The organism is Novosphingobium sp. B1 (assembly GCF_900176395.1).
GTDB lineage: Bacteria > Pseudomonadota > Alphaproteobacteria > Sphingomonadales > Sphingomonadaceae > Novosphingobium.
In genome coordinates this window covers 1-56,470 of the sequence record NZ_FWXL01000004.1, presented here as the reverse complement: position 1 = coordinate 56,470, position 56,470 = coordinate 1, and the positions used below count along the sequence as shown (strand labels likewise).

Sequence of the window (56,470 nt, the reverse complement as noted above, 5' to 3'; positions counted from 1 at the left end):
ATTGCCGAAGCCAGCGTATTCGGCTTGCCTGACGAGAAGCTGGGCGAGGTTCCGGCTGCGGTCTATCTGGCCAAGGAGGACTGCTCGGCCACGGAAGAGGAATTGCGCGAGTTCCTGATGCAGCACATCGCCCCCTTCAAGGTGCCGGTGCGCTTCTGGGAAGTGCACGAGGCGCTGCCCCGGCTTGGCACCGAAAAGGTCGACAAGCGGTCTCTGCGCGAACGTTACACGCAGGAGTGGCTCGCCTCCTTATAGGCCCTGATAGGCAATGTTACTGGACGATAGGGACTGACGCGATATGGGTGGAGCCATGATGCTCCCCCGTATTGTCAACCAGCGCGCCATTATCGACCGCCGCCATCTGGCCGATGCCATCGCTGCCGCCTTTGCGGAGCAGGGCGAGAAATCGCGGCAGAAGGTGGTCGAACTCCTGCGCGCAGCGCTGGAAGATGGGCGAGCGGAAATTGCGCGCCGGCTCGAAGCCAAGCCATCGGCCGGCAGCGAATGCGCGCAGGCGCAGGCCTTCCTTGTCGACCAGCTGGTCCGCATCATCTACGATCATGTGGTCGGCCGGATCTATCGCGCCAGCAACCGCTCGATGGGTGAACGCATCGCGGTGATCGCGGTGGGCGGCTACGGTCGCGGCGAGATGGCGCCGCATTCGGACGTCGACATCGCCTTCGTCACGCCCATCAAGCCGACATCCTGGTGCGAGCAGGTGATCGAGGCGCTGCTCTATTTCCTGTGGGACCTCGGGCTCAAGGTCGGCCATTCCAGCCGCTCGCTCGACGAGGTCGTGCGCATGGCCAAGAGCGACCTGACCATCCGCACTGCCCTTCTCGAAGGGCGCTATGTCTGGGGCGACCGCGACCTGTTCGACAGTGCATCGGCCCGGTTCTGGGCCGAAGTCGTCAATGGCACTGAAAAGCAGTTCGTTGCCGAGAAGCTGCAGGAGCGTAACGAGCGGCACAAACGGCTGGGCGACAGCCGCTATGTGGTCGAACCCAATGTCAAGGAGGGCAAGGGCGGCCTGCGCGACCTGCACACGCTGTACTGGATCGGCAAGTACATCCACAAGGTCCGCGACGCCTCGGAGCTGGTCGACGTCGGCCTGCTCACGGCCGAGGAATACCGCGCCTTCCGCCGTGCCGAGAATTTCTTCTGGGCGGTGCGCTGCCATCTCCACACCATCACGAAGCGCGCCGAAGACCGGCTGACCTTCGACCTGCAGCGCGAAGTCGCCACCCGGATGAACTTTGCCGACCGCCCCGGCAAGAGCGCGGTCGAGCGTTTCATGCAGTACTTCTTCCTGCAGGCAAAGCAGGTCGGCTCGCTGACCGGCGTGTTCCTGGCACAGCTCGATGGGCAGTTCGCCAAGGAAAAGCGCGGCTTCCTTGCGGCGCTGCGGGGGCGGCGGAAGAAGAAGGTCGGGCCGTTCGTGATCGACGCCGGCAAGCTTGCCGCGCCAGCCGACACGACCTTTCAGGAGGACCCGGTCAGGCTGCTCGAACTGTTTTCCTGTGCAGCGGCCGAACAGGTGGAGATACACCCCGAGACGATGCGCATTGCCCGGCGCGATTCCGGCCTGATCGATGCAGGCCTGCGCAAGGACCCGCGCGCCAATGCGCTGTTCATGGAAACGCTGACCAGCCGCAACGACCCCGAGACGGTGCTGCGCTGGATGAACGAGGCGGGCGTGTTCGGGCGTTTCGTGCCCGACTTCGGCCGCGTCGTGGCGCAGATGCAGTTCGACATGTACCACCATTACACCGTCGACGAGCATACCATCCGGGCCATCGGGCTGCTGGCCCGAATCGAGAAGGGCGAGGTCAAGGACGACCATCCGTTGGCCAGCGAAGTGATCAGCAAGGTCGCCTCGCGCCGTGCGCTCTATGTGGCGACCCTGCTGCACGACATTGCCAAGGGGCGTCAGGGCGATCATTCGGTGCTGGGCGCCGAGGTGGCCATGAAGCTGTGCCCGCGTCTGGGCCTTTCCGCTGCCGAAACCGAAGCCGTCGCCTGGCTGGTGCGCTGGCACCTGCTGATGAGCGCCACCGCGTTCAAGCGGGATCTCGCCGACTACAAGACCATCGCCGACTTCGTGAACACGGTGCAGAGCCAGGAACGCTTGCGCCTGCTGCTGATCCTGACCGTGGTCGATATTCGGGCAGTGGGGCCGGGTGTGTGGAACTCGTGGAAGCGCCAGCTTCTGGGTGACCTGTTCGTCTCGGCCGAGGAAATGCTGCGCCTTGGCCACAAGACCCACGGCCGCGCCGAACGCATCGCCGCGAAGAAGAAGGCCGTCGCCACGATCCTGCGCGAGCGCGACGCGCTGATCGGCACGGTCGGCAAGCAATTGGGCGATGCCTACTGGATCGCCGAGCCCGAGGACATCATCGCGCTCAATCTCCAGCAGATGGACACCGCGCTGGGCGAACCGCTGTCTGTGGAAGCGCACTGGTATCCCGCACGCGGGGCGACCCTTGTCACGGTGCTTGCGGCTGACCATCCCGGCCTGTTCTATCGTATCGCCGGGGGCATTCATCTGGCCGGCGGCAACATCATCGACGCGCGTATCCATACCGCGCGCAACGGCACCGCAGTCGACAACTTCCTGGTGCAGGACCCGCTCGGCCGCCCGCTGAACGAGGCAAGCCAGATTGCGCGGCTCAAGAATGCGATTGCCGATGCGCTGGCCAATCGGGTCAAGCTGGTGCCGCAACTTGCCGCGCGCCCGCTGGCCCGCCCGCGCGCCGATGCCTTCGATGTGCGCCCGATCGTGATCTTCGACAACAAGGCCTCGAACCGCTTTACCGTGATCGAGGTGGGCGCGCGCGATCGGCCGGCGCTGCTCAACCAGCTCGCCCGGGCGCTGTTCGAGGCGCGGCTGGTGGTCCATTCCGCGCACATTGCGACCTACGGCGAACGCGCAGTCGACACCTTCTATGTCACCGACGTTCTGGGCGAGAAGATCGAGAGCGAAAGCCGGATGCGCACGGTGGAAAAGCGCCTGCTGGAAGCGGCGGAAGATCGCAAGGTCAAGGCTGCGGCCTGACCTTGCCGCCTGCCTCGGACAGCTGATCATTTGCCGTGCAACGAGCCAGCTGGCCGGAAAGGCGGCGGCAAGACCCGCGATCGCGGCGATGACGATGGGCCGGGAGCCGGTCATGCCGGCTGCCAGCACCGCGGTGATGCCGATGCCCATGAGCGTGGTCGCGATGACGGTGTGCAGGATGAACATCAGGCGAAGCATTTCGCGCTCCTTTCGAGACACGGGATCGCGGTCGCTTTGCATCAGAAAAGTCTAATATGCCTTGATGCGTGTCAAAGAGAAGGACGGGGGTCGCAACCAATGGCCGCCATGCCTATTTTGTTGGCATGAGCGAAGCCGAATATCTTTCCGGACGCCTGCTGCTGGCCATGCCCGGCATGGGCGACGAACGTTTCGACCATGCCGTGGTGGCGATGTGCGTTCACGATGAGCACGGCGCGCTGGGCATCGGCATCGGCCATGTGCGCGATGGCATCACCCTGCACGGCCTGCTTGAAGATATCGGCATCGATCCCGGCGTCGCCCCGGACTTGCCGATTCTCAATGGCGGGCCGGTCGAGACGGCACGCGGCTTTGTGCTTCATTCCAACGACTGGAGCGGCGAGGGCAGCGTTACGGTGAACCCGCTGTGCGAACTTTCAGCCTCGATGGACGTGCTGCGGGCCATTGCCGAAGGACGCGGGCCGAGCAGGTATCTCGTCGCGTTGGGGTATGCCGGATGGGGCGCGGGCCAGCTTGAGGGCGAGATGCGCCGCCACGGCTGGTACGCCGCGAAAGGCCGGCCGGAAGTCCTGTTCGAGACGCCGACCGGTCGGCGCTGGCAGCAGGCGTGGAAGCGCGAGGGCATCGATCCGGCGCACCTCGTGGCCCAGACCGGCAGCGCCTGAGCGCCTGCCGCCCGCGCTTAGGCCTCTGCAGCCTCGCTGTTGAGCTGGATGTAGTTGGCCAGCCCCATGCGTTCGATCATGTCGAACTGCTTTTCGATCACGTCGACGTGCTCTTCCTCACTTTCGAGTATCTTGGCGAAGAGATCGCGGCTGACGAAATCGCGCGCGCTTTCGCAATGGGCGATGGCATCCTTGAGCAGGGGCAGCGCGTCCATTTCCAGCGCAAGGTCGGCCTTGAGGATTTCCTCGACCGACTCGCCCACCCGCAGCCGACCCAGCGCCTGGAAATTGGGCAAGCCGTCGAGGAACAGGATGCGGTCCGCCAGCATGTCGGCGTGCTTCATCTCGTCGATCGATTCGTGGCGTTCGTACTCGGCCAGCTTCTTGACGCCCCAGTTGGCGAGCAGGCGGTAATGCAGCCAGTACTGGTTGATCGCGGTCAGCTCGTTGAGCAGGGCCTTGTTTAGATATTCGATGACCTTGGCATCGCCCTTCATCGCGCTGGCTCCTTTGTAATCAGGGGCGCGACGTTACGCCGCGAGGCAGGTGCGACCAAGCGCGAACGACTCGCACGCGGTGCACGCAACACTTTGCAACACTGGATTTATGCAAGGGCGCAGGCGCGCTCGTCGGCGATGACGTCTTCGGCATCATCAAGGCACTGGCGGCACTGCGGCTTGAAACCCATGCGGCCGTAGATTTCCTCGGCGTTGCCTGCGTGGCAGCGGGCGGTGGCCCGGATGTCCTTTTCACGGATGGCATTGCAGATGCAGATGAACATTGCGGACGGTCTCCATGGTAAAGCCTTCTGCCAATGATTCGCATTTTTAATGAGAGTGGATCGCAATAGCAAGTGCAGTGTCGGTCTTGCCGCACCGCAGTGCATGGTTGCCCGGTTGCAATGCTTACATGTGCACTCTATCTGTCGTCCTACATCGAGAGTTGGAGTGACGCTCCAACGCCAACCTGCCGATCCGGGCAAGGTGGTACCCGATCTGCCGAGGTGGAGAGGGGATGTGGCCGATCCGGCAATCAAACGGACACGGACACCGTGAAGAGCGTCTTCTCCCTCAGGTTTTGAGGAAGACGTACCCCGTGCCGATCAGGATTGCCGACAATCTCCCAGCCCGCCGGACTCTGGAAGCCGAGGGCGTGATCGTGATGAGCGAAACCGAGGCTGCCCGCCAGGATATCCGCCCCATGCGGATCGCCCTGCTCAATCTGATGCCCGACAAGATCACCACCGAAACGCAGATCGCGCGCCTGCTTGGCGCCACGCCGCTGCAGGTGGAGCTGGAACTGGTGCGCATCTCCGATCACGTCAGCAAGAACACCTCTGCTGGCCACATTTCGTCGTTCTACCGCCCTTGGGAGGACGTCCGCGCCGAGAAATACGACGGCCTGATCGTTACCGGCGCGCCGGTCGAGACGATTCCCTATGCCGAGGTCAGTTACTGGGACGAGCTCGCCCGTATCTTCGACTGGTCGCAGACCAACGTCCACCGCACGCTGTCGGTTTGCTGGGGCGCGATGGCTGCGCTTCACCACTTCCACGGCATCGACAAGCACCCCTTGCCGACAAAGGCTTCGGGCGTATTCCGGCATATCAACCATGCCCCTGCGAGCCCGTTCATGCGAGGCCTGCCCGACGTGTTCGACGTGCCGGTCTCGCGCTGGAGCGAAGTGCGCCGGGAAGACCTGCCCGAGGGGCGCGGCCTTTCGGTTCTTGCCGACAGTGCCGAAACCGGCCTGTGCCTGATCGATGATCCGGCCCACAACACCCTGCACATGTTCAACCATCTCGAATACGACACGCTGACGCTGGCAGGCGAATATGCGCGCGATGCCAATGAGAATGGGGAGGGCAGGTACCTGCCGCGCCACTATTTCCCCGGAGACGATCCTCAGGCGATGCCCGCCAACACCTGGCGCGGCCATGGCCACCTGCTGTTCGGAAACTGGGTGAACGAGACCTACCAGACCACGCCATATGATCTGGCGGATATCGGGAAATGAGCTGGCCGGTGCCGCAAGCCCTTGGCGGATGCAAGGGGCGCACCCGACAAGGACTCTCCACCCTTGCCTTTCCACGCCGCTTCGCCTAACGGCCCCAGCTTCAACCGACACGGATTCGATGATCGGCCTGGCCACAAGGGCTGCCAAGGCAGATCGGACGCGTCGAAATCAGGAGACGAAAATGCCCAAGATGAAGACGAAGAGCGGCGTCAAGAAGCGCTTCAAGCTCACCGCCACCGGCAAGGTGAAGCATGGCGTGGCCGGCAAGCGCCACCGCCTGATGAGCCACAACGCCAAGTACATCCGCCAGAACCGCGGCACTGAAGTGATCTCCGACGCTGATGCGAAGGTGATCAAGAAGTGGGCGCCCTACGGGCTGAACTGAGGAGCGCTGACTTATGAGCCGTATCAAGCGTGGTGTAACCACCAAAGCCAAGCACAAGCGGATTCTGGATCAGGCGAAGGGCTATCGCGGCCGTCGCAAGAACACCATTCGCGTTGCCCGTCAGGCCGTCGAAAAGGCTGGCCAGTACGCCTATCGTGACCGCAAGGTTAAGAAGCGCTCCTTCCGCGCTCTGTGGATCCAGCGCATCAACGCTGCGGTCCGCGCCGAAGGCCTGACCTACTCGCAGTTCATCCACGGCACCAAGCTTGCCGGGATCGAACTCGATCGCAAGACCATGGCCGACCTCGCGATGAACGAAGGTGCGATCTTCACCGCCGTCATCGCCCAGGCGAAGGCTGCTCTGCCCGCCGCCTGATCGGCATCGCGGAAGCAGAACGAACAAAAGGGCGGTTCCTTCGGGAGCCGCCCTTTTTCGTTGCGATTCGCGCAAGTGCGGTGCAGGGTGAGCGTGAACATTGCATAACTAAAGTAAACAGGGGCGCGCAAATCTTGACCGGGGACTGCACAGTCCGGGTTCGGTTCCATCGGCCACCAGCGCCGATGCAGCGCTATTTCACGACATTCTACCTGACCGAGATCGATGTGGCCCAAGGCCGCGTGACCGATCACCTGCACCCCGAGTGGGCAAACATCCGAATCTATCAGGGTGACTTTCCGGATTCGCAACTGCCGGGACAGCCGCCCTTCAAGGGCGTGCAGGCAAACGCCACCGGCCCCACCAGCACGACGCTCGAGTTCACGACCGGGATCACGCGAATCTGGGGCATCGGCCTGCTGCCGCTGGGCTGGGCGCGCTTTGTCCGCCAGCCCGCTAACGCACATGCGGACCGCATCTACGATGTCGCTGCCGAGCCGTTTCTGGCGCCGTTTCGGAGGCTCGCCGCAACGGTCTTCAACAATGTGCCGGACGAGCAGGCCGAGCTGGGCCGCATAACGCGTTTCTTCGAACAGTCCCTGGCTGCAGGCTTCGATGACGATCCCCGCATCGCCGCCTGTCACGCCGCTCTCGTCAATCCGGATATCGCGACGGTAAGCGAAATGGCCGAGGCGACACATCTGCCAACCCACACGGTCGAGCGCCTGTGCCGCAAGCATTTCGGATTTGCGCCACGCCTGCTGCTGCGGCGGCAGCGCTTCATGCGCAGCCTTGTGCAATACATGCTTGATCCCTCGCTCAAGTGGATCGGCGCGATCGACGGGCATTATCACGATCAGGCGCAGTTCGTGCGCGACTTCCACCGCTTCATGGGCATGAGCCCGCGCGAATATGCCCATTGCCCCAAGCCGGTGCTGCAGGAAGTGATGCGCGCGCGGCAGGAGTTTCTGGGCGCTGCCGTGCAAGCATTGCATACCCCCCCAACGACGCTGGCGCGCTCGTAACTCGAGACTTTGATTCGCACGCATTTGCGGCTAGCGGCTTGCGCCATGGAAAACCTCGATCAACAGCAGGCCGAAACGCTCGCGGCCATTGCGCAAGCTGCCACGCCCGAAGCGGTGGAGACGATCCGTGTCTCCGCGCTCGGCAAGCAGGGCTGGGTCAGCGCCCTGCTCAAGTCGCTGGGCGGGATGACGCCGGACCAGCGCCAGAGCGAAGGTCCAAAGATCCACGCCGCGCGCGAAACCGTCACTGCCGCGCTAGCGGACCGCAAGGGCGCGCTGGAGAGCGCTGCGCTCGAAGCACGCCTTGTAGCCGAAACAGTCGATCTCTCGCTGCCCGCGCCGCAGGCACCCAAGGGTTCGGTCCACCCGGTCAGCCAGGTCATGGACGAGCTGGCCGAGATCTTCGCCGACATGGGCTTTGCCGTGGCCAGCGGTCCCGAGATCGAGGACGACTGGCACAATTTCACCGCGCTCAACATGCCCGAAACCCATCCTGCCCGCGCGATGCACGATACCTTCTACTTCCCCGACAAGGACGCAGAAGGCCGTGACATGCTGCTGCGCACGCACACTTCCCCCGTGCAGATCCGCTCGATGATCGCGCAGGGCGCGCCGATCCGCATCATCGCACCGGGCCGGGTCTACCGTTCGGATTCGGACGCGACGCATACGCCGATGTTCCACCAGATCGAAGGCCTCGTCATCGACAAGGGCATCCACCTCGGCCATCTCAAGTGGACGCTGGAAACCTTTCTCAAGGCCTTCTTCGAGCGTGACGACATCGTCCTGCGCCTGCGCCCGAGCTACTTCCCCTTCACCGAGCCCTCGGTCGAGGTCGACGTCGGCTACACGCTGATCAATGGCAAGCGCGTCGTCGGCGGCAGCGGCGATGCCGAGAACGGCGGCTGGATGGAAGTGCTGGGCTCCGGCATGGTCAACCGCAAGGTGATCGAATTCGGCGGGCTCGATCCCGATGAATGGCAGGGCTTTGCCTTCGGCACCGGCGTCGATCGCCTCGCCATGCTCAAGTACGGCATGGACGACCTGCGCGCCTTCTTCGATGGCGATGTGCGGTGGCTTGGCCACTACGGTTTCGGCGCGCTCGACGTGCCGACCCTTTCCGGCGGTGTTGGAGTACGTTCGTGAAGTTCTCGCTCTCGTGGTTGAAGTCGGTCCTCGATACCAAGGCCGACGCCCGCACCATCGCCGAAAAGCTGACCTCGCTCGGTCTCGAGATAGAAGGCGTCGAGGATGCCTCGGCGGCGCTCAAGAGCTTTCGCGTCGCCCGCGTGGTGACGGCAGAGAAGCACCCGCAGGCCGACAAGCTGCAGGTGCTTTCGGTTGATCTGGGTGATGGCAATCCGCTTCAGGTCGTGTGCGGCGCGCCCAACGCGCGCGCAGGGCTGGTCGGCGTGCTCGGCCTGCCCGGTGCAGTGGTCCCGGCCAACGGCATGGAACTGCGCAAGTCCGCCATCCGCGGTGTCGAATCCAACGGCATGATGTGCTCGACGCGTGAACTTGGCCTTGGCGAAGAGCATGACGGCATCATCGAACTGCCCGAGGACGCGCCGGTGGGGACGACCTTTGCAGACTATCTCGGTTCGGACCCGGTGTTCGACGTGGCGATCACGCCCAACCGCCCGGACTGCATGGGCGTCCACGGCATCGCCCGCGATCTGGCGGCGGCGGGGCTTGGCGTATTGAAGCCGATCGAAGCCGAACACGTTACGGGCAGCTTCCCATGCCCCATCGAAGTGCGCACCGACGATCCGGAAGGCTGCCCTGCCTTTTACGGCCGCGTCATTCGCGGCGTGAAGAATGGCCCCAGCCCGAAGTGGCTGCAGGATTACCTCAAGAGTGCAGGGCAGCGCCCGATATCCGCGCTGGTGGACATCACCAACTACGTGATGTTGGGCTATGGCCGTCCGGCCCATGCCTACGACATGGCCAAGCTTTCGGGCGCGGTCGTGGCGCGCAAGGCGCGCGAGGGCGAGACCTGTCTGGCGCTCAACGGCAAGGAATACGCGCTTCAGCCTTGGATGACGGTGATTGCCGACGATGCCGGCGTGCATGACATCGCCGGAATCATGGGCGGCGAACACTCGGGCTGCTCGGACGAGACGACCGATGTGCTGCTCGAAGTCGCCTACTTCGATCCCGCTTCCATCGCCCGCACCGGGCAGGCCCTCTCGCTGACCTCCGACGCGCGCGGGCGTTTCGAACGCGGCGTCGATCCGGCGTTCCTCGATACCGGCCTCGATCTGCTGACCGGGCTGATCCTCGAGATCTGCGGTGGCGAGGCGAGCGAAGTGGTCCGTGCAGGGCAGCCGCCGCTGGCGCGCAAGACGGTGGCCTATGATTCCGCGCTGGCCGGCAACCTTGGCGGCATCGACGTCGCCAATGGCGAACAGAAGCGCATTCTTGCCGCGCTTGGTTTCGAAGTGGCCGACGACTGGATCGTGACCGTGCCGAGCTGGCGCCCCGACGTCGACGGCGCGCCCGACATCGTCGAGGAAGTGATCCGCGTCCATGGCCTGGACGCTGTGCCTTCCACCCCGCTGCCACGCGCTGATGGCGTCGCCAAGCCGACGGCAACGGCGGTGCAGACGCTCGAGCGCCGGGTGCGCCGTGCCGCTGCCTCGCGAGGCCTGCACGAGGCGATCACCTGGTCGTTCCTCCCCGAAAAGGAAGCCGCGCACTTTGCCGATGGCGAGGAAACCTGGGCGCTGGCCAATCCGATTTCGGAAGACCTCAAGGTCATGCGCCCGTCGCTGCTGCCGGGCCTGCTTTCGGCCGCACAGCGCAACCTCCATCGTGGCGCCACCTCGGTTCGCCTGTTCGAGATCGGCCGCCGCTATTTCCGTGGTGCCAATGGCGCGAGCGACGAGAAGCTGAGCCTTGCCGTGGTACTTGCCGGTGAAGCGGTTTCGCGCGGTTGGGCGACTGGCAAGGCCAAGCCGTTCGACGCGTTTGACGCCAAGGCCGAAGCACTGGCGCTGTTGGGCGAGGCTGGCGCTCCGGTCGACAACCTGCAGGTGATGGGCGAGGCTGGCAGCCAGTTCCACCCCGGCCAGTCGGCCACGCTGCGCCTTGGGCCCAAGCAGGTGCTGGCGCGCTTTGGTATGCTGCATCCCTCGACAGCCAAGGCCTTCGATCTCGATGGTCCGGTGGCCGTGGTCGAACTGTTCCTCGATCGTATTCCGCCGCGCAAGGGGCCGGGCCAGTTCGCCCGCCCGCACTTCGCGCCGCCCGCGCTGCAGGCCGTGACGCGCGATTTCGCGTTCCTGGTCCCGGTCTCGGTCCCGGCAGGCGATCTGCTGCGCGCGGTGAAGGGTGCGGACAAGCAGGCGATCGTTTCGGCTCGGATCTTTGACGATTTCCGCGGGGTGGGCGTGCCCGAGGGCCAGAAGAGCCTGGCCATCGAAGTGACGCTGCAGCCCACTGAAAAGTCGTTCGATGAAGCGGGGCTCAAGGCGATTTCGGACAAGGTGGTGGCTGCCGCTGCCAAGCTTGGGGCCGTTCTGCGCGGATGAGCGACGAGTTCGTCATCATCGGCAGCGACAAGCTGACTGCGCGGATCAATCCGCTCGGCGCAGAGCTGTGGTCGCTGACCGATGCTGAGGGCGCAGAATACATGACCGATGCTGACCCGGCCTTCTGGTCGGGCCATGCCCCGCTGCTGTTTCCGATTGTCGGCGCATTGAGCGGTGACACGCTGAGGCTGGGTGGGCAGGAGCATTCCATGCCCAAGCATGGCTTTGCCCGCCGCAGCGCCTTTGCCCCGGTCCATGTCGAGGAAACGGAGGCCCGCTTCCGGCTGACCGATTCGCCGGCAACCCGCGCGGCCTATCCCTTCGGCTTCGTCCTCGAAGTGCTTTACCGGGTCGAGGGAATGACGCTGCACACACAGGTCAGCGTATTCAATCCGAACACGGATGCCTTGCCGTTCAGTTTCGGCTTTCACCCCGCCTTTGCCTGGCCGCTGCCGGGTGGTGCGGCGAAGCACGCGCACAAGCTGGTTTTCGAGGCCGAAGAGCCCGAAGCCTTGCGGCAGGTCGCGCCAGGTACCGGGGTTCTGCTCCCGGACCTGATCCTGAGCCCGGTCAAGGGCCGCGAGCTTGCGCTGCACGAGGACCTGTTCCGCGCCGATGCGCTGATCTGGGATCGTCTCTCCAGCACTTCGCTGTCGTACGGAGCGGATGGCGGCAGTTCGCTCGACATTGCCTTCCCGGACACGACTTCGCTCGGCGTCTGGCAGGTGCCGGGCGCACGCTATGTCTGCATCGAGCCGTGGCAGGGCCATGCCGATCCTGAAGGGTTCTCCGGTGATTTCCGCGAAAAGCCCGGCGTTGTCCTGCTCGATCCCGGCGCAACGCGCAGCTTCCGCATGGACGTGACCCTAAACCCGCGCTAACCGCGCACCCATGTCCAATCGCCGTACCTTCGCCATCATTTCGCACCCTGACGCGGGCAAGACCACGCTGACCGAGAAGCTGCTGCTTCAGGGCGGCGCGATCCATCTTGCCGGCGAGGTCAAGGCGCGCGGGGCGGCGCGGCGGGCGCGGTCGGACTGGATGAAGATCGAGCAGCAGCGCGGGATTTCGGTGACGTCGTCGGTGATGACGTTCCAGAAGGACGGCGTGGTGTTCAACCTGCTCGACACGCCGGGCCACGAGGACTTTTCCGAAGACACCTATCGCACGCTGACCGCAGTCGATTCGGCGATCATGGTGATCGACGCGGCCAAGGGCATCGAACCGCAGACGCGCAAGCTGTTCGAGGTTTGTCGCATGCGCTCGGTCCCGATCATCACCTTCGTCAACAAGGTGGACCGTGAGGGGCGCTCGGTGTTCGAGACCTTGGACGAAGTGGCCGATGCGCTGGCACTGGACGTCGTGCCGATGTCCTGGCCGATTGGCATGGGCGGCCTGTTCCAGGGCGTGATGAGCTTTGCCGACGAGACGATTGCCCGGCCCGAAGGCGACAGTCGCGAGTTCCTCGGCAAGGTCGAGCCCGCAGTCGATATTCCCGAAGACATTGCCGAAGAAATCGAGCTGGCCCGTGCTGGCTATCCCGAATTCGATATGGAGGCCTATCGCAACGGCGACCTGACCCCGGTCTATTTCGGATCGGCGCTCAAGAACTTCGGCGTGATCGACCTGATCGAAGCCATCGCGAAATTTGCCCCGCCGCCGCGCCCGCAATCATCAAGCGTCGGCACTGTCGATCCCGAGCGCGCGGACGTGACCGGTTTCATCTTCAAGGTGCAGGCCAACATGGACCCGCAGCACCGTGACCGCATCGCATTCATGCGCATGGTCTCGGGCACCTTCAAGCGCGGCATGAAGCTGACGCCTTCGGGCCTGGGCAAGCCGATTGCGGTGCATTCGCCGATCCTGTTCTTTGCCCAGGACCGCGAGATTGCCGACACGGCCGAAGCCGGCGACATCATTGGCATCCCCAACCACGGCACCCTGCGCGTCGGCGACACGCTCTCCGAAAAGAACGACCTGCGCTTTACCGGCCTGCCCAACTTCGCACCGGAAATCCTGCGCCGCGTGGTGCTCAAGGACCCGACCAAGACCAAGCAATTGCGCAAGGCGCTCGACGATCTTTCGGAAGAGGGCGTGATCCAGGTGTTCTACCCGGAGATCGGCAGCCAGTGGATCGTGGGTGTGGTCGGCCAGCTTCAGCTCGATGTGCTGGTCTCGCGGCTCGAGGCGGAATACAAGGTCGAGGCGGTGCTCGAACCATCGCCTTTCGATACGGCGCGCTGGATCAAGGGAAGCGATGCAGCGTTGAAGAACTTTGCCGATTTCAACTCATCGAACCTCGCCAAGGATCGCGACGGCGACCCCGTGTTCATGGCGCGTTCGTCGTGGGACGTGGGCTATCAGCAGGAACGCAATCCTGACCTGACCTTCTCGGCCACCAAGGAAAGGTAGCGACCAGACCGGCATCCGGGGTTGAAACCGCGCCCCATCCGGCGCAGTTACCCGTTCATGCAATTACTCGGTCCCAGTTCGAACACCTTCATCTCGCAGCGCCTGCGCCTCCACTATGTGGATTGGGGCAATACGGACAAGCCGCCGCTGCTGCTGGTCCATGGCGGGCGTGACCACTGCCGCTCGTGGGACTGGACCGCCGAGGCGCTGCGTGAGGACTGGCACATCATCGCCATGGATCACCGCGGCCATGGCGACAGCCAGTGGACCGAGGACGGCAACTACCGGACGATGGACCTCGTCTATGATGTGGCGCAGCTGATCCACCAGCTCGATCTGGCGCCGGTGACGATCGTCTCCCATTCGTGGGGCGCCAACACCAGCCTGCGCTATGCCGGCCTGTTCCCGGAGAACGTGCGCAAGATCGTGGCGATCGAGGGACTGTTCCCCACGCCGGAGCGCGAGGCGATGATGAAGAACGTGCCGTTCGCCCGCCGCGTGCGCGAGTTCATCGGCGAGAAGCGCAAGGCAGCCGGCCGCCTGCCGCGCCGGTACCCGACGCTTGAAGATGCCTACGCGCGCATGAAGGGCGAGAACCCCTACTTGACCGACGAGCAGGCACGGCACCTGACCCGCCATGGCATCAACCGGAACGAGGACGGAACCTTCAGCTGGAAGTTCGACCCGCACCTGAACGTCGACGGCGCGCCCTATGATATCACGGCGGAGCAGCGCAACGAGCTGTGGAGCGCGATCACCTGCCCGACCCTGCTGCTGAATGGGGCGGATTCCTGGGCTGGAAATCCTATCGAGAACGGCATGATTGCGCCATTCCGCAATGCCGAGGTGATCGAGTTCGAGAACGCCGGGCACTGGCTGCACCATGACCAGTTCGACAAGTTCATCGCTACGCTCAAGGACTTTCTCTGATGGCAAAGTTCACCGACTGCATCCTGCCAGAACACGAGGCGATGATCGGGCAGCAGTCAGTGTTCTTCGTGGCCACGGCGGCAGCGGAGGGGCGGATCAACCTTTCGCCCAAGGGGTACGATTGCTTTCGCGTGCTGGGTCCGAACCGCGTCGCTTATCTCGACCTTGCCGGATCGGGCAACGAGACGCACGCCCACCTGACGGCGGACGGCCGCATCACGATCATGATGACCAACTTCCAGCAGCCTGCGCTGATCCTGCGGTTGTACGGGCACGGCAAGCCGGTGCTTCCTGCCAATCCGGAATGGGCGGAACTGGCACGTCATTTCACGGTTCTGGCAGGCACACGCCAGATTTTCGACATCGCGGTGGACAGCGTGCAGACAAGCTGTGGCTGGGGCGTGCCGCTGATGAGCCTTGAGCAGGAGCGGCAGACGCTGGTGAAATATCACGCGCAATCCGATCCCGAAGCCTGGGAGGCAAAGATGTCGGCGCGCACCAGCAGCATCGATGGTCTGCCTGTGACGCCGACTGACCGTTATATCGCGGGGGCCTGAGGCCGGTTTGAAACTCAAGGTCGCCAGCTACAACATCCACAAGGGCGTCGGGCTCGATCGGCGGCGCGATCCGGATCGCATCCTGACGATCCTGCGCGAGATCGATGCCGACGTGATCGCGCTGCAGGAAGCGGACCGGCGCTTCGGCCTGCGCGAAGCGGTGATCCCGCACGCGACGCTCGATGATCACAGCCCGTGGCGGGTTGTCGAGCCGGGCCATTATGATCGGGCGCGGACCAATTCGAGCATGGGCTGGCACGGCAATGCCCTGCTGGTGCGGCGCGAGATCGAAGTCGTCGGGGCTTGCGCGGTGCCGCTGCCGACGATCGAACCGCGCGGGGCGGTCTGCGCGACCTTGCGCGTCGGCAAGGCACTTGTGCGCGTGGTCGGCATGCATCTCGATCTGTCCGGCTTGCGCCGCCGCCAGCAGGTCGAGACAGTTTGCGGGCATGTCTCGGCGCATGATGAACCCGGCCATGTCGTGATGATGGGCGATCTCAACGAGTGGTCGCCCTCGGGCGGGGCGCTTGCCGCGTTTGCGGCGCCGTTCAAGGTGCTGGCACCTGGTCGCAGCTTTCCGTCCCGCCGTCCGGTTGCGCAACTGGACCGGATCGTGGTCAGCGAAGGTCTTGGCGTGGACGCCTTGGGCGTACACCACAGCCCGCTCGCTGCGATCGGGTCCGATCACCTGCCGGTGTGGGCGAGCCTTGCTCTGCCCTGAATCTGTGCAGGCTTGGCTGCCTAAAAAACAGGCACAATGCTGCGACTGCACAAGATTCGAGCGCAAATAATCACCGTGCGGCCATTTCAGTTCCCGTAAACGCCTGAATCCGTAAAAATCCGCATTTGGCACACCCCTTGCTTAACTGTTGCTGCCGGCAGGTCGCCCGGCGAGTGGGCAACAGAAGAGGGCATGAATGAAATTCATCATCGCCATCATCAAGCCGTTCAAGCTCGACGAAGTGCGTGAAGCGCTCTCGGGGCTGGGCGTCGCTGGGATGACGGTGTCGGAGGTGAAGGGCTTTGGTCGGCAGAAGGGCCAGACCGAAATCTACCGTGGCGCCGAATATTCGACCAATATGCTGCCGAAGGTGAAGATCGAGGTCGCCGCAAGCGACGACCTTGCGCCGCAGATCGTGGAAACGATCCAGCAGGCTGCCAGCACCGAGGCGATCGGCGACGGCAAGATCTTCGTGCTCGATCTCGCATCGGCCACGCGCATCCGTACCGGCGAAACCGGGGATACCGCGCTTTGAGCGCGCCTTCCATTTCCGACCTTAGGGGAACCAACATGATCCGCAAGATGATCGGTGGCTTGGTGGGAACGGGCGCTTCGCTCTTCGCTGCCACTGCCGCTTTCGCACAGGATGGGCCGATCAAGGCCCCCACCGCCGAACAGATGGCCACGATGGTCAACAAGGGTGACACCACCTGGATGTTGCTCTCGGCCACTCTTGTTCTGCTGATGAGCGTTCCTGCTCTCGCTCTTTTCTACGGCGGCCTCGTCCGCACCAAGAACATGCTCTCGGTGCTGATGCAGGTCTTCATGATCGTTTCGGTCGCAGCGCTGGTCTGGTGCTGCTGGGGCTATTCGATGGCTTTTACCAGCGGCAACGAATTCGTCGGCGGCTTCTCGAAGGTCATGCTGATGGGCGTCAGTGCCTCGACCTACGCCGCGACGTTCTCGAACAACGTCTACATCCCCGAATTCGCGTTCGTCATCTTCCAGATGACCTTCGCCTGCATCACCCCGGCGCTGATCGTCGGTGCCTTTGCGGAACGCGTGAAGTTCACGCCGCTGATGGTCTTCACCGTCCTGTGGCTGACCTGCATCTACTTCCCGATGGCGCACATGGTCTGGTACTGGGCTGGCCCGGACTTCCTGGTCGATGCTCCGAACGACTACGGCATGCTGTGGGGCTGGGGCGCGCTGGACTTCGCCGGCGGCACCGTCGTGCACATCAACGCCGGTATCGCGGGTCTCGTTGGCTGCCTCATGATCGGCAAGCGCGTCGGCTTCGGCAAGGAAGCCACCCCGCCGCACTCGCTGACCATGACCATGATCGGCGCCTCGCTGCTGTGGGTGGGCTGGTTCGGCTTCAATGCCGGCTCCAACCTTGAAGCCAACGGCGTTGCCGCGGTTGCCTTCATCAACACCTTCGTCGCCACCGCTGCCGCCGCCGTCTCCTGGTCGCTGGTCGAGCAGTTCCATCACGGCAAGCCCTCGATGCTGGGCGCTGCCACGGGTGCTGTCGCCGGCCTCGTCGCGGTTACCCCGGCTTCGGGCTACGGCGCGCCGATGACCTCGATCGTCCTTGGTCTCGTCGTCTCGCCGATCTGCTACCTCTTCGTCAGCACGATCAAGAACAAGCTCAAGTACGACGACACCCTCGACGTGTTCGGCGTGCACTGCATCGGCGGCATCGTCGGCGCAATTGCCACCGGCATCATGGCGGCTCCGTCGCTCGGCGGCCAGGGCGTGTTCGACTACACCGTGTTCCCGGCCGGCTTCGACGCTGCCAGCTACGATATGGCGCACCAGGTGTGGGTCCAGATCAAGGCCGTGCTCTTCACGCTGGTCTTCTCAGGTGTCGGTTCCGCGATCATCTTCTTCATCGTCGACAAGATCTTCGGTCTGCGTCCGACCGAAGAAGCCGAGCGCGAAGGCCTCGACATCTCCGAACACGGCGAGCGCGCCTATAACTACTAAGTTTTGACCGAATTGGCGGGGTGGGAGAGCCAGATCCTCTCCCTCTCATCTCCCACCTCGCCAAACCTTGTTCCTCCTGCGAACAGACTAAGGCCGGAAGCGCTAGCCCGCTTCCGGCCCTTTTTTTGTTGGCGGCGGGTGGTTCGCTTGCCCGGACCTTGCGCAAACACTAAGGCGCGGGGCGTTATGCCAAACGCACCGACTCCGCCCGCTCCTCGGCCCAAAGACTGGATTCTGGGCATCCATGCCTATGTCCCCGGAAAGTCGACCGGGAAGGACGGGCAGAAGCTGACCAAACTGTCGGCGAACGAGAACCCGCTCGGCGCCAGCGCCGCAGCGCTTGAAGCGCGGGGCATCGCGGCCCATCCCGCCAACTATCCCGATCCCGACAGCAAGGACCTGCGCGCTGCCATCGGCCAAGTGCACGGCATTGACCCTGCGCTGATCGTCATGGGTACAGGCTCGGACGAGCTGCTCAACCTTGCGGCACAGGCCTATGCCGGGCCGGGCGACGAGGTTCTCTACGTGCGCTACGGCTTTTCTGTCTATGACATCGCGGCGCGGCGCTGCGGGGCGGTGCCGGTGGTGGCGCCCGATGCCGATTACGGCACCGATGTCGATGCGCTGCTGGCCTGCGTTACCGAACGGACGCGGGTGGTGTTCCTCGCCAACCCCAACAACCCCACCGGAAGCTGGCTGCCGCGCGCGGAGATTGAACGCCTGCATGCCGGGCTTCGTCCCGATATCCTGCTCGTGCTCGATGGCGCCTATGCCGAATACCTCGATCCGGCTGACGACGATGGTGCTCTTGCGCTTGCCGAAAAGACGCAGAACGTGCTCGTCACCCATACCTTCTCGAAGATCTATGGCCTTGCCGGCGAGCGCATCGGCTGGGGCACCGGCCACGCCGACATCGTCGACATGCTGAACCGCATTCGCGGGCCGTTCAATGTCTCGAACACGGCACAGGCCGCAGGCGTTGCGGCGATGAACGACCAGGCCTTCGTCGTCGCCTCGCGCGAGCACAACGCGGCCGAGCGCGCCCGCTTCGTCGAAAAGCTCGAGGCGCTGGGCAACCACGGCGTCCGCCCGCTGCCGAGCAAGGCGAACTTCGTGCTGATCCTGTTCGAAGGCAAGGTCAGCGCCGAGGACGTCTACCTTGGCCTGATGGACCACGGCTACATCACGCGCTGGCTGCCGGGGCAGGGCTTGCCGCAGGCCCTGCGCATCACCATCGGCACCGCGCAGCAGATGGACGAGATCGCCGCTGCGATCCGCACCATGTGCGAGACCGCGAAGTGAGCGAGGCGCCATTTCGGCAGGTCACCATCGTCGGCCTCGGCCTGCTCGGCGGATCGATCGGCCACGCGGTGCAGGCCTATCTCCCCGGCACGACCGTGGTCGGCTGGGATGCCGATGCCGGCGTGCGCGCACAGGCGGCAACCCTGGGCCTAGCCCATCGCATCGCCGACAGTGCCGAAGTGGCAGCACAAGGCTCCGATCTCGTGATGTTCTGCGTGCCTGTCGGCGCGATGGGCGCTGCGGCGCGGGCACTGGCGCCGGGGCTCTCGCCCGATGCTCTGGTCAGCGACGTCGGCTCGTCCAAGGAGACCGTTGCGGCTGCGCTGGCAGAAGCGCTACCGGGCTATCACGTGATCCCGTCGCACCCGGTCGCGGGCACCGAGCGGAGCGGACCGGATGCGGGCTTTGCCACGCTGTTTCGCAACCGCTGGTGTATCGTCACCCCGCCGGTTGACGCCGACCCAGCGCTATGCGCCCGCCTCGTCGCTTTCTGGGAAGCGCTTGGCGCGCGGGTCGAAATGATGGACGCTGCGCACCATGACAAGGTGCTGGCGGTTACCAGCCACCTGCCGCACCTCATCGCCTACACCATCGTCGGCACGGCATCGGACCTCGAACAGGTGACGCAGAGCGAAGTCATCAAGTATTCCGCAGGCGGCTTCCGCGACTTCACCCGCATCGCCGCCTCGGACCCGACGATGTGGCGCGACGTGTTCCTTTCGAACAAGGATGCGGTTCTGGAAATGCTCCAGCGCTTCACCGAAGACCTGACGGAATTGCAGAAGGCGATCCGCAAGGGCGATGGCGACGTGCTGTTCGACCACTTCACCCGCACCCGCGCGATCCGCCGCGGGATCATCGAGATGGGCCAGGACGATGCACGGCCCGATTTCGGCCGTGCCGACCACAACGGCAAGGGCTGACGCTCAGCCGAACAGGAAGAGCAGCGCCACCGGAGACATCGCCGCGGTCGAGAGCCAGCCGCCGATGGCAAGGCGCCGCGAGATGGCGAGGCGGCCCATCACTCGCGGGTTGCGGGCGATCATCATCGTCACCACCATCAACGGCGGTGCAAGCAACCCGTTGACGACGGCGGACCAGTAGAGCGCCTTCATCGGATCGATGTCGATCAGGTTCAACGCGACGCCGCCCAGCGTTGCCAGCGCGATGGCTGCATAGAACGCCTTGGCTTCGCGCGGGGCACGGTCCAGCCCTTCGGTCCAGCGGAAGGTTTCGCTCACGGCGTAGGCCGCCGAGCCGGCAAGCACAGGCACCGCCAGCAGCCCCGTGCCGATGATTCCCAGCGCGAAGAGCGCAAAGGCGAACTCCCCGGCAATCGGCCGCAGCGCGCTCGCCGCCTGCTGGGCTGACTGGATCTGCGTGATCCCGCTGGCGTGAAGCGTCGCCGCCGTCGCCATCACGATCGACAGCGCGGTGATGTTCGAAAAGGCCATGCCGGTCAGCGTGTCGTTGCGGATGCGGCGCAATTCGGGGCCAGCCTGACGCGGGGTGATGCACAGCGGCTTGGCGTGGCGGCGATGACGCTCTTCCACTTCCTGTCCGGCCTGCCAGAAGAACAGGTAGGGGCTGATCGTGGTGCCGAAGATCGCCACAAGCGCCATCGTGTGATCGCGGTCCAGCGCGAAGCTCGGCACGGTGAGGCCACGCAAGGCAGCGTGCCAGTCCACATCGGCGACCAGAACCACCGCGATGTAGGAAAACAGCGAAAGCGTGGTCCATTTGAGGATGCGGGCGTAGCGCTCGTAGCTGACGAAGACTTCCGCCATGATGCTGAGCAGGCCGAAGCCGAGGATGAAGAAGTGCTCCGGCCCCGGCACGAGCAGCGCCAGCACCGCGCCCATTGCGCCAAGGTCAGCGCCAAGGTTGACGACGTTGGCCACCAGCAGCAGCGCGACCATCGTGCGCAGCAGCGCAGGGTGATAATGGCGGCGCAGGTTGTGGGCGATGCCGCGCCCCGTGGTTGCCCCGATGCGTGCGCAGATCGCCTGGATGGAGACCAGCAGCGGCAGGGCAAGGATCATTGACCACGCCAGCGAATACCCGAACTGCGCGCCAACCTGGCTGTAGGTGCCGATGCCGCCGGGATCGTCGTCGGCCGCGCCGGTGATCAGGCCCGGCCCGAGCACTTCGGCGAGCGAGCGCTTGCCCTCATCGGCGGGCGCGGTTTCGTTCATGCGTTGAGAGCGTTGATCGCCGCTTCGACACGCGCCTCGATTTCCTCGCGCGGCAGGCCGGCGGGGATTTCCTCGGCAAAGCGATAGCGGATGACCCCCTGCTGCTTCCAGGTGCGGTGATAGAGCGGCCCGCTGTCGACCGCGACGGGGATGACTGGCAGGCGCAGCAGCTTGTAGATGCCGGCAAAACCCGATTGCAGAGCCCGCCGCTCGCCATGGGGGACGCGGGTTCCTTCAGGGAAGATGATCAGCGGCCGGTCTTCGGCCATCAGTCGCCTGGCTTCGGTCAGCATCGTGCGCAGCGCCTTGGCCCCGGCTTCGCGCTCCACGCCGATCAGCCCGAAGTTGCGTCCGGCCAGGCCCCACCCCGGAATGGCGAGAAGTTCGGCCTTGGCAAAGACCACGGGGAGCCGGAACAGGCGGGGCAGGTCGATCGCCTCGAAGAAGGATTCGTGGCGGATCGCATAGAGCACGCCCGGCTTGAATACCGGGTTCTCCAATTCGACCCGGATGCCCAGCAGCACCCGCGCGCACAGCCTGTGCCACGCGCTCCACCCACGCACCACCGTGCGGAAACCGTCCACCCAGATCGCCATCAGCGCGATCGATCCCAGCACGAAGACCACCGAGCCCAGGTAGAACGCCACGTAGAACAGCAGGCTGCGCGGTATCGAGAGGATTTTCCGCACGCTCACCAGCCCACTGTCCAAGCGAGAACTCTGGCGACGAACTTGTTGTACTCGATGAACAATATCTTGAAGCTCGGTTTGGAGGCGACCGCGTCCTCGATGATGATCAGATCCTTGGGCGCGGCTTCGGAAAGATCGAAGGCCGCGCGCCGCATGTGCCAGTCGGTCGTCACCAGTCGCACCGATCGCACCCGGTTTTCCCGCACCCAGCGCACGGTTTCCATCGCATTGGTGCGAGTGTCGACAGCATCGTATCCCAGCACGATGCAACATTGCATGAGCCGCGGCGGCACCTCGTATTCGGCCGCAAATTCGCGCGGCCGCACTTCGCGATCCACGCCCGAAACCAGCAGACGGCGGGCATAGCCCTTCTCGATCACGCCAAGTGCGTGCGGAATGCGTCCGCTGCCGCCAGTCAGGGCAACGACGCCGTCGGTGCGCATCGGTTCGATCACCGGCCGCGGCAGGAAGACCGCAAACCAGATGAAGCCCAGCGCCCACGCCAGCAGCAGCAGCGACAGCAGCCGCCTGAAGATGCCCTTGCTGGTCACAGCATCCGCCTCAACGCGCCCAGCACGCTCAGACGGGCGGTGACGACCGCCAGCAGCACGCCGCCGATGGGAATGCAGCACACAATCAGCCAGTCGCCCCAGCCAAGGTCGGCCGATCCGATCATCCCCGAACCCAGCGCCGAGAACTGCCGGCCGAGCAGGCTCGTCGCGACAACGCCAAGCAGCAACCCGCCAACACCGCCGGCTGCCGCATCGATCGCCATCGAGCGCTGGAAAATGCGCGCAATCTGCTTGTCGGTGCCGCCCAGCATGTGGACGATCTCAATCGTGCCGCGATGATTTCCCAAGGCATTGCGCGATGCCAGCAGCACTGTGGCCACAGTGGCAAAAGCCAGCAGGCCAATCAGGCCCGCGGCCAGCCACTGCAACCCACTTATCGCCTTGAACACCGGCGCCAGCCAGCTTGCCTGCGCATCGACACGGGCGGCGGGAGCCTTCTGGCGGACCAGTGCGCGCAGGCTATCCAGCCGGGCCTGATCGACCGGGCCGGTCAGTCGCAGATCGATCAGCGCCGGCACGGGAAGGGCGTTCACATCGTCGCCCACCGCAGTGCCCAACCATGGTTCGACCAGCGCATCGAGTTCATGCTGCGGGACCAGCCGGGCCGAGGCGATGCCCGGCGCCAGTTCGAGTGCAGCCAGTGCCGATCGTGCTTGCCGGTCACGCTCTCGCGGCGCGCCGTGCACGATCTGCACGGTGACCCCGCCCTTGACGTCTGCATTGGCGGCGCGGGCCGTGTTGCGCAAGGCAAGTCCGCTGGTCGTTGCCAACACGGTCAGCCCGATCATGATGGCGATGACCCACGGCATGGGCCCGGACAGCTTGCCCTGAGGCAGAAGCCGGCTTTCGGCGCCGTTGCGTTCGCGCCACTCGCCGCGCAGGGATTGCCCGAAGGTCTGCAGGATCGTCACGTTCCGGGAAACTCGACGCGTGCCGGCGCGCTGACCCGGCGCGGCGGATAGCGCAATGCTCCGGTCGGATCCGACAGCCGGCCCTTGTCGAGCCGCATGATCAGGGATTCGGGCACCTGCCGGATGAGATGGACATCGTGCGTAGCGACGACGACGGTCGTGCCGAGGCGATTGAGGGCCTCGAACAGCCGCAGCAGCTTCACGGCCATTTCGGGATCCACGTTGCCGGTCGGCTCGTCCGCCACCAGCATGTCGGGGCGGCCGATCACGGCGCGGGCAATGGCGACGCGCTGCTGTTCCCCGCCCGAGAGCGTTGCCGGCCGGGCCGTGCTGCGGTCTCCCAGGCCGACCCAATCGAGCATGTCGGTCACTGGCTTGACGATGTCACGCTCGGGCACGCCGGCGACACGCAAGGGCAGGGCGACATTGTCGAAGGCGGAAAGGTGCGGAACCAGCCGGAAGTCCTGGAAAACCACGCCAAGCCGGCGGCGGAAGCCGGGCAGGCGATCCCGGGGCAAGGTGATCGCATCGGTCCCGAACATCCGGATCAGCCCGCGCGACGGGCGCTGCGCGAGGTAGAGCAGCTTGAGCATGCTCGTCTTGCCTGCCCCCGAAGCCCCGGTAAGAAAATAGAACCGCCCGGAATAAAGGGTGAAGCTGACATCAGTCAGCACTTCCTTGCCGGTGCCGTATCGCAGCCCGACATTGTCGAAGTGTACAATCTCCACATCGTCTTGCTGGCTCATGAGATGGAGACTGTACCCGTTTGCATGGCGATGGTGGTTACGCCCGAAGGGCTATACGCGGCAATCCATGTGGAAAAAAGGCCGTGAAGGCGTTTCTTCGCTCATGACGCTATTGTTTCTGCCGAAAGCCCCTGCTTAATCCGAAGCATGATCATTGCGTGCCCCGCCTGCTCGACGCGCTATGTCGTTCCCGACAGTGCGATTGGCGTGGATGGCCGCACGGTGCGTTGCGCACGGTGCCGGCACTCCTGGTTCCAGAACGGGCCAGAGCTTGAACCGCGCGAAGAAGCGCCAGCAGCGCCGCTGACGGCCACGCCGGCCCCGGATCCGGCAGCGCCTGCTGTCACGCAGGAAGCGCCCGTGCCCACACCGGAACCAGCCGTGGCATCGGTGGAGCAGCGTTCGGTCGGGCCCGCGCCGGCATTCGGCATGGACAGCGCGCCAGCTCAGGCAGAGCCGCCAACGCCGCCACCTTTGCCGCATCAGGCACGCCGTACCTTCGTCGCGCCAGAGGTTGAGGACGCGCCTTCGCCTTTCGATCACCAGCCGCCGTTCCGGCCGCGCCGCAACCCGGCCAAGCTGTGGACGATCGCTGCAGTGGCCTTCGCACTTACCGTTGGCGGTCTGGGCACGGCGGCCTGGTACTATGGGGTGCCGCAGTGGATCCCTGGCAGCGGGCAGACCTTCGGAGCCGATCGGCCCGATCTGCAACTGTCCTTTCCGCCGGAAAAGCAGGACCGCCGCCAGCTTCCCAACGGAACGGAATACTTCGGCGCCAGCGGCACCGTGACCAATGTCGGCAAGGACGTGCGCGCCCTGCCGGAAATCCTGATCGTCTTGCGCGATTCCCGCGACAAGGTGATCAAGACCTGGGAAGTGCCGCCGCCCAAGGACGAACTCGCCCCGGGTGAAAGCGTCACGGTGAACGCCGCCGTGACCGATGTGCCCAAGACCGCGAAGGTCGCCGAAATCGGCTGGAAGCCTGACTGATTTCGGCAAGGGGCGCGAGTTTTCACCCGTCCTCGCAAAAAATGTTCGGCAAGCTTGTTGCGCACACCAAACTCCTTTGCTAGGGGCGCGCTCCTACCCCACCACGGGGCGCCGATCACAGGTCGGACACCCCGTATGATTTTGCGGTCGTGGCGGAATTGGTAGACGCGCAACGTTGAGGTCGTTGTGGGCGAAAGCCCGTGGAAGTTCGAGTCTTCTCGACCGCACCATCACCCTGCAGTGTGATCCTTGCCTTCGGGCTACCCTACATCCGGAACCATTCGCCGCCTGTCGAGTTATGTTGGCAGGATGAGACGTATGACCCTTTCACGGGGCGCGGGCGGATAACGTCGGCGCCCCGTTTTTTCATCAGGTCAGGTCCGAAAGCCCGATCAATTGGCCCTGCGCAGCGGCGCGGTTGGCCTCGCGGCGCAGGCGTTCGATGTGCAGGCGGCCTTCGGGCACCGGTTCGTTGGGCAGGGCCTCGATCAAGGTGCGGAAGATTTCCTCGAAATCCTGTGCGAACTCGCCGTGGGTCAAGATCAGGCCACGGTTCTCTATAATCCCGTCCAGTGTTTTCCGGCCGACCTCCAGAGGGTCCATGCCGAGTTCGAACGCCGTGCCGAACTGTTCGAGTTCATTTGCGTCGGCAGGTGCAAAGCCGGAGTCTGCGAAGTCTTCGGGGCGCTTGAGAGCACTGGTCCAGGCATTCGTGCGAGTCAGGCCGGGGCACATCAAAGAAACGCCGATGCCATGCGGGGCGAGATTGTAGCGCAGCGATTCGGTAAGCCCGCGTACCGCAAACTTGCTGGCTGTGTAGATGCCGGCCTGTGGCCCGGAGAGATAGGCCGCCATCGAGGCGACGTTGACCACATGCCCGCCTTCGCCATGCGCCTTCATGCCAGGCAGGAAGGAGACGAGGCCATTGACCACGCCACCGAAGTTCACCCCCATGATCCAGTCGTAATCGGCGTAGCTCGCCTCGTCGGTCGGGCCAAAGACACTGACCCCGGCATTGTTGACGAGGATGTGCACCTTGCCGACTTCCGCTGCGACCTCGGCAAAGCGGGCGCGGTCGGTCACGTCGAGTGGGACGTAGCGCGCCGGGGGCACGCCATTGTCGGCCAGCCAGCGTGCCGCGTCCTCGCGATCCTGCTCCTTGCGATACGACAGGACGAGATCGATCCCGGCCATCGCAAAGGCGCGCGCGATGCCGAAGCCGATGCCATTCGTGCCGCCGGTTATGAATGCGGTCTTGCCGCGGAAATCGCGTGTCTTGCCAGCCATGCACTGCTCCTCTTCCGTTTGGCAGCCTAACAATGTGGCAGGTGTCAGGCAACCGTCCGGAAGAGGGCAGTCAAGGTTCGTGCCTGCGGCTCAGGCCATGGCCATGAGGCTGGCGTTGCCTCCGGCTGCGGTGGTGTTGATCGACAGCGAAACCTCGCCCACCAGCATGGCGTCGCCATCTGCGGGGGTGAGAACCGGCACGATCGGACCATCGAGGACCGCCACGGCCTGCTGGATCGCGCCGGTAAAGGCAGCGTCGCCGTCGACCAGCGCTCTGGCAAAGGGGGCATGTGCCTGCCAACCGGGTTCGGCCGTGATTGCCTGGCCGCCAAGGCGCAGGACGCGCGCCTCGAGCCGTGCCAGCCTTTCGGCATCCTGCGCGGCGATCAGAACCTTGCCGACCGGCCGCAGGGCATGGACGTTGCGCTCGCCCACCGGGCCAGCCAGTTCGTGTTCACCCAGGCCGACGGCAGGCGCACAAGGCGCGGAACTGACGAGGCGGCGCAGGTAAAGCGGTCCGCCCGCCTTGGGGCCAGTGCCGGAAAGCCCGTGCCCGCCGAACGGCTGCACGCCCACGACGGCGCCGATGACGTTGCGGTTGACATAGATGTTGCCGGCGTGGGCACGCGCCATGACACGGGCCACCGTCTCGTCCAAGCGGGTGTGCAGGCCAAATGTCAGGCCATAACCCCAGGCGTTGATGCGCTCGACCAGCGCGTCCATGTCGGCGCGGGCAAAGCGGATCACGTGAAGCACTGGCCCGAACACTTCGCCGGTCAGCAGGTCGGGGTCGATCAGTTCGATGATCGTTGGCGCAACGAAAGTGCCATGGTCGGTTTCGGGACTGAGCGGAAGTCGCTCGATCGGGCAGCCTGCCGTGTTGAGCCGCGCGATGTGCGCCTCGATGGCCTCGCGCGCGTCGGCAGTGATGACAGGACCGATGTCGGCGCTGAGCGCATCTGTCGGCGCGACCTTGAGTTCGGCAAGCGCGCCGCGCAGCATCGCCAGCACATGGTCGGCGATGTCTTGCTGCAGGCACAGCACGCGCAGCGCCGAGCAGCGCTGCCCGGCGCTGTCGAAGGCCGAGGCGATGACATCGGCGACGACCTGTTCAGGCAGGGCTGAACTGTCGACGATCATCGCGTTCTGCCCGCCGGTCTCAGCGATGAGCGGGATCGGGCGGCCAGCAGGCGAAAGCCGCGTGGCAAGCTGGCGCTGGATCAGCCGGCCCACTTCGGTCGAGCCGGTGAACAGCACGGCAGCCGTGGTGGGGGCCGCGACCAGCGCGGCACCGATCCGGCCATCGCCCGGCAGCAGGATCAGGGCATCGTCGGGGACGCCGGCTTCGTGCAGGATGCGCACCGCTTCGGCGGCGATCAGCGGGGTTTCCTCGGCCGGCTTGGCAAGGGCGGCGTTGCCCGCCATCAGGGCGGCGGCGACCTGCCCGGTGAAGATCGCCAGCGGGAAGTTCCACGGGCTGATGCACACCGCAACGCCCAGCGGTTGCGACCCAGCAAGGACCGCCTTCTGGCTGGCGTAATAGCGCAGGAAATCGATCGCCTCGCGCACCTCGGCAATCGCGTTCGGAACGGACTTGCCGGCCTCGCGCACGGTAAGGGCGATCAGTTCGGGCATGGCGGCCTGCATCGCGCTGGCGGCGCGTTCGAGCACGATGGCGCGCGCGGCCAGCGGCGTTGCGCCCCAGCGCGAGGCAGCGGCAAGGCGATGGGCCTCATCGACCGCTTCCGGCAGGGCCTCGCGCACCATGCCGACGGTATCGCGAAGGTCTGCAGGGTTGCGCACAGGTCGCGGGGAGGTTTCGGGCAGGTCGGCGGTAGGTGCGGCATGGCGCGGGATCAGCGCGGCGGCATGAAAGCGGTCCCCCAGCACGGCCAGCGCGGACTCGTCGGCAAGGTCCAGCCCGGCGCTGTTGCGGCGGTCGGGATAGAGCGCCGAGGGCAGGGCGATCAGCTGATGTGGCGCGCCCGGATCGGCGCTCGTCGCGACCTCGGCCACCGGATCGGCGATGATCTCCTCCACCGGCACCTCCGGATTGGCGATGCGGTTCACGAACGAGGAGTTTGCGCCGTTCTCCAGCAAACGGCGGACGAGATAGGCGAGGAGCGTCTCGTGGGTGCCGACCGGGGCGTAGATGCGGCAGGGGCGGTTCAGCTTCCGGGGGCCGACAACTTCGTCGTATAGCGGTTCGCCCATGCCATGGAGGCACTGGAATTCGTAATCGCCCACCGCGAAGTCCGGGCCGGCCATCGCGTGGATCGTCGCCAGGGTCTGGGCATTGTGCGTGGCAAATTGCGGGAAGATGCACGAGCGGGCGGCGAGCAGGCGCCGGGCGCAGGCGATGTAGGCGACATCGGTGTGGACCTTGCGGGTATAGACCGGGAAGTCGGCCTGCCCCTCTACCTGCGCGCGCTTGATCTCGGCGTCCCAGTAGGCGCCCTTGACGAGGCGGACCATGATGCGCCGGCCCGAACGGCGGGCAAGGTCGACGATCCAGTCGATCACGAACGGGCAGCGCTTGCCATAGGCCTGGACGACGAAGCCGAGGCCGTTCCAGCCGGCAAGTTCGGGATCGCAGGCAAGGGCTTCGAGCAGGTCAAGCGAGATCTCGAGCCGGTCGGCTTCCTCGGCATCGATGTTGAGGCCGATGTCATAGCGCAGGGCAAGCGCGGCGAGGGTCTTAACGCGGGGCAGCAGCTCGGCCATCACGCGATGCTGTTGTGCACGGGAGTAGCGCGGGTGGAGCGCGGACAGCTTGATCGAGATGCCGGGGCCTTCATAGACACCGCGCCCCGCCGCGGCCTTGCCGATGGCATGGATGGCGTTCTCGTAGTCGGCGAAATAGCGTGCGGCGTCCTTGGCAGTCGTCGCCGCTTCGCCGAGCATGTCGTAGCTGTAGCGGAAGCCGCGCTCCTCGAGCGGGCGGGCGCGCTTGAGCGCATCGGCAATGGTCTCGCCGGTGACGAACTGTTCGCCCATCATGCGCATGGCAAGATCGACGCCGCGACGGATGACCGGTTCGCCGGCGCGGGCCAGTAGACGGGTCAGCGCGCTGCCAAGTCCGGCATCGTCCACGCTCGAGGTCAGCTTCCCGGTGACGACCAGGCCCCACGTGGCGGCATTGACGAACAGCGAACGATCAGCACCAAGATGGGCGAGCCAGTCACCGCCGGCGATCTTGTCGCGGATCAGATCGTCGCGCGTGGCATTGTCGGGAATGCGCAGCAGGGCTTCGGCAAGGCACATCAGCGCGACGCCTTCCTGCGTCGACAGCGCATATTCCTGCACGAGCTGATCGACGCCGTTGCCCCGCGGCTTGCCGCGCAACGCCTCGACCAGCGCGCGGGCAAGCGCCTGTGCCGAAGCGCGGATGGGTTCGGGCAGGGTCGCCTGCGGAAGCAGTTCGGCGATGTATTCGCGTTCCGGGCGGCGGGTAGCGGCGGTGATCGCGGCACGGAGCGGCGAGACAGCACCAGCGGCGAGCGCCGGGGCAAACTGCGAAAAGGGGGCGTGAAGGGTCATTGCGCCAGAATAACAGCGCAGGCCAAGGCGGTCTGACTTTTGAAATGGCAGATGCTGGGCAAATCGACTATAAATTGCGACAAGAATGCAAGGAAATCGGTGCAATGAACGGCAAGGATAGGCAGATCGACCAGTTTGACCGGAAGATCATCGATCTCTTGGCCCGCGACGGGCGCATGCCAATCACCGAACTTGCTGAAAAGGTTGGACTTTCCAAGACGCCATGCCAGGTGCGGTTGAAGCGCCTGATCGACGACGGCGTGATCCGCGGCTTCCGGGCAGTGGTGGACATGGCGCAGCTCGGGCTGGAGCACGTCGCTTTCACCGAAGTGAAGCTGTCCGATACGCGCGAGCAGGCACTGGCCGAGTTCAACCGCGGGGTCATGGCCATTCCCGAGATCGAGGAAGCGCACATGATCGCCGGCAATTTCGATTACCTGCTGAAAGTCCGCACTGCCGATATCCGCCGCTTCCGCATGGTGCTGGGCGAGAAGATCTCCACGCTGCCGCATGTCTCGAACACCAGCACTTTCGTGGTGATGGAGCCGGTGAAGGAACAGTCGATCAGGGTGTGATGGCGCGCGACCGACAGGACAAGCCATCAAGGAACACGCCGACGCAAAGCGCTGCGTGGGCGGCAAGCGCGGGCTCGTCGAAGCTGTCTTCCACCCGATAGAGCTTGCGGCTGACCATTCCGGCCAGCGTCAGGTCGAAGAAGGCAAGTGCGCTGCGTTGTGGCGCGCTGCAGGTCAACAGGCCCTTCTCGGTCCATTGTGCCAGACGCGCTGTAAGCATGGCGTTGAGCGGGTCCACAGCGACAGCGCGGTAGGTTTCGCCCACTTCGGGAAAGAGATGGCCCTCGGCAATCGCCATGCGCCCAACGAAGATGCTCTCGTCCGAAAGGATCCAGGCTAGCGCGCGAAGGGCGAAAGTTTCGAGCCAGGCACGTGGTTGGGCATCGTCCAGGCCCGTCATGTCCACCGCATCACGCCAGCGTTCGGCAATGCGCGCGACGACCGCCTCGAACAGGGCTCGCTTGGTCGGAAAGTGCCGAAACATCGTGGGTTTCGAGCCGCCAAAGCGTTCGAGGATGCGGTTGGTGCTGGCTCCGGCGAAGCCTTCGGCCATGAATTCGGCCTGGGCAGCGTCGAGAACCCGCGCACGAACCACTTCGGGATTGCGGCTGACAGGGCTTCTCACTTGGTCTGTCCGTAATATAAAGAAACCAACTGGTGTATTTGATTCGCCATCTGGGGAGAATGACCGTGAGCGCTTTCATACGCAATGGCTGGTACATGGCCTGCTGGTCGCACGAGGTGCCGAATGGTGGCTTTCTTGCTCGCCGCCTGCTCGACAAGCCGTGGGTGATCTGGCGCAAGACCGATGGTGAAATGGTAATGATGGCGGATCGGTGCCCGCACCGCTTCGTGCCGTTGAGCCGGGGCGGGCGCGATGGCGACATGATGCGCTGTGGCTACCATGGGTTGGCCTTCGACAGCGCAGGCCATTGCGCGCACAACCCCTTCAGCGGCCAACCGCTCGATCTCGCGAGGGTGGAAGTGCTGCCGGTGGTCGAGAAGCACACTGGCGTATGGTTCTGGCCGGGCGATGCCGCGAAGGCCGACCCGGCGCTGATTCCGGACTACGGCTTCCTTGACCATGACAAGCCGTTGCATCGCGGCACGATCAGGATGGATGCCAGCTATGAGCTGGTGACAGACAACCTGATGGACCTGAGCCACGCCGAATTCATTCACAAGGACAGCTTCGGCGTGAACGGTTCCCTGCTGACCTGTGGCCAGCACGAGGTGCTTCAGGACGAGAACGGCGCGATCTGGAACAACTGGACGATGCCGGACTCCGCCCCTCCCGTCTGGGCCGTGCCGATGCTGCCCGAGGGTGCAAAGACCGATCAGTGGCTGCACATGCGCTGGAATGCGCCGTCCAGCCTGGCGCTGTTCATCGGGCTGGCGCGATCCGGCACCAACCGCAAGGACATGGTCGTGCCGCCGATGGGCGATCCGCATATCCTGACCCCGGAGACGGCAACTTCGACGCACTATTTCTACACGCATGAGCCTACGCCGGAGGCCCACGCATTGCTCGAGAAGGCCTTCCTCGAGGAGGACCACCCGATGCTGCACGCCCAGCAGGAAGCGATGGGCGATGGCGATTTCTGGGACCTGCGCCCGGTCATCCTGCCGTCCGATGCAGGCGCAATTCGCGTGCGGCGGCGCATGATGCAGTTGCGCCGGGCCGAGGCCGGAGAAGCCGCCTGTACCGAAGCGGTTGCTGCAGAATGAGGCTGACGGGGCCAGCGCGCGCTCAGAACATCGGGTGCGCGTTGGCCGACTTTTCCGGGATCGGCTGAATCACGTCCCAATGTTCGACGATCTTGCCGTCCTTGAGGCGGTAGAAATCGGCGACGGCTGCGCCACGCGCGGCAGGATCGGGTTTTACGAAGATGTGGATGGCGGCAAGATCGCCGTCGACGATGATCTTGCGCACCTCGAAGCTGCGGTTGCGATCCGAGAACATTGGCTTCAGCAAGGAAATGGCGGCATCGCGGCCATCGGGAACGCCGGGATTGTGCTGAATGTAATCGGGCGCGACGTACATCTCGAAGGCCTGTTTCACGTCGCGCTCGCCATAGAACAGGTGCGCGAAGTCCTCGATGACATGCCGATTGTCAGGCTGGGCGGGACCGTTGCCAAGCAGGGCCACGGCCATGAGTGGCGCCAGCAGGGCGACGGTCCGGCGCATCAGGCGACCTTCACCGTCTTCTCGTCGTTGTTGAATGCCGGAAAGGGCAGGTAGGACACGCGCAGGCGCTGCTGGAGTGCCAGCTTGTGCTCGCCTGCAGGGAACCCGCCGGGGCGTGCGACGGTGATCGTGGCGACCGCACCGAACAGCCAGCGGCGGTCATAGGCGGTTTCCATCTCGTCGAGCGACAGGGCGCCATGGCCATCGTCGAAGCTGATCACGGCGCGAGGCAGGGCTTCGCCATCTATGCTGACGGCAAGATCCTCGACCATCGAGAGGCCGATGCCGCGATAGTAGCCGAGCTTGGTCTCGAACGAGAAGCCGGTCGGCGCATCGGACGGGCCGGTGTTGCGCACGGAGGCAGCGTCAATGATATACTTGTCGAACATCAGGCGGCATCCTTCGCAGCGTGGCGGGCCTCGGCCTTGGCAATCAGGCGCTCGAACATGACATGCTGGCGGCGGACCTGCTCCCGGCTGTCAATGTTCTGCACGTCCTGCACCCAGCGGTTGCCTTCGTATTCGCTGGACAGCGTACCTTCCCAGCCGCAGCCGACCAGAGCATCGATCACGTCCTCATAGGCGATCGAGGGATCGGTGCAGTCCTCGTTCATTTCATAGAACTTGGCCTGGATATGGTGGAAGTACGGCGCGTAGTCGGGGAGGCGCTTGGGGTTGGCATATGGCGCGTGGCGCAGGGTTTCCGCCATGGCCACTTCGGCCTTGTTGCCCTGCATCTTCACCGCCACTTCGTAGATCGTATACTCGGCCATGATCTTCTGTTCGTGCTGGTCGACGATGAACCGCGTGACCTCGGGCCGGGCGCCCTGGCGTTCGAATCTGGCGCGGAAGGCGGGCGGGTAGTGCTTCATGAAGATGCCCATGTCGGGCAGGATGCCAAGGTGCTTGGTACCAAGGCGATCGGCCTCGTCGATGGTGCGCAGGATCCAGGCATGTTCGAGATGCCAGGGGGCGTGGACTTCGACGCCCATGTGCACGTCAAGTTCTTCGGCATAGGGCACGCAGCGGCCAAGGATGTCGGGGCGCACGAAGACCAGCACGCGCATGTTGCGGATGCCGAGCCGGTTGCACAGCTTCAGGTCCCGCACGATGCTCTCGACCTGCTCGTCATCGGACATTAACCGATCCTTGCGCAGCTTGGTGTCGAGGAACATGTCGTAGGCGGTGAAGTGGCAGCCGTGGCGGGCGACCATCGCCTTCCATTCCTCGACCTCGGCATCCGACAGGTGCGGGAAGGAGGGCATGTTCTGTTCGGGCAGGACCTCGATGCCGGTCGCGCCGATGGACGCTGCGAAGGACACGCAGTCCTCCACGCTCATCTGGCCGAGAAACATCTCTTCCTGGAAGGAATAGAGGCTTACGCCCCGCTTTATCTTTGACATGGGATCCTGCTTTTCCTGGAAGATCAGGCTGCGACAGCTTGCGGTTGACGGGGGGCAACGATGAACCACGTGATCAGGGCGATCACGATGCCCAGCATGCCTGCGATCAGGAAGGCGCCCTGCATCGTGCCGCTCGACGTGCGGGCGACGCTGACCAGCAGCGGCGAGACGAACTGGCCGAAGAAGAATGCCGAAGTCCACACGCCCATGCCGCGGCCGCGGTGCTCGAACGGCAGATAACCCTGCGCCCAGGCGATCAAGGTTGGCACCGCCATCCCAGCGCCGGTCTGCTGCAGCGCCATGCCCGCGACCATGCCCTTCCAGTCGCCGGCCGTACCGATCACGGCAAGGCCGGAGCCAAGCAGCAGCAGGAAGATGGTCAACTGGGCGCGCGCGCCAAGACGGCCAGTGGTCCAGAAGATCAGCGCGCCGACGATCACGAACATGCTCGGAATCGTGGTCAGGCGCCCGATTTCCTTGGGGTCCGACACTCCCAGTTCCTGCCAGACAATGCCGCCGTTGATGATGAAGACGTAGTACAGCGCGCCACCGAACAGGGTGACCAGGCCGAACAGGGCGACCCCCTTCCACGGGAATGGCGTGCTGGCTTCGGCCCCGATGCCGAGCATCTTGCGGGCGGTGTCGTCGTTCTCAGGCTCGTAGATGAAGGCCAGCATGGCGATGAAGCAGAGGAAGCCGACGCCGTAGATCGCGAAGACCGCATTCCAGCTCATCGATGCGAGATAGCCCGAGGTAAAGATCACCGCGCTGCCGAAGAAGGGCCCCACGATGCCCTGCATCGAAAGCCAGCGATAGCGGCCCTTTTCGTCCCAGTAATCGCCGATCAGCGTGTTCACGGTGGTGAGGATGGCGGCTTCGGCAACCCCCAGCAGCAAACGCGAGGCATAGATATGGTCGAGATTGTCGAGGACCATCGGCGCCATGCCGACGAAGCCGTAAAGGCCCGTCGACCACAGCAGGAGACGGCGGCGGCCGAACCTGTCGACCATCAGCCCCGCAAACAGGGCGAGGATGGCTACGGTCAGGCCAGGCGCGGAGACCATCGCCGGGACCTTGGTCGGCGCCGCAGGATCGCCAGAGAAGTGCGCGATCATCGCGGGCACAGCCGGGAACATCGACACGATGGCGACGATGGGCAGAAAGCCCGTCAAGACGATGGTTAGGCCTTGTGGAATGCCGGGTTGGCGCCTGACAGAGCTGCTCATCAAATCTCCCTGCAGCCGTCTGCGCAGCCGCATTCTAGAACCGTTATTCTTAAACGATATCCATCCCTCCGTGTCGTGAGTCAAGCTAATGGACTGGATGCCAAGCCATAAATTCCAAGCATGGTTCGACATAAAAATTACTTGCTTTGTGAATTGGTCAGGCCGTTCTAGATCGTCTGCAATCATCAGAGCAGCAACGAGAGGAACCGCGCGTCCGCCTGTTTCGGGAGCCGGTGCTACACTATGAAAAATATGGATATTCTCGTGATTGGTGCGGGCATTGGCGGGCTTTCTGCCGCCATCGCGCTGACACGCAAGGGCAATACCGTCACGGCGATCGAGCGTGATCCCAACTGGTCGGTCTATGGCGTCGGCATCATCCAGCAGTCGAACGTGCTGCGCGCGATGGACCAGCTCGGCGTGCTCGACAGGTTCATGGATGCGGCCTGCGGGTTCGATGCGGTGGAGATATTCCTGCCCGATGGCACCAAGGTTGCCCGGGTGCCGAGCCCGCGCCTGGTCGAGGGACGTCCGGCCAACGTCGGCATCGGCCGTCGCGCGCTGCAGAAGGTGCTGGGCGACACGGCCAAGGAGCTTGGCACCGAGATCCGACTCGGGATCACCGCCGATGATATTGTCGATGATGGCGAGAAGGTCGCCGTCACATTCTCGGATGGCTCGTCAGGCATCTACGATGTGGTGATCGGGGCTGACGGCGTCTATTCGCAGACGCGCGCCGCGATCCTGCCTGAAGCCGAGAAGCCGGTATTCACAGGTCAGGCAGTATGGCGCTACAACTTCCCGCGTCCTGACGGCCTCGATGCGCTGCAGGTCTACAATGGGCCGACCGGCGTCGGCCTCGTGCCGATGAGCGCGGACGTGATGTACATGTACGTCACCACGCCCGAGCCGGGCAATCCCTGGTACCCCAAGGAGGGCATTGCCGCCGCGATGCGGGCAAAGCTCGCCCACTGCTCGCCGGCGATCCGTGAGCTGGGTGAGCAGATCACCGACGATGAGGGCGTGGTCTATCGCCCGCTTGAAGGCATGCTGGTGCAGGGCGACTGGAGCAGGGGCCGGATCGGGCTGCTGGGCGATGCTGTTCACGCCACCACGCCGCACCTCGGCCAAGGTGCGGGCATGGCGATCGAGGATGCGATCGTCATCGCCGAGGAGCTTGAGCGCCACGATGACGTCGAATCCGCGCTGAAGGCCTATCGCGACCGTCGCTTCGAACGCTGCCGCTACATCGTCGAGAGCAGCCTTGCCATCTGCCACGGCCAGCTGGGCTTGGGGCCCGCGGTCGACAATCACAAGGCGACTGCCGAAATGTTCGGCGTCGTCTCGCAGCCAATCTGATTTCACGAAATTCAAGGAAGACATCCATGAGCCGCGTTACCGAAATCCGCTATGTCGGTTATGGCGTGAAGGAATTCGACGCCGAGAAAACCTATTACTCGGAGGTCTGGGGCCTCGATCCGGTCGGCGAGGACCAGGACCATGCCTGGTTCAAGGCGCAGGGGCATGACGAGCATCACGTGGTGCAGCTCCGCCGCGCAAACGAGAACCGCGTCGACGTGATCGCCCTTGCCGCCGATACTCGCGCTGATGTCGAGGCGCTGCGCGGCAAGGTTGCCGATGCCGGGTGCCAGATCGCCAGCGAACCGGTCGAGTTGACCTCGCCCGGTGGCGGCTATGGTTTCCGCTTCTTCTCGCCCGATGGCATGCTGTTCGAGGTGTCGAGCGACGTTGCCAAGGGCAGCAAGCGCGAACTCGAGCGCTGGGAAGGCGTGCCGGTGAAGATCAGCCACATCGTGCTGCATTCGCCAAACCATCAGGAAGCGGTAAAGTTCTTCTGCGACGTCCTGGGCTTCAAGGTGTCCGACTGGCTGGGCGATTTCATGTGCTTCCTGCGCTGCAATTCCGCCCACCATCGCATCGCGATCCTGCCGGGGCCGGCCTGTCTCAACCATGTCGCCTACGACATGCTCTCGGTCGATGACATGATGCGCGGCGCGCACCGCCTGAAGATCAAGGGCGTGAACATCCAGTGGGGTCCCGGCCGCCACACCGCTGGCAACAATACCTTCAGCTACTTCGTGACGCCCGGCGGCTTTGTCACCGAATATACCTCGGACCTCGAAGTGGTCGACTTCGACGCGCATGAGTTCAAGGTGCATGTGCCTGCGCCGATGGTCATGGACCAGTGGGGCATTGGCGTAGGCGGTCCGCAGACGATGCCGCATCCGCACGTCAACCCGGGCCTGTTCAAGACCCCCGAACTCGTCGGCGAGGCCTGATCCATGGCATTGTACGAACCGTTCCCTAACTACATCTGGAACCTCTCCGTCTCGATCGCAATGGAGAGCGGCGGACAGATCGGCGAAATCGTCGATATGTGCCAGCCGATCATCGATGCGGCGGCCAATGGTGGCGACGCCGGTACGCCGATGTTCATGAAGCAGTGGGCCGCCTATGGCGACAAGCTGATCGAACTTGCCGCCGAGGACGAGGCCAAGGGTCGCGCATTCTCGGCATCAAACAAGCTGGAGCGTGCCTCGCTCTACCTGCTGGTGGCCGAGCGCATGCAAGGCCACGGTGCGCCGGGGCGCAAGGAAACCTACGCCAAGGCTCTGGACTCCTTTGCGAAGTCGACGGCGCTGGGCAAGATCAACCGCGAACGGGTCGAAGTTCCTCTCGCCAATGGCACCATGCCCGCCCTCTACACGCGCGCCGAAGGGCCGGGGCCGCATCCGGTGGTGGTCTATTGCAACGGCCTCGATAGCTGCAAGGAGCTGCTCTACTGGAGCCGCCTGCCTGAAGCCTTGGCCCGCCGTGGCGTTTCGACGCTGTGCGTCGACCAGCCCGGTTCCGGCGAAACGCTGCGCCTGCAGGGCCTGCCGGTTGATCCGCACTCTGAGAACTGGGCCAGCAAGGCAGTCGATTGGCTCGAACAGCAGCCCGATGTCGATCCGAAGCGCATCGGCATGACCGGCATCTCGCTCGGCGGCCACTTTGCGCCGCGTGCCGTGGCCTACGAGCCGCGCTTTGCCAGCGGCGCGGTGTGGGGCGCCAACCACAACTGGCGCGAAGTGCAGGACAAGCGCATGAAGCGCGAGGGCGAAAACCCGGTCCCGCACTACTGGGCGCACGTGATGTGGGCCTTCGGTGCCGAGACGATGGAAGAATTCCTCGAGAAGTCGACCGACATGAACCTCAACGGGCACATCGATTCCATCAAGGTCCCGTTCCTCGTGACCCACGGCGCGCATGACCGCCAGATCAGCGTGTCATATGCCGATGACCTCTACGACCAGCTGGTCAATTCCCCCCGCCGCGAGAAGGTGATCTTCACCGCCCGTGAAGGCGGCGTCGAACACGTCGGTGCAGACAACATGAGCTATGGTCGTGACCTGATCGCCGACTGGTTCGCCGAGACGCTTGGGGGGCACACCGCATGACACGCCGTTTCGTCGATCTTTCGATCTATCTCGAGAACGACGTGATCACCGATCCGCCGTTCCTGCGTCCGAAGATCGAATACCAGAAGCATGGCGAGACGATGCCCGAACTGGGCTTCTTCTTCCCCGGCGTGACGCCCGAGCAGACGCCCGACGGCGCGGGCTTCGCGGCGGTCGAGAACGTGACGCTGACCACGCACAACGGCACGCACCTCGATGCGCCGTGGCACTTCCACCCGACGATGGACGGCAAGGATGGCGAACCTGTGCCATCGATGACCATCGACGAAGTGCCGCTGGAATGGTGCTTCCAGCCGGGCGTGAAGCTGGACTTCCGCCACTTTCCCGACGGTTATGTCGTCACCGCGCAGGACGTGGAAGACGAACTCAAGCGCATCGGGCACGAGCTGAAGCCGCTCGAGATCGTCATGGTCAACACCGCTGCCGGCAAGGCGGTGGGCGATCCCAACTATGTCAGCATCGGCTGCGGCATGGGTTATGAGGCGACAATGTACCTGACATCACGCGGGGTCCGCGTGACCGGGACCGACGCCTGGAGCTGGGACGCGCCGTTCGTCCACACTGCCGAGAAGGTCAAGGAAACCGGCGACACATCGCTGATCTGGGAAGGTCACAAGGCCGGTCGCGACATCGGCTATTGCCACCTCGAAAAGCTGCACAACCTTGAAGTGCTGCCGGCCGACGGTTTCATGGTCAGCTGCTTCCCGCACAAGATCAGGGGCGCATCGGCTGGCTGGACCCGCGCTGTGGCGATCTTCGAGGATTGACCCGTTTTCGCCCTCATCACTGCTGCTTGGACGGGGGAGTGGTGAGGGCGGAAAGCCCTAGCGAAAATCTTCGATGCGGAAGCCTTGCGCAAAGGCGGTGACGAGGCTTTGCGTATCGAGCCGGTCAAACATCGGCAGGCGGCCCAGACGGCGCACGCCGCCCATCGCGCAGATCGTGGCTTCGCTGTCCTCGTTGGCATCGCCGACGAAGGCCGCGCCATGAATGGCAACGCCGCGCGAACGCAGCGCCTCGAACGTCAGCAGCGAGTGGTTGATCGTGCCCAGCGCCGTGCGGGCAACGACAATGACCGGGAGGTTCCACCAGGCAAAGACATCGGCGTAAGTGGTGCCGCGGGTCACGGGCACCAGTGCGCCGCCGGCGCCTTCGACCACCAGTGGACGCGCTGCCGGCAATGCAAGCCGCGCAAGATCGATCACCACGCCATCGATCTCTGCCGCACGGTGCGGCGAACAGGGGGTGTTCAGGCGATAGGCTTCGGGCAGGACGTGGTCTGCCGGGACGCCGGCCAGACGCGCAACGTGCTCGCGGTCCGCACCATCATCAAGGCCAGCCTGAACCGGCTTCCAATAGTGCGCCTGCAGTGCTCCGGTCAGCGCTGCGGAGAAGATCGTCTTGCCGATGCCGGTATCAGTGCCGGTGACGACAAAGGCGCTCATCGCAGTGCCTCCGAAAGAGCTGCGCCCAGCGCGTCGACACCCTCGGCGGTGGCATTGAGAGTCAGCGAGATGCGCAGGCGGCTGGTGCCTTGCGGGACGGTCGGCGGGCGTATGCCGCGAACGTCAAATCCCTTGGCCTGGAGCGCCGAGGCGACGGCCATGGTGCGGGCATCCTCGTGCAGGACCAGCGGCAGGATCTGCGAGCCTGTGGGCAGCGCACCATGCGGTGCCAGCACGCTCTCGGCATGGGCAACAAGCGCGCGCAGGGCTTCGCGACGCTGCGGCTCGTCGGCCATGATTCGCATCGCTTCGCGCACGGCTGCGCAGACCAGCGGCGAAGGCGCGGTTGAAAAAATGAAGGGCCGCCCGCGGTTGACCAGGAAATCGCGCACGACCTTGGGCGCCAGCACAAGCGCGCCTTCGCAGCCCATGGCCTTGCCGCAGGTGCGCAGCACTATGGTATCGGACCGGCCATCGAGCGTGGCAGCAATGCCGCGTCCGTCTGGGCCGAAGACGCCGGTGGCATGGGCTTCGTCGATCAGCATGATCGCATGGTGCCGTTCGGCGACCTGCGCCATCGCGGCGACGTCGGCCATGTCGCCATCCATGGAATAAAGCGTCTCGAAGGCAAGCCAGATACGGCCGGTGTTGCCCTGGGCGCGCCATTCGCGCGCGGCATCGTCGAAGCTTTGCGGATAGTTGTGCGCAGCGCTGACGGCAGTCGCTCGGGTCAGACGCAGGCCTTCGTGCATCGAGGCGTGGATGAGCTCGTCATATACGATCAGGTCGCCGCGCTGTGGCAGGGTGGAGAGCAGCGCAACGTTGGCGGCATAGCCCGCCGAGAAGAACAGCGCGGATTCGCTGCCGAAAAAGCGCGCGGCTTCCTCTTCAAGCAGCTCATGCTCGGGATCGTTGCCGCGCAGCAGGCGAGAGCCGCCCGAGCCGAGCGGAACGCCACGTCCGATCGCGTCCTGCACCGCTGCAGCGAGGCGGGGCGACGAGGACATCGCGAGGTAATCGTTCGAGGCGAAGTCGACCCCGCGCCGGGGCGCAAGGCTGCGCAGGCGGGCCTTTTCGCCCAAGGCCGCAAGGTCGGCGACATGCGCCGACCATAGCGAGCCCGTGCGGGTCACGCTGTCAGCCATCAGGCCGCGCAGCCCCCCGAACAGCCTCCGACCGCCTTCATCGCCCGCATCGGCTCTTCGCCTTCCATCGGCTTGAGGCCGAGGCGGGCGAACATGGCGGCATCGGCATCATCGCCAGCGTTGGCAGCCGTAAGGAGCTTGTCGCCCGTGAAAATCGAGTTCGCGCCAGCCATGAAGCATAGCGCCTGCGTGGCTTCGGACATCGATTCACGGCCTGCCGACAGGCGCACCATCGACAGCGGCATGGTGATGCGCGCGACCGCAACGGTGCGGACGAACTCGATATCGTCGATCTTGGCGAGCGGGGTATCGGCCAGCATGTCACCCAGCACGGTGCCCTTGATCGGTACGAGCGCGTTCACCGGCACGCTTTCCGGGTGCTGTTCGAGCGTGGCGAGGGCATGGACGAAGCCCACGCGATCGGCGCGGGTCTCGCCCATGCCGACGATGCCGCCCGAGCAGACGTTGATGCCCGCGCTGCGCACGTTGTCGAGCGTCTGGAGACGGTCGGCGAAAGTGCGGGTGGTGATGACTTCCTCGTAGCGTTCGGGCGAGGTATCTATGTTGTGGTTGTAGTAGTCGAGCCCTGCCTCGGCGAGCTGCGCCGCCTGGCCCGGCGTCAGCATGCCCAGCGTCATGCAGGTTTCCATGCCCATCTCGCGCACGCCCTTGATCATGGCGATGATCGCCGGCATGTCGCGCTCCTTGGGGTTGCGCCAGGCAGCACCCATGCAGAAGCGCTTGGAGCCGTTGTCCTTGGCCTGCGCAGCGGACTGCAGCACCTTCTGCACTTCCATCAGCTTCGTCGCCTCGACGCCGCTGTCCGCCTTGATCGACTGCGAGCAATAGCCGCAGTCTTCCGGGCAGCCGCCGGTCTTGATCGAAAGCAGCGTGCAAAGCTGCACTTCGCCGGCATGGTGATGGGCGCGGTGGACTTCGGCGGCGCGGAACAGAAGCTCGGTGAACGGCAGGTCAAACAGTGCAGCGATCTCGTCGCGCGTCCAGTCGGTGCGGACGGAAGTTGCCGCGACAGTCGTTGCGCCGAGACGGGTGAGGGTATCTTGCACGAAGCCTGTTCCTTAAGAATCCGGTGTTGCCAGCGCCCTTAGCCTAATTGCAGGCAGCATGCTCAAGTGAATTAGCGAAGCCATGGACGCGAGATTTGCATTTCACCTGCCGCAACGCGTTCGCTGTTGCCGATCGGCAATGCAATGTTGCGCGACCTGTGCTGTCATTGTTTCGGCAATCCGGGCAGGACATGCCCTGCCCTAACCGACATATTTGTATGTGTTGCTTACAATAGCGCTTCGGAGTATTCTTGCCGGCATGGAGAGGTTGAACCAGATCATCGCGGCGCACGCTGGGCGCGAAGGCCCGCTGCTGCCGCTTCTGCATAATGTGCAGGCGGAATATGGCCATGTTTCGGAAGAGGCGATCCGTACCATTGCCCTTGCGCTGAACTTGAGCCGGGCCGAAGTGCAGGGTGTCGTCAGCTTCTACCATGATTTCCATGAAGAGGCTGATGCGCGCCCGGTGCTGAAGCTGTGCCGGGCCGAGGCGTGCCAGGCGCGTGGCGTGGATGCGCTGGCTGCTGCGCTGCCTGATCAGGAGCGCGTCAGGATCGAGACGGTCTATTGCCTGGGCCTTTGTTCGGTCGGGCCGAACGCCATGGTGGGCAACAAGGTCCATGCCCGGCTCGATGCGGCGAGGCTGGGCGCGCTGGTGGAGACGCTGGCATGACAATTGTGCGGATCAGCGACGACGCGCTGGCGCTGGCCTGCGGCGCGGACGAGGTTGCGGCGGCGTTCGTGGCGGCGGGCTGCACGGTGGAGCGCGTGTCGTCAAGGGGCATGCACTGGCTTGAGCCAATGGCCGAGATCGGCGGGCAGGGGTTCGGCCCGCTTGTGCCCGCAGATGTCGCGGCAGTTCTTGGCCGAACGTCGACGAAGGCTGTCGGACGGATCGAGGAGCATCCCTTCATTGCGCGGCAGCAGCGCTTCACATTTGCACGGGCAGGCAAGACCCGGCCCCTCAGCCTTGAGGATTACGCCGCGCATGGCGGTTGGCAGGGGCTCGCCAGGGCGCGCGAAGTGGGGCCAGGGGCGACGATTGCGCAAGTGACCGAGTCCGGCCTGCGCGGACGAGGAGGCGCGGGCTTTCCGGCGGGGATCAAGTGGACGACTGTGGCCAAGGCCCAAGCCGACCGGAAATACATCGTCTGCAATGCCGACGAGGGCGACAGCGCCACATTTGCCGACCGCATGGTGATGGAAGGCGATCCTTATCTGCTGGTCGAAGGCATGGCGATTGCTGCCCATGCCGTCGGTGCGCAGAAGGGCTACGTCTATATTCGCAGCGAATACCCGCACGCGATTGCCAAGATGCAGGCGGCGGTGCGCGCTTCGGCCCATCTCGTCGCGCCGTTCGAACTTGAGGTGCGCGTGGGCGCGGGCGCCTACGTCTGCGGTGAGGAAACTTCGCTGCTCAACAGCCTTGAGGGCAAGCGCGGCGAGGTGAGGGCAAAGCCGCCGCTACCGGCATTGGAAGGGTTGTTCGGCAAGCCGACCGTGGTCAACAACGTGCTGACGCTGGCTGCGGTGCCGTGGATCATGGCCAATGGCGCGGCAGCTTATGCCTCGGTCGGCTTTGGCCGTTCCAAGGGGACAATGCCGATCCAGATCGCGGGCAACGTGAAGCATGGCGGGCTGTTCGAAGTGGGCTTCGGCATCACGCTGGGCGAACTGGTCAACGAGATAGGCGGCGGCACTGCTTCGGGCCGTCCGGTCCGCGCGGTGCAGGTGGGCGGGCCACTCGGCGCCTATCACGCACCGTCCGATTTCCACCTGCCCTTCGACTACGAAGCCTTCGCCGCAGCCGATGGTCTTATCGGCCACGCCGGGATCACCGTGTTCGACGATACCGCCGACATGAGCCGCCAGGCCCGCTTCGCCATGGAGTTCTGCGCGGCGGAATCCTGCGGCAAGTGCACGCCCTGCCGCATCGGCTCCACGCGCGGCGTCGAGCTGATCGACCGCATCCGCGCCCGCTCCGGTCGCGCGCCGGACAAGGTCGAGGCGCTGCCGCAGATGCACAACGCCCGCAAGGTCGAGCGGTCACTGGCCGACGAGATCGTCCTGCTCGAAGACCTGTGCGAGACGATGAAGTTCGGCTCGCTCTGCGCACTCGGCGGCTTCACGCCCTATCCGGTGCTCTCGGCGCTGCGCAATTTCCCCGAGGACTTCGGTGCCGCTTCGGCAAGGGAAGCCGCGGAATGATCTTGGGCGCCGTCCTCGCCGGTGGCCGCTCCACCCGCTTCGGCAGCGACAAGGCGCTCGCCGAACTGGGCGGGCGCACCCTGCTGGCGCGGGCCGTGGACGCCTTGGCGGCGCAATGTGAAGCGGTGGTCGTGGTGGGCCGGGAAGAGGCCCCCGCGCCGACCCTCCCCGATTGGCCGCGCGCGGACATGGGGCCACTGGGCGGCATCGCCGCCGCGCTCCACCATGCGCGCGATGCGGGTTACGATGAGGTGCTCACCTGTCCGGTTGACGGCATTGGTCTGGGCGAAGGTCTTGCGGCGCAGCTCGCCCCGGCCCCCGCCTATTGCGAAAGCCAGCCGGTGATCGGCCTGTGGCCTGCCACTGCCTCGGCCGCGCTCGATGCCCTGCTGACCAACTACGCGCGCCATTCGATGCGTGCATTTGCCGAACTTGTCGGTGCACGCGCGGTGCGCCTTTCCGAAAATCCTGCTAATATCAATACACCGGCGGATCTGATGGCCGCCGAGGAGCGATCCCATGGGTTATGAACGCCAGGCAGACTTTGGCACCCCGGAAGTCCGCAGCGATACGGCAGTGACCTGCTTTATCGATGGCCGCGAAGTCACCGTGCCTTCGGGAACGACTGTGATGCGCGCTGCCGCGCTGACCGGCGGTTCCATTCCCAAGCTCTGCGCCACCGACAATCTCAAGCAGTTCGGTTCCTGCCGCCTGTGCCTTGTCGAAATCGACGGCATGCGCGGAACGCCCGCATCCTGCACGACGCCTGTCGCCGAGGGCATGAAGGTCCACACTCAGACGCCGCGCCTGCAGAAGCTGCGCAAGGGGGTGATGGAACTCTACATCTCCGATCACCCGCTCGACTGCCTCACCTGCAGCGCCAACAACGATTGCGAGCTGCAGGACCAGGCCGCCGCCGTCGGCCTGCGCGATGTGCGCTATGGCTACCAGGGCGAGAACCACTTGGGCGCCATGCCCGATATCTCGAACCCCTACTTCGACTTCGATCCATCGAAGTGCATCGTCTGTTCGCGCTGCGTGCGCGCGTGCGACGAAGTGCAGGGGACGCTGGCGCTGACCATCGACGGGCGCGGGTTCGGCAGCAAGGTTTCGGCAGGGCTGGCTTCGGACAGCTTCCTGTCGTCAGAATGCGTATCGTGCGGCGCCTGCGTGCAGGCTTGCCCGACCGCGACCTTGCAGGAGAAGGCGGTCAAGGAGATCGGCAAGCCTGAACGCGCGGTCGTGACCACTTGCGCCTATTGCGGCGTAGGCTGCACCTTCCGCGCCGAGATGCGTGGTGAACAACTTGCGCGCATGGTGCCGTGGAAGGACGGCAAGGCCAATCGCGGACACTCCTGCGTCAAGGGCCGTTTCGCCTGGGGCTATGCCCAGCATCAGGAGCGCATCCTCTCGCCGATGATCCGCGAATCCATCGACCAGCCCTGGCGCGAAGTTTCGTGGGAAGAGGCGCTGACTTACGCCGCCGGTCAGATCAACCGCATCCGCGAGACCTACGGCCGCAATGCGCTGGGCGGCATCACCTCGAGCCGCTGCACCAACGAGGAAACCTTCCTCGTGCAGAAGCTGATCCGCGCAGGCTTCGGCACCAACAACGTCGATACTTGCGCGCGCGTCTGCCACTCGCCGACCGGCTATGGCCTCAAGACCACGTTCGGCACGTCTGCAGGCACGCAGGATTTTGACAGCGTCGAGGACAGCGACGTCATCCTCGTCATCGGCGCCAACCCGACCGATGGCCACCCCGTCTTCGCCAGCCGCATGAAGCGCCGCCTGCGTCAGGGTGCAAAGTTGATCGTGATCGACCCGCGCCGGACCGATCTGGTCCGCTCACCCCACATCGAGGCAAACTTCCACCTGCCGCTGCGCCCCGGCACGAACGTGGCGATCCTGACGGCAATCGCGCATGTGATCGTGACCGAGGGCCTGGCCAACGAAGCGTTCATCCGCGAGCGTTGCGATTGGGACGAATACCAGCACTGGGCCGAATTCGTTTCGGCAGAGCGCAACAGCCCCGAGTTCCTGTCGCCCGTGATTGGCGTGGATGCGCAGGCTATCCGTGGCGCGGCGCGGCTTTACGCGACCGGCGGCAATGGGGCGATCTACTACGGGCTGGGCGTGACCGAGCACAGCCAGGGCTCGTCAACCGTCATGGCAATCGCCAATCTCGCCATGGCCACCGGCAACATCGGCCGCCGCGGAGTTGGCGTGAATCCCTTGCGCGGGCAGAACAACGTGCAGGGCGCCTGCGACATGGGGTCTTTCCCGCACGAGCTTTCCGGCTACCGCCACGTCTCGGACAAGGCCACGCGCGACCTGTTCGAAGCCGAATGGGGCGTGGCGATCGATCCCGAACCAGGCCTGCGCATTCCCAACATGCTCGATGCCGCAACCGATGGTCAGTTCAAGGCGATCTATATCCAGGGCGAAGACATCCTCCAGTCCGATCCCGATACCAAGCACGTCGCGGCCGGCCTTGCCGCGATGGAATGCGTGATTGTCCACGACCTGTTCCTCAACGAGACCGCCAACTACGCCCACGTCTTCCTGCCGGGTTCGACCTTCCTCGAGAAGAACGGCACCTTCACCAATGCCGAGCGCCGCATCCAGCCGGTGCGCAAGGTGATGGAGCCCTTGAATGGTTACGAGGACTGGCAAGTCACGCAGGAACTGGCGCGCGCCATCGGACTCGATTGGAACTACACGCACCCGTCCGAGATCATGGACGAGATCGCGCGGCTTACCCCGACCTTCACAGGCGTGAACTACAAGCGGCTCGATGCCGAGGGTTCGCTGCAGTGGCCGGTGAACGACACGGCGCCCGATGGCTCGCCGATCATGCACATCGAAGGATTCGTGCGAGGGAAGGGCAAGTTTGTCGTCACCGACTACGTGCCGACCGACGAACGCACCGGCCCGCGCTTTCCGTTGCTGCTGACCACCGGGCGCATTCTCAGCCAGTACAACGTCGGCGCGCAGACCCGGCGGACCGCGAACACCGTCTGGCATCCCGAGGACGTTCTCGAAATCCACCCTACCGACGCCGAAAACCGTGGCCTCAAATCGGGTGACTGGGTGAAACTCGCCAGCCGTTCGGGCGAGACGACGCTGCGCGCGACGGTGACGGACCGTGTCGCGCCAGGCGTCGTCTATACAACCTTCCACCACCCGGCGACGCAGGCCAACGTCGTGACGACCGACTATTCGGACTGGGCAACGAACTGTCCGGAGTACAAGGTCACCGCCGTGCAGATCACGCCGTCCAATGGCCCGACCGACTGGCAGGAAGACTACGAAGCGCAGGCTTCGCGCTCGCGCCGCATTGCAGGCCATGACAGCGCGATGGAGCCGGCGGAGTGAGCGGGCAGACGGCTGAAAAGCTGGCCTACATGGCCAACCAGATCGCGCGCAATCTCACGCACGACGACAAGCCGGTGGCGGCGGTGGCAGACCATATCGTTGCGTTCTGGACGCCGCGCATGATCGACACGCTGATTGCGCAAGGCACTGCCGGGCTCGACAAGGTGGCGGCAGAAGCCGTCGCGCGGATTGCCGAGGGGCGCATACCTGCACCGCAATCGCGCGCAACCGATCCGCAAGTCCATGGCTCCGATGCCGGTTGAAGGTTCAGCGCGGTTTGCCGTAACCGAGCATTTCGCCGATGGCGCTCCGGCCCGAACGCTGGACCGGGTGTTGATCGAGGAAGCGCCGGTCGCGATCGAGATCAACGGCATCGGTTATGCCGTGATGATGGCAACGCCCGCCGACCTTGAGGATTACGCGCTTGGGTTCTGCCTTTCCGAGCAGTTGATCGCGTCACCTGCGGGGTTTCAAAGCGCGGATGCAGCAGCGGTGGATGGCGGCGGCTGGATGCTGCGCATCGCATTGACGGCGAGTGACGCCGCGCCCTTGCTCGAACGGGCACGGCTGCGGCTTGCCGAGGGATCTTGCGGGCTGTGCGGGATCGAGAGCCTTGAACAGGTCATGCGTCCGCTGCGGCCGGTCAAGAGCACGCTGGACCTCGAACCTGAGGCCGTATTCCGCGCTGCGGCTGGCTTACGGCAACACCAGGCGCTTGGCCGCGAGACCGGAGCGGCCCACGCCGCCGCGCTTTGCTCGTCCGCTGGCGACATCGTGCTGGTCCGCGAAGATGTCGGCCGTCACAACGCTTTCGACAAGCTGATCGGCGCCGCGCACCGGGCTGGGTTGGCAATGGCAGACCATTTCGTGCTGCTATCGGCCCGCTGCAGCTTCGAACTGGTGCAGAAGGCGGTCATTGCCGGGGTGCCAGCGCTTGCCACGATTTCGGCGGCATCGTCGCTGGCGGTGGAACAGGCCGCGGCGCATGGCCTGCGCCTGTTCAGTCTGGTTCGGTCCGACAGTCTCTTGGAAGCCTGAAGCCACCTGTGCCACACTCTTGCGGGATCGAACCGCAAGAGGACGGGTTTGGGCGCCATGGATACCGATCGACCGCAACCTGCAGCGCGTTACTCCGATCTGCGCAAGCCAGGGCGCGAGCGGCTGGTTTCGATCGCCCTGGCCGCGTTCTTCCATGTGGGCGTGCTCTGGGCGATAATTCATGGATTTGGCGGCGTGCCGGCGTTGACGGCGCTGGTCGAAGATCCGTTCACGACCCAGGCGTTCGATGTGCCGCTGGATCAGCCCAAGTCATCACCGACGCCGACTGCGCCCGAGCCTGCCGGGGCTTCAGGGGAAGAGGGCCGCAAGGCGCAAGCCGAGCAAGTGATCGCCAAGGCGCGCGTTCCGGCGCCCAAGCGCCCCGCTCCGCCGGTCGCATCGACGGGCACCGACGCGAGTTCAGGCGCCGCAGACAAGGGCGCAGGTGCCGGCGGAGGGGGCACCGGCACCGGCACGGGCAGCGGCGCGAGCGGCAACGGTTCGGGCGGAGGGCTTGCCCGCAAGGCCGAGAAGATCGCGGGCGACATACGATCGACGCGCGATTATCCGGCCAGCAGCCGCGATGATCGCATCGGCAAGCGCGTCGTCATCTTGCTGGACGTGGGAACCGACGGCCGGGTGACCGGTTGCCGGGTGTGGCGTGCCAGTGGGGTTCCCGAGGCCGACGCGATCACCTGCAGGCTTGCGGTCGAACGTTTCCGCTTTCGTCCGGCTACCGACGCTGATGGCGCCCCCGTCAGTTCGACTTATGGCTGGGAACAGCGCTGGTTCGCGCCTTGATGCTGCGCTGCGGCGAGGCTGTACTGCTCACTAAAGTAAACGAAGCCCCTGAAATGGGCTGAAATTGCGACAAGTTGCACCCCGAAATGCCAAAAATTTTCTGCATCGCAATGCAACCGCTGGCCACGAGGGGCGTTTGTTCAGCGATGGGACAGGTTCGCGCCACTGCGACCCCATGGCATCCGGAAGAACATCTCGCATGACCTCGCATACGCCTTCCTTCGACGCTGCTCCCAATTCCGATGCGGCTGTCGTTTCCTTCCTGCGCAGGGTGCCGCTTCAGGCGCCGCGCCGCGTCGCCCTGATTGGCGGCTTTCGTCCGCGCAAGTGTGGCATTGCCACCTTCACTACCGACATCTGGGAGCAGCTTGGGGGGCATCATCCCGAGATCCAGGTCGACCTGCATGTGGTGGACGATCCGCGCGCGCCGCTGTCCTATGACGGCATTCGCGGAACGATCCGTGCAGATCGCATCGAAGATTATCGCGCCGCCGCGCGCCGCATGAACGAAGATGCGGTCGATGCAGTCTGGCTTCAGCACGAGTACGGCATCTTTGGTGGCGAAGCGGGTGACATGGTTCTCGAACTGGTCGATCGGGTCGCTGCACCCCTGATCGTTACCCTGCATACCGTTCTCGAGCAGCCCTCCGATCATCAGCGGGCGGTGCTTGAACATATCCTGCGCCGCGCCTCGCGGGTGATGGTGATGTCGGACCACTCGCGCGGTCTGCTCCAGCAGATCTACGAAGTCGATGCCGAGCGCATCGCGGTGATCGCGCATGGGGCGCCGGATCGACCCTTCGGGCGAAATGCCGAGTTCAAGGAGCGGTTCGGGCTGTCGGGCCGCCAGGTCATGATGACCTTCGGTCTGCTGGGACCGGGCAAGGGTCTCGAAACCGTGATCGAGGCGCTCCCGCAGATCGTGGCTTCGCATCCCGACGTCGTTTATCGAATCGTCGGCGCCACGCATCCCAACCTGGTCGCACACGAGGGCGAGGCCTATCGTGAAGGGCTGCAGGCGCTTGCCGAAAACTTGGGAGTCGCAGGCAATATCGAGTGGGATAACCGCTTTCTCGATACTGACGAACTGCTCGACCAGCTCGAGGCGTGCGATATCTACCTGACGCCCTATCCCAACATGCAGCAGTCCACTTCCGGCACGCTGAGCTATGCCGTGGCCTTGGGCAAGGCGGTCGTCTCGACGCCTTACGTCCATGCCCGCGAACTGCTTGCCGATGGCTTCGGCGTGCTGGTTGAGCCAAGGAAGGCCGACGTGATGGCTGCGGCGGTTTGCCGCCTGCTTGACGATCCCCAGGAACTGCGCGCCGTGCAGAAGTGCGCCTGGGACAAGGGTCGCGAGACGATCTGGCCCTGTTTCGCAGGCGCAGCGCGCGATCTTGTCGAAGCCGTCGTTGCGCGACCCGCCCGCTCGGTACCGTTGCTGGCAACTCCCGGCTTTTCGGGTGTCATTGCCATGATGGACACAACCGGAATGCTGCAGCATGCCATCGGGGTGGTACCCGATCGTCGCCATGGCTATTGCCTCGACGACAATGTGCGCGCGCTCATGCTCATGGGTGAGGCGGATTCCGTCCCGTTGGCGGAGCGGCAGCGGTGGGCGACGGTCCATGCGTCTTTCATCCAGCATGCCTGGAATCCGGATAGGGCCGCTTTCCGCAACTTCATGAACTTCGATCGCACTTGGTGCGAGGATGTCGGCTCTGAAGACAGCAACGGGCGCACCGTCTGGGCTCTGGGCCATGCGATGAGCCATGCGCCCGATGCAGGTCTGCGCGCCTGGGCGGCGCAATGGTTCGACATCGCGCTGACGCCGGTCGCCAGGCTCTCTTCACCGCGCACGGTGGCCTTCGTGATGCTGGGCTGCATCGAGGCCCTCAAGGCGGACCCCGGGCATGGCGCCGCACGTGAGGCGCTTTCATTCGGCGCCGATCTTCTGCACAACCTTCTGGTTGCATCGCGCCGCCCGGACTGGGCATGGTTCGAAGCGGTGCTCGGTTACGACAACCCCCGCCTGTCGCAGGCCCTGATTGGTGCAGGCAAGGTGCTTGGCCGCGAGGATTGGCTTGAGAGCGGCCTGTCGAGCCTGCGTTTCATCGCTCGTCAGCAAGTTTCCGCCAAGGGTCATTTCCGCCCGGTAGGATCGGAAACGTTTGGTCGGCCTTACGAAAATCTCCCGTTCGACCAGCAGCCGCTGGAAGCGTGGGCCGCGATCGACGCTGCAGCCGAAGCCTGGCGCGCGACTGGCGACGATGGGTGGCTGCGTCATGCCGAAACGGCCTATCGCTGGTTTCTTGGCGGCAATGACCGTGAAGAGGTTCTGGCAGATATCGTTTCGGGCCGATGCCGCGATGGAGTGACGCCGCGCGGGGTCAATCTCAACTGCGGTGCCGAGTCGATACTGGCCTTCCAGTTGTCCCATTACGCGATGTATGCCCTGGCTCGCGCCACACGATCGCCGCAAAAGGTTGAAACCGACCGGCCCGCCGATCATTTGGTGCAGACGATGAACAGCAAGGGTACGCAACAGCTTGCGGGTGCTTGAACAAAGATTGCACGCCGACCCCTCGAGGGTTGTCCTCCGACCGTTCCACCTGGGCTGGCAAGGCCCGGGGGGTGAAAGCGCGCGCGCGCGCAAGCTCGTCGACGATGTCGTAAGCCTCACAGAAAGTGAGGCTGATGAAGAATATGCGCGCGTCCTGCATGACTTCGAGGAGCGCCACTGGCAAACCGAGTTGCTGTTCGAGGAACGCTACATCCAGATGGAGCGGATGCTCGGTTTCGACGGTGACGAACTGTCGCAGCAGCGCAAGCGGCTGATCGGGGCCTATTTCTGCCACGAATACACCTACGCCGCTGCGGCCCTGATGAATCCCAGCATCGTGCCTCATCCCGATCAGTCGGGCATGAGCGGTGGCGCGGTGCGGTTCGTGATGAGCCTGCGGGCCGTTGGCGAGGGGCACATCAGTTCCATCGTGTTCCGCGAAGGCATCGCCACGCCCGAGGGTTCGTTCGAACTCTGGCCCCAAAGCCATTTCGCGACAGCCATGCTGCCCGACGACAGCCTTGCCGCGTGCAAGAGCGACGATTGCCCGGTTACCGTGCACCGCCATTCCGAAAGCACCCTGTCCAATTCGGTGATCTTCCCGATTACCGAACAGCAGCGCGGCGGGCTTGAAGACCTCCGCCTGGTGCGGTTCGATCATGGCGGAGGGGACTACGAATGGGTCGGTACCTACACCGCCTACTCGGGTGCCTCGATCCGTTCGGAATTGCTGCGCACCAAGGATTTCCGGCGCTTCCTGCTCGAGCCCATCGAGGGGCGGGCCGGGCGCAACAAGGGCATGGCGCTCTTTCCGGAGAAGATCGGCGGCCAGTATTGCATGGTCGGGCGGCAGGACGGCAAGAACCTGTTCCTGCTGCGCTCTGACCGCATGGATCGCTGGGACGACGATGGCGTCCTGCTGATGGAGCCTGAATTCCCTTGGGAGTTCGTGCAGATCGGCAACTGTGGCAGCCCGATCCTCACCGATCACGGGTGGCTCCTGCTCACGCATGGCGTCGGGGCGATGCGCAAGTACGCGCTGGGTTGTGCCCTGCTCGATCGCGATGATCCCTCGAAGGTCATCGCCCGTTCGCGTAAACCCCTGCTCACCGCGATCGACGCAGATCGTTTCGGTTACGTGCCGAACGTCGTCTATACCTGCGGCGCCTTGCTGGTCGGCGAGCAACTTCTTGTGCCCTATGGCATTTCCGATAGCGCCGTTGGCTTCGCTACGACTTCGGTCAGCGAGATGCTGGCAAGGATGCTCGATACTGCCTAATAGCAGCTTCCGGGCCGCAGCAATCCGAACCTTTCAAGGCAGAAAATGACCGACATCATCCCCGTAATCCTGTGTGGCGGCAGCGGCACCCGCCTGTGGCCCCGTTCGCGCAAGGCGATGCCCAAGCCGTTCCTGCCACTGGTCGGGGATGACACGCTGTTCACGGCAACATTGCTGCGTTGCACGCGCGATTTCGGCTTTGCCGATCCGGTCGTGGTGACCGGAGCAGCTCACCTCGAGCACGTCGAAAGCCAGTTGCCTGATCGCGACGCCACGAAGATCATCGTGGAACCCGAAGGTCGCAATACGGCCGCAGCAATTGCGCTGGCAGCATTCTCCGTTCCCGAAGACAGCATCATTCTCGTCTGCCCGAGTGACCATCACATCGGCGATTGCGATGCGTTTCGCACGGCTGCCAAGGAGGCCGCTGCCCTTGCTGCAGATGGTTGGCTGGTCTCGTTCGGGATCGAGCCAACGGCGCCGGAAACGGGCTATGGATACCTCAAGCAGGGCGAACCGATCAGCGGCTCGGGCGGACGAAAGGTCGCGCGATTTGTCGAGAAGCCCGATCTTGCCCGTGCAAGCGAGTTTCTTGCCAGCGGTGAATATGCCTGGAACGGCGGCATCTTTGCGTTTCGTGCCGGCACTTTCCTCGAGGAACTGGAGCGGCATCGCCCGCAGATCCTCGAAGCGGTGCGGCAATCGGTGCAGGCAGGCCGGACGGAGGGGCAGCGGTTCTATCCCGATGCCGAGGCATTCGCGCGCGTTAAAAGCGAATCGGTCGATTATGCGGTCATGGAAAACACCGATCGCGCTGCGATGATGCCAGCAACAATGGCGTGGTCGGACATCGGCAACTGGCAGGCGCTGCACGATGCGCAGGAATGCGACGAAGCGGGCAATTCCGTGCGTGGCAATGCGGAACTGCGAGATTGTTCGAACGTCATGGTCATGAGCGATGGCCCTCGCGTTTCGGTTGTCGGCGCTTCCAATCTGATCATCGTGGTCGATGGTGATGAAGTGCTGGTCTGCACCCCGGAAGGCGCACAGGGAGTCGGCAAACTGTCCGGAGCCGTCAACCAGTGAAAATGCTGCCGAAGCGCATGGTCGAGAAGCCTTGGGGGAAGGATGTCCTGCCAGCCCCGTTCACGGCGCCGGAAGGCCAGCGCATCGGCGAAATCTGGTTCGAACCACCACCCGAGATGCCCGACATTCTGGTGAAATACATCTTTACCAGCGAAAAGCTGTCGGTGCAGGTTCATCCCAGCGATGCGCAGGCTCGCGAACTGGGCGAAAGCGACCGCGGCAAGGAAGAATGCTGGCTGGTGCTCGATGCCGAACCGGGGGCGACGCTGGGTATCGGCTTCAAGGCGCCGATCGACGCCAAACGCATGCGCGAAGCGGCACTCGATGGCACTATCGAGGACCTGATGGAATGGCACCCGGTGCAGCGGGGTGATTGCTTCTATATTCCCGCAGGGACCGTTCACGCCATCGGCGCCGGAATCACGCTGGTCGAAATCCAGCAAAACAGCGACATAACCTACCGGCTTTACGATTACGGCCGCCCGCGGGAATTGCACCTCGACAAGGGTGTGGCCGTTGCCGAGGGCGATGTTACTGCGGGAATCCGTCGCAAGGTTGAGTTGGACAAACCACCAGCGGATTGCGTGGTTAGCGGCAGGTTCTTCACCGTCGATCTGGTCGGAGAAGAGGGCGAGGCCCATGGTCCCGTACTTGTCCTGCCCTTGGCCGGAAATCTCGAATTTGGCGAGGTTGAAGTTGAACCTGGCGATTGCGCGTGGCTCGCGGAAGGGCAAGCCATTACTGCAGGTAGCGATGGCGCGGCGTTGTGTATCATGAATGCATTGATGCCTGTGTAGATTCGTGTGTTGATCGTTGCGTTTTTTGCACCCGCCGTTCAGCTTCCCGCGAGGTAGATTCTGTGACCTTCTTGCTCGGCGGGGACGATTGTAGTCGGTTCAGGGCTTGGCTTCCTGCCCACTTCACCTCTTCTAGCATGGCATGTGCGGCTCGAGATTTGCCATCTGGCACATGCCGAACCCGCGGTCGTCCACGCCTCGCCACTGGATAAATCAACTGTACGTCAGCGGGTAGATCTACTGGTGCCGGGAAATATTGACGGCCCAGCGTATGCCTCGTGCACTGAGCGCCTGTCGGAACGGCGCTTACAAGCCATAGCCGGCGTCTGCTTGGACGCTGCCGAAGCGCACGCCGTCAGCAATGACCCGGTCGATCTCCTTCATGGCGATGTCGGGCTTCATGCATAAGTTTGGAAATCTTCGGGGCACGCCGGCCCTCTCCATACGGGCCGGGTCGGTGGTCCAGCTTTCCGGCAGATAGAGCCGCAAACCCAACATGACCGACACCTCCCCCAAAGCCAGGGTCACCAACACGAGCGTTTGGCACTTCGAGTTCTTGCCCAATACCCTAGCACTTCTGTGGTTGCCGTCCGTTGCGCAAGAGGCTTTCGGCTTGAATGAGCAAATGATCGAGTGCGGTCTTCTGTCAGGCCTTTGAATGCGGCATTTCAGAAG

The 56,470-nt window shown here is 64.3% G+C and carries 53 protein-coding genes, 1 tRNA gene, 1 pseudogene and 1 riboswitch (1 of these 56 cut by a window edge); of the genes and pseudogenes, 37 read left to right on the top strand and 18 right to left on the bottom strand.

Going from position 1 to position 56,470, the window contains the following annotated elements; all coding sequences use genetic code 11:
- The 3 genes from B9A23_RS08265 to B9A23_RS08250 form a co-directional block, all read left to right on the top strand.
- Positions 1-255, top strand: partial view of a class I adenylate-forming enzyme family protein gene (locus B9A23_RS08265; protein WP_084278407.1) — the end only. It extends 1,452 nt beyond the left edge of the window; 255 of the gene's 1,707 nt are visible here — the last part of the coding sequence; the start codon falls outside the window, past its left edge; it ends in the stop codon at positions 253-255.
- A 55-nt stretch (positions 256-310) separates the two neighbouring features.
- Positions 311-3,055 (top strand): [protein-PII] uridylyltransferase, encoded by a 2,745-nt coding sequence (locus B9A23_RS08260; protein ID WP_084278696.1) that lies wholly within the window; start codon positions 311-313, stop codon positions 3,053-3,055.
- Positions 3,056-3,378: 323 nt separating this feature from the next.
- Positions 3,379-3,939 (top strand): YqgE/AlgH family protein, encoded by a 561-nt coding sequence (locus tag B9A23_RS08250; RefSeq protein ID WP_084278406.1) that lies wholly within the window; start codon positions 3,379-3,381, stop codon positions 3,937-3,939.
- Between the two features lie 17 nt (positions 3,940-3,956).
- Here the strand turns inward: B9A23_RS08250 and bfr are convergent, their stop codons facing one another.
- Together bfr and B9A23_RS08240 are read right to left on the bottom strand one after the other, a co-directional pair.
- Positions 3,957-4,436, bottom strand: a complete 480-nt coding sequence (gene bfr, locus B9A23_RS08245) for a bacterioferritin (RefSeq protein ID WP_084278405.1) — start codon at positions 4,434-4,436, stop codon at positions 3,957-3,959.
- A 107-nt stretch (positions 4,437-4,543) separates the two neighbouring features.
- Positions 4,544-4,720, bottom strand: a complete 177-nt coding sequence (locus B9A23_RS08240) for a (2Fe-2S)-binding protein (protein WP_039333680.1) — start codon at positions 4,718-4,720, stop codon at positions 4,544-4,546.
- A 146-nt stretch (positions 4,721-4,866) separates the two neighbouring features.
- A riboswitch (SAM-I-IV-variant riboswitch) is annotated at positions 4,867-4,985 on the top strand.
- A gap of 49 nt (positions 4,986-5,034) precedes the next feature.
- Between B9A23_RS08240 and metA the strand changes: the two genes are divergently transcribed.
- From metA to B9A23_RS08165, 15 genes are all read left to right on the top strand, one after another.
- Positions 5,035-5,955: a homoserine O-succinyltransferase gene (gene metA, locus B9A23_RS08235; RefSeq protein WP_084278404.1), complete on the top strand. Its 921-nt coding sequence runs from the start codon at positions 5,035-5,037 to the stop codon at positions 5,953-5,955.
- 181 nt (positions 5,956-6,136) lie between these two features.
- On the top strand, positions 6,137-6,340 hold the full coding sequence (gene rpmI / locus B9A23_RS08230) for a 50S ribosomal protein L35 (RefSeq protein ID WP_084278695.1): 204 nt from the start codon (positions 6,137-6,139) through the stop codon (positions 6,338-6,340).
- Positions 6,341-6,353: 13 nt separating this feature from the next.
- Positions 6,354-6,716, top strand: coding sequence for a 50S ribosomal protein L20 (gene rplT / locus B9A23_RS08225; RefSeq protein WP_039333676.1), 363 nt, complete (start codon positions 6,354-6,356; stop codon positions 6,714-6,716).
- Positions 6,717-6,901: 185 nt separating this feature from the next.
- Positions 6,902-7,741, top strand: coding sequence for a helix-turn-helix domain-containing protein (locus B9A23_RS08220; RefSeq protein ID WP_084278403.1), 840 nt, complete (start codon positions 6,902-6,904; stop codon positions 7,739-7,741).
- A 45-nt stretch (positions 7,742-7,786) separates the two neighbouring features.
- Positions 7,787-8,887: a phenylalanine--tRNA ligase subunit alpha gene (gene pheS / locus B9A23_RS08215; RefSeq protein WP_084278402.1), complete on the top strand. Its 1,101-nt coding sequence runs from the start codon at positions 7,787-7,789 to the stop codon at positions 8,885-8,887.
- Positions 8,884-11,274 (top strand): phenylalanine--tRNA ligase subunit beta, encoded by a 2,391-nt coding sequence (gene pheT / locus B9A23_RS08210; RefSeq protein ID WP_084278401.1) that lies wholly within the window; start codon positions 8,884-8,886, stop codon positions 11,272-11,274. The genes pheS and pheT overlap by 4 nt, the downstream gene beginning before the upstream one ends.
- Complete coding sequence (locus B9A23_RS08205) at positions 11,271-12,155, top strand: aldose 1-epimerase family protein (protein ID WP_084278400.1); 885 nt, start codon at positions 11,271-11,273, stop codon at positions 12,153-12,155. Before pheT ends, B9A23_RS08205 begins: the two co-directional genes overlap by 4 nt.
- 10 nt (positions 12,156-12,165) lie before the next feature.
- Positions 12,166-13,686 (top strand): peptide chain release factor 3, encoded by a 1,521-nt coding sequence (locus B9A23_RS08200; protein WP_084278399.1) that lies wholly within the window; start codon positions 12,166-12,168, stop codon positions 13,684-13,686.
- A gap of 57 nt (positions 13,687-13,743) precedes the next feature.
- Positions 13,744-14,616, top strand: a complete 873-nt coding sequence (locus B9A23_RS08195) for an alpha/beta fold hydrolase (protein ID WP_084278398.1) — start codon at positions 13,744-13,746, stop codon at positions 14,614-14,616.
- Complete coding sequence (locus B9A23_RS08190) at positions 14,616-15,173, top strand: pyridoxamine 5'-phosphate oxidase family protein (RefSeq protein ID WP_084278397.1); 558 nt, start codon at positions 14,616-14,618, stop codon at positions 15,171-15,173. The genes B9A23_RS08195 and B9A23_RS08190 overlap by 1 nt, the downstream gene beginning before the upstream one ends.
- 7 nt (positions 15,174-15,180) lie before the next feature.
- Positions 15,181-15,894 (top strand): endonuclease/exonuclease/phosphatase family protein, encoded by a 714-nt coding sequence (locus tag B9A23_RS08185; protein WP_084278396.1) that lies wholly within the window; start codon positions 15,181-15,183, stop codon positions 15,892-15,894.
- Positions 15,895-16,090: 196 nt separating this feature from the next.
- Entirely contained in the window at positions 16,091-16,429 is a 339-nt protein-coding gene (locus tag B9A23_RS08180; protein WP_039333663.1) for a P-II family nitrogen regulator, read from the top strand.
- Positions 16,430-16,464: 35 nt separating this feature from the next.
- Positions 16,465-17,883, top strand: coding sequence for an ammonium transporter (locus B9A23_RS08175; protein ID WP_084278395.1), 1,419 nt, complete (start codon positions 16,465-16,467; stop codon positions 17,881-17,883).
- Positions 17,884-18,069: 186 nt separating this feature from the next.
- Positions 18,070-19,185: a pyridoxal phosphate-dependent aminotransferase gene (locus B9A23_RS08170; RefSeq protein ID WP_084278394.1), complete on the top strand. Its 1,116-nt coding sequence runs from the start codon at positions 18,070-18,072 to the stop codon at positions 19,183-19,185.
- Entirely contained in the window at positions 19,182-20,108 is a 927-nt protein-coding gene (locus B9A23_RS08165; RefSeq protein ID WP_139797386.1) for a prephenate/arogenate dehydrogenase family protein, read from the top strand. The genes B9A23_RS08170 and B9A23_RS08165 overlap by 4 nt, the downstream gene beginning before the upstream one ends.
- Before the next feature lie 3 nt (positions 20,109-20,111).
- On the opposite strand, the gene B9A23_RS08160 is transcribed toward B9A23_RS08165, so the two are convergent.
- From B9A23_RS08160 to ftsE, 5 genes are read right to left on the bottom strand one after another with little or no spacing between them, the layout of a single operon-like run.
- Positions 20,112-21,380 (bottom strand): NRAMP family divalent metal transporter, encoded by a 1,269-nt coding sequence (locus B9A23_RS08160; protein ID WP_084278392.1) that lies wholly within the window; start codon positions 21,378-21,380, stop codon positions 20,112-20,114.
- Complete coding sequence (locus B9A23_RS08155) at positions 21,377-22,069, bottom strand: lysophospholipid acyltransferase family protein (RefSeq protein ID WP_084278391.1); 693 nt, start codon at positions 22,067-22,069, stop codon at positions 21,377-21,379. Before B9A23_RS08155 ends, B9A23_RS08160 begins: the two co-directional genes overlap by 4 nt.
- A 2-nt stretch (positions 22,070-22,071) precedes the next feature.
- The gene (locus B9A23_RS08150; protein ID WP_254895049.1) at positions 22,072-22,620 is read right to left on the bottom strand and encodes a YdcF family protein; all 549 of its coding nucleotides are present in this window, start codon (positions 22,618-22,620) and stop codon (positions 22,072-22,074) included.
- On the bottom strand, positions 22,617-23,552 hold the full coding sequence (locus B9A23_RS08145; RefSeq protein WP_254895048.1) for a cell division protein FtsX: 936 nt from the start codon (positions 23,550-23,552) through the stop codon (positions 22,617-22,619). Before B9A23_RS08145 ends, B9A23_RS08150 begins: the two co-directional genes overlap by 4 nt.
- A complete protein-coding gene (ftsE, locus tag B9A23_RS08140) occupies positions 23,549-24,298 on the bottom strand; it encodes a cell division ATP-binding protein FtsE (RefSeq protein WP_084278390.1) in 750 nt (249 codons plus the stop codon). Before ftsE ends, B9A23_RS08145 begins: the two co-directional genes overlap by 4 nt.
- Positions 24,299-24,445: 147 nt before the next feature.
- Here ftsE and B9A23_RS08135 point away from each other — a divergent pair, with 147 nt between their 5' ends.
- The gene (locus tag B9A23_RS08135) at positions 24,446-25,288 is read left to right on the top strand and encodes an MJ0042-type zinc finger domain-containing protein (protein WP_084278389.1); all 843 of its coding nucleotides are present in this window, start codon (positions 24,446-24,448) and stop codon (positions 25,286-25,288) included.
- A gap of 143 nt (positions 25,289-25,431) precedes the next feature.
- Positions 25,432-25,518: transfer RNA gene (locus B9A23_RS08130), tRNA-Leu, on the top strand.
- Between the two features lie 139 nt (positions 25,519-25,657).
- Here B9A23_RS08130 and B9A23_RS08125 read toward each other — a convergent pair.
- Positions 25,658-26,575 (bottom strand): SDR family NAD(P)-dependent oxidoreductase, encoded by a 918-nt coding sequence (locus B9A23_RS08125; RefSeq protein WP_084278388.1) that lies wholly within the window; start codon positions 26,573-26,575, stop codon positions 25,658-25,660.
- Between the two features lie 90 nt (positions 26,576-26,665).
- Entirely contained in the window at positions 26,666-30,115 is a 3,450-nt protein-coding gene (putA, locus tag B9A23_RS08120; RefSeq protein WP_084278387.1) for a bifunctional proline dehydrogenase/L-glutamate gamma-semialdehyde dehydrogenase PutA, read from the bottom strand.
- Between the two features lie 104 nt (positions 30,116-30,219).
- Between putA and B9A23_RS08115 the strand changes: the two genes are divergently transcribed.
- The gene (locus B9A23_RS08115) at positions 30,220-30,690 is read left to right on the top strand and encodes an Lrp/AsnC family transcriptional regulator (protein ID WP_084278692.1); all 471 of its coding nucleotides are present in this window, start codon (positions 30,220-30,222) and stop codon (positions 30,688-30,690) included.
- On the opposite strand, the gene B9A23_RS08110 is transcribed toward B9A23_RS08115, so the two are convergent.
- Positions 30,680-31,315: a TetR/AcrR family transcriptional regulator gene (locus B9A23_RS08110; protein WP_084278386.1), complete on the bottom strand. Its 636-nt coding sequence runs from the start codon at positions 31,313-31,315 to the stop codon at positions 30,680-30,682. The genes B9A23_RS08115 and B9A23_RS08110 overlap by 11 nt on opposite strands.
- A 65-nt stretch (positions 31,316-31,380) precedes the next feature.
- Here B9A23_RS08110 and B9A23_RS08105 point away from each other — a divergent pair, with 65 nt between their 5' ends.
- Positions 31,381-32,418 (top strand): aromatic ring-hydroxylating dioxygenase subunit alpha, encoded by a 1,038-nt coding sequence (locus tag B9A23_RS08105; RefSeq protein WP_084278691.1) that lies wholly within the window; start codon positions 31,381-31,383, stop codon positions 32,416-32,418.
- Positions 32,419-32,440: 22 nt separating this feature from the next.
- Here B9A23_RS08105 and B9A23_RS08100 read toward each other — a convergent pair whose 3' ends face one another.
- From B9A23_RS08100 to B9A23_RS08085, 4 genes are read right to left on the bottom strand one after another with little or no spacing between them, the layout of a single operon-like run.
- Complete coding sequence (locus B9A23_RS08100) at positions 32,441-32,878, bottom strand: nuclear transport factor 2 family protein (RefSeq protein WP_084278385.1); 438 nt, start codon at positions 32,876-32,878, stop codon at positions 32,441-32,443.
- Positions 32,878-33,267, bottom strand: a complete 390-nt coding sequence (locus B9A23_RS08095; protein WP_084278384.1) for a C-glycoside deglycosidase beta subunit domain-containing protein — start codon at positions 33,265-33,267, stop codon at positions 32,878-32,880. The genes B9A23_RS08100 and B9A23_RS08095 overlap by 1 nt, the downstream gene beginning before the upstream one ends.
- Positions 33,267-34,280: a sugar phosphate isomerase/epimerase family protein gene (locus B9A23_RS08090; protein ID WP_084278383.1), complete on the bottom strand. Its 1,014-nt coding sequence runs from the start codon at positions 34,278-34,280 to the stop codon at positions 33,267-33,269. The genes B9A23_RS08095 and B9A23_RS08090 overlap by 1 nt, the downstream gene beginning before the upstream one ends.
- Positions 34,281-34,303: 23 nt before the next feature.
- The gene (locus B9A23_RS08085) at positions 34,304-35,506 is read right to left on the bottom strand and encodes an MFS transporter (RefSeq protein WP_084278382.1); all 1,203 of its coding nucleotides are present in this window, start codon (positions 35,504-35,506) and stop codon (positions 34,304-34,306) included.
- 243 nt (positions 35,507-35,749) lie between these two features.
- Here B9A23_RS08085 and B9A23_RS08080 point away from each other — a divergent pair, with 243 nt between their 5' ends.
- The 4 genes from B9A23_RS08080 to B9A23_RS08065 are packed head-to-tail and all read left to right on the top strand — an operon-like array spanning position 35,750 to position 39,755.
- The gene (locus B9A23_RS08080) at positions 35,750-36,865 is read left to right on the top strand and encodes an FAD-dependent oxidoreductase (RefSeq protein WP_084278381.1); all 1,116 of its coding nucleotides are present in this window, start codon (positions 35,750-35,752) and stop codon (positions 36,863-36,865) included.
- A 26-nt stretch (positions 36,866-36,891) separates the two neighbouring features.
- Positions 36,892-37,806 carry a VOC family protein gene (locus tag B9A23_RS08075; protein ID WP_084278380.1) on the top strand — a complete coding sequence of 305 codons (915 nt, stop codon included), beginning with the start codon at positions 36,892-36,894 and terminating at the stop codon, positions 37,804-37,806.
- 3 nt (positions 37,807-37,809) lie between these two features.
- Positions 37,810-38,967, top strand: coding sequence for an alpha/beta hydrolase family protein (locus B9A23_RS08070; RefSeq protein WP_084278379.1), 1,158 nt, complete (start codon positions 37,810-37,812; stop codon positions 38,965-38,967).
- Positions 38,964-39,755, top strand: a complete 792-nt coding sequence (locus B9A23_RS08065) for a cyclase family protein (protein ID WP_084278378.1) — start codon at positions 38,964-38,966, stop codon at positions 39,753-39,755. The genes B9A23_RS08070 and B9A23_RS08065 overlap by 4 nt, the downstream gene beginning before the upstream one ends.
- 57 nt (positions 39,756-39,812) lie before the next feature.
- Here B9A23_RS08065 and bioD read toward each other — a convergent pair whose 3' ends face one another.
- From bioD to bioB, 3 genes are read right to left on the bottom strand one after another with little or no spacing between them, the layout of a single operon-like run.
- Positions 39,813-40,433 carry a dethiobiotin synthase gene (gene bioD, locus B9A23_RS08060; RefSeq protein ID WP_084278377.1) on the bottom strand — a complete coding sequence of 207 codons (621 nt, stop codon included), beginning with the start codon at positions 40,431-40,433 and terminating at the stop codon, positions 39,813-39,815.
- The gene (locus B9A23_RS08055) at positions 40,430-41,578 is read right to left on the bottom strand and encodes an 8-amino-7-oxononanoate synthase (RefSeq protein WP_084278376.1); all 1,149 of its coding nucleotides are present in this window, start codon (positions 41,576-41,578) and stop codon (positions 40,430-40,432) included. The genes bioD and B9A23_RS08055 overlap by 4 nt, the downstream gene beginning before the upstream one ends.
- Positions 41,578-42,645 carry a biotin synthase BioB gene (gene bioB, locus B9A23_RS08050; protein ID WP_084278375.1) on the bottom strand — a complete coding sequence of 356 codons (1,068 nt, stop codon included), beginning with the start codon at positions 42,643-42,645 and terminating at the stop codon, positions 41,578-41,580. The genes B9A23_RS08055 and bioB overlap by 1 nt, the downstream gene beginning before the upstream one ends.
- 259 nt (positions 42,646-42,904) lie before the next feature.
- Here bioB and B9A23_RS08045 point away from each other — a divergent pair, with 259 nt between their 5' ends.
- The 11 genes from B9A23_RS08045 (at position 42,905) to B9A23_RS07995 (ending at position 55,795) form a co-directional block, all read left to right on the top strand.
- Positions 42,905-43,318, top strand: a complete 414-nt coding sequence (locus B9A23_RS08045; protein WP_084278374.1) for an NAD(P)H-dependent oxidoreductase subunit E — start codon at positions 42,905-42,907, stop codon at positions 43,316-43,318.
- Positions 43,315-44,853 carry an NADH-ubiquinone oxidoreductase-F iron-sulfur binding region domain-containing protein gene (locus B9A23_RS08040; protein WP_084278373.1) on the top strand — a complete coding sequence of 513 codons (1,539 nt, stop codon included), beginning with the start codon at positions 43,315-43,317 and terminating at the stop codon, positions 44,851-44,853. Before B9A23_RS08045 ends, B9A23_RS08040 begins: the two co-directional genes overlap by 4 nt.
- Positions 44,850-45,383 carry a molybdenum cofactor guanylyltransferase gene (locus B9A23_RS08035; protein ID WP_084278372.1) on the top strand — a complete coding sequence of 178 codons (534 nt, stop codon included), beginning with the start codon at positions 44,850-44,852 and terminating at the stop codon, positions 45,381-45,383. The genes B9A23_RS08040 and B9A23_RS08035 overlap by 4 nt, the downstream gene beginning before the upstream one ends.
- Entirely contained in the window at positions 45,373-48,231 is a 2,859-nt protein-coding gene (gene fdhF / locus B9A23_RS08030) for a formate dehydrogenase subunit alpha (RefSeq protein ID WP_084278371.1), read from the top strand. Before B9A23_RS08035 ends, fdhF begins: the two co-directional genes overlap by 11 nt.
- Positions 48,228-48,494, top strand: a complete 267-nt coding sequence (locus B9A23_RS08025; RefSeq protein ID WP_084278370.1) for a formate dehydrogenase subunit delta — start codon at positions 48,228-48,230, stop codon at positions 48,492-48,494. The genes fdhF and B9A23_RS08025 overlap by 4 nt, the downstream gene beginning before the upstream one ends.
- Positions 48,475-49,269 carry a formate dehydrogenase accessory sulfurtransferase FdhD gene (gene fdhD / locus B9A23_RS08020; protein ID WP_084278369.1) on the top strand — a complete coding sequence of 265 codons (795 nt, stop codon included), beginning with the start codon at positions 48,475-48,477 and terminating at the stop codon, positions 49,267-49,269. Before B9A23_RS08025 ends, fdhD begins: the two co-directional genes overlap by 20 nt.
- A gap of 57 nt (positions 49,270-49,326) precedes the next feature.
- Positions 49,327-50,070 carry a TonB family protein gene (locus B9A23_RS08015; protein WP_139797385.1) on the top strand — a complete coding sequence of 248 codons (744 nt, stop codon included), beginning with the start codon at positions 49,327-49,329 and terminating at the stop codon, positions 50,068-50,070.
- Between the two features lie 199 nt (positions 50,071-50,269).
- Positions 50,270-52,633 (top strand): glycosyltransferase family 4 protein, encoded by a 2,364-nt coding sequence (locus tag B9A23_RS08010; protein ID WP_139797384.1) that lies wholly within the window; start codon positions 50,270-50,272, stop codon positions 52,631-52,633.
- A 7-nt stretch (positions 52,634-52,640) separates the two neighbouring features.
- The gene (locus B9A23_RS08005; protein ID WP_254895047.1) at positions 52,641-53,912 is read left to right on the top strand and encodes a glycoside hydrolase family 130 protein; all 1,272 of its coding nucleotides are present in this window, start codon (positions 52,641-52,643) and stop codon (positions 53,910-53,912) included.
- A 45-nt stretch (positions 53,913-53,957) separates the two neighbouring features.
- Complete coding sequence (locus B9A23_RS08000; protein ID WP_084278366.1) at positions 53,958-54,998, top strand: mannose-1-phosphate guanylyltransferase; 1,041 nt, start codon at positions 53,958-53,960, stop codon at positions 54,996-54,998.
- 2 nt (positions 54,999-55,000) lie between these two features.
- Entirely contained in the window at positions 55,001-55,795 is a 795-nt protein-coding gene (locus tag B9A23_RS07995) for a class I mannose-6-phosphate isomerase (RefSeq protein ID WP_084278365.1), read from the top strand.
- Positions 55,796-55,958: 163 nt separating this feature from the next.
- On the opposite strand, the pseudogene B9A23_RS07990 reads toward B9A23_RS07995, so the two are convergent.
- A pseudogene (locus tag B9A23_RS07990) lies at positions 55,959-56,359 on the bottom strand (transposase); the annotation flags it as partial.
- Between the last annotated feature and the right edge of the window lie 111 nt (positions 56,360-56,470).

What these genes read in the sequence shown, in the direction of transcription:
- B9A23_RS08260 (WP_084278696.1), top strand. Translation starts at nt 311, where the DNA reads ATGATGCTCCCCCGTATTGTCAACCAGCGCGCCATTATCGACCGCCGC.
- B9A23_RS08250 (WP_084278406.1), top strand. Translation starts at nt 3,379, where the DNA reads ATGAGCGAAGCCGAATATCTTTCCGGACGCCTGCTGCTGGCCATGCCC.
- bfr (WP_084278405.1), bottom strand. Translation starts at nt 4,436, where the DNA reads ATGAAGGGCGATGCCAAGGTCATCGAATATCTAAACAAGGCCCTGCTC.
- B9A23_RS08240 (WP_039333680.1), bottom strand. Translation starts at nt 4,720, where the DNA reads ATGTTCATCTGCATCTGCAATGCCATCCGTGAAAAGGACATCCGGGCC.
- rpmI (WP_084278695.1), top strand. Translation starts at nt 6,137, where the DNA reads ATGCCCAAGATGAAGACGAAGAGCGGCGTCAAGAAGCGCTTCAAGCTC.
- rplT (WP_039333676.1), top strand. Translation starts at nt 6,354, where the DNA reads ATGAGCCGTATCAAGCGTGGTGTAACCACCAAAGCCAAGCACAAGCGG.
- B9A23_RS08220 (WP_084278403.1), top strand. Translation starts at nt 6,902, where the DNA reads ATGCAGCGCTATTTCACGACATTCTACCTGACCGAGATCGATGTGGCC.
- pheS (WP_084278402.1), top strand. Translation starts at nt 7,787, where the DNA reads ATGGAAAACCTCGATCAACAGCAGGCCGAAACGCTCGCGGCCATTGCG.
- B9A23_RS08205 (WP_084278400.1), top strand. Translation starts at nt 11,271, where the DNA reads ATGAGCGACGAGTTCGTCATCATCGGCAGCGACAAGCTGACTGCGCGG.
- B9A23_RS08200 (WP_084278399.1), top strand. Translation starts at nt 12,166, where the DNA reads ATGTCCAATCGCCGTACCTTCGCCATCATTTCGCACCCTGACGCGGGC.
- B9A23_RS08195 (WP_084278398.1), top strand. Translation starts at nt 13,744, where the DNA reads ATGCAATTACTCGGTCCCAGTTCGAACACCTTCATCTCGCAGCGCCTG.
- B9A23_RS08190 (WP_084278397.1), top strand. Translation starts at nt 14,616, where the DNA reads ATGGCAAAGTTCACCGACTGCATCCTGCCAGAACACGAGGCGATGATC.
- B9A23_RS08180 (WP_039333663.1), top strand. Translation starts at nt 16,091, where the DNA reads ATGAAATTCATCATCGCCATCATCAAGCCGTTCAAGCTCGACGAAGTG.
- B9A23_RS08175 (WP_084278395.1), top strand. Translation starts at nt 16,465, where the DNA reads ATGATCCGCAAGATGATCGGTGGCTTGGTGGGAACGGGCGCTTCGCTC.
- B9A23_RS08170 (WP_084278394.1), top strand. Translation starts at nt 18,070, where the DNA reads ATGCCAAACGCACCGACTCCGCCCGCTCCTCGGCCCAAAGACTGGATT.
- B9A23_RS08160 (WP_084278392.1), bottom strand. Translation starts at nt 21,380, where the DNA reads ATGAACGAAACCGCGCCCGCCGATGAGGGCAAGCGCTCGCTCGCCGAA.
- ftsE (WP_084278390.1), bottom strand. Translation starts at nt 24,298, where the DNA reads ATGAGCCAGCAAGACGATGTGGAGATTGTACACTTCGACAATGTCGGG.
- B9A23_RS08135 (WP_084278389.1), top strand. Translation starts at nt 24,446, where the DNA reads ATGATCATTGCGTGCCCCGCCTGCTCGACGCGCTATGTCGTTCCCGAC.
- B9A23_RS08125 (WP_084278388.1), bottom strand. Translation starts at nt 26,575, where the DNA reads ATGGCTGGCAAGACACGCGATTTCCGCGGCAAGACCGCATTCATAACC.
- putA (WP_084278387.1), bottom strand. Translation starts at nt 30,115, where the DNA reads ATGACCCTTCACGCCCCCTTTTCGCAGTTTGCCCCGGCGCTCGCCGCT.
- B9A23_RS08115 (WP_084278692.1), top strand. Translation starts at nt 30,220, where the DNA reads ATGAACGGCAAGGATAGGCAGATCGACCAGTTTGACCGGAAGATCATC.
- B9A23_RS08100 (WP_084278385.1), bottom strand. Translation starts at nt 32,878, where the DNA reads ATGCGCCGGACCGTCGCCCTGCTGGCGCCACTCATGGCCGTGGCCCTG.
- B9A23_RS08095 (WP_084278384.1), bottom strand. Translation starts at nt 33,267, where the DNA reads ATGTTCGACAAGTATATCATTGACGCTGCCTCCGTGCGCAACACCGGC.
- B9A23_RS08090 (WP_084278383.1), bottom strand. Translation starts at nt 34,280, where the DNA reads ATGTCAAAGATAAAGCGGGGCGTAAGCCTCTATTCCTTCCAGGAAGAG.
- B9A23_RS08085 (WP_084278382.1), bottom strand. Translation starts at nt 35,506, where the DNA reads ATGAGCAGCTCTGTCAGGCGCCAACCCGGCATTCCACAAGGCCTAACC.
- B9A23_RS08080 (WP_084278381.1), top strand. Translation starts at nt 35,750, where the DNA reads ATGAAAAATATGGATATTCTCGTGATTGGTGCGGGCATTGGCGGGCTT.
- B9A23_RS08075 (WP_084278380.1), top strand. Translation starts at nt 36,892, where the DNA reads ATGAGCCGCGTTACCGAAATCCGCTATGTCGGTTATGGCGTGAAGGAA.
- B9A23_RS08070 (WP_084278379.1), top strand. Translation starts at nt 37,810, where the DNA reads ATGGCATTGTACGAACCGTTCCCTAACTACATCTGGAACCTCTCCGTC.
- B9A23_RS08065 (WP_084278378.1), top strand. Translation starts at nt 38,964, where the DNA reads ATGACACGCCGTTTCGTCGATCTTTCGATCTATCTCGAGAACGACGTG.
- bioD (WP_084278377.1), bottom strand. Translation starts at nt 40,433, where the DNA reads ATGAGCGCCTTTGTCGTCACCGGCACTGATACCGGCATCGGCAAGACG.
- B9A23_RS08055 (WP_084278376.1), bottom strand. Translation starts at nt 41,578, where the DNA reads ATGGCTGACAGCGTGACCCGCACGGGCTCGCTATGGTCGGCGCATGTC.
- B9A23_RS08045 (WP_084278374.1), top strand. Translation starts at nt 42,905, where the DNA reads ATGGAGAGGTTGAACCAGATCATCGCGGCGCACGCTGGGCGCGAAGGC.
- B9A23_RS08040 (WP_084278373.1), top strand. Translation starts at nt 43,315, where the DNA reads ATGACAATTGTGCGGATCAGCGACGACGCGCTGGCGCTGGCCTGCGGC.
- B9A23_RS08035 (WP_084278372.1), top strand. Translation starts at nt 44,850, where the DNA reads ATGATCTTGGGCGCCGTCCTCGCCGGTGGCCGCTCCACCCGCTTCGGC.
- fdhF (WP_084278371.1), top strand. Translation starts at nt 45,373, where the DNA reads ATGGGTTATGAACGCCAGGCAGACTTTGGCACCCCGGAAGTCCGCAGC.
- fdhD (WP_084278369.1), top strand. Translation starts at nt 48,475, where the DNA reads ATGGCTCCGATGCCGGTTGAAGGTTCAGCGCGGTTTGCCGTAACCGAG.
- B9A23_RS08015 (WP_139797385.1), top strand. Translation starts at nt 49,327, where the DNA reads ATGGATACCGATCGACCGCAACCTGCAGCGCGTTACTCCGATCTGCGC.
- B9A23_RS08010 (WP_139797384.1), top strand. Translation starts at nt 50,270, where the DNA reads ATGACCTCGCATACGCCTTCCTTCGACGCTGCTCCCAATTCCGATGCG.
- B9A23_RS08000 (WP_084278366.1), top strand. Translation starts at nt 53,958, where the DNA reads ATGACCGACATCATCCCCGTAATCCTGTGTGGCGGCAGCGGCACCCGC.
- B9A23_RS07995 (WP_084278365.1), top strand. Translation starts at nt 55,001, where the DNA reads ATGCTGCCGAAGCGCATGGTCGAGAAGCCTTGGGGGAAGGATGTCCTG.